Below are 52,929 nucleotides of genomic sequence, written 5' to 3' on the forward strand. Positions count from 1 at the left end.
GGTCGCTGCTGGCAGACAGACCATTAGGATCGGCAAAGGTCGCCACCGCGATCTTGTAGATCGCGATCGTCTTGCCATTGGAATAGGTGGCATCGACAACGCCGTTCTTGCCGATCGCGATGCTCGACAGGGTGCCGTAGGACAGGCCGTCCGAGGTAATGCTGGTGACGTTGACCGACGGCGTGGTTTCGCCTGACGCATATTGCGTCAGGCCGTCGGTCCCGCCTACGGTGCCGAGGTCGAGCGTGATCTTGCTGTCGGCGGCGCCGTCCGACCAGCCGGTCACCGCGACGGTCGCGGGGCTCGGGCTGGTGCTCGCCAGCGAACCGTCGGAGTTGAAAACGATGTCGATCGTGCCGCTCGTGCCGGCCGTCGCGCTGGTCGCAGTCGTAGTCGTGGTGTCGGACGTCGAGGTCGGTTGGGCGACGCTCGCGCTCCAGGTATTGGTCCCGGTCTTGGTCCAGGTGATCTTCATCGAGTTCGCCGCACCGAGCGAATCGTAGACCGTCATCGAGCTGGTGTAGGTATCGCCCGTGGCGGCATCCGAGGGCAGGTTGGCCGCGATCGTCGTCTTGGTGGTCGCGCTGCCGCTGGTCGATGCGACCTGGGTATTGATGGCTTCGAGATTGCTGGCCGATTCGTTTCCCGTAACGTTGCCGTCAGCGTCGGTGCGCCAGCCCTCGAGATAATAGCCGTTGTTCTCGAGATAGCCCGCGTTGTCGATCGTGAAGGCGCCGTTGCGGGTGTAGGAGACGGTGCCGCCGGACGTCGCATTGGTCGCCACGAAGAAGCCCGAGCCCTGGATCGCGACGTCGGTTGCGTTGGACGTCGCAGCCAGCAGGCCCTGCTGGGTGATATTAGCCCGGCCGGAGACCGTGACGCCACCCGAGGCATAAGAGGTGTTGCTCGATGCGGTGACGAGATCATCGAACATCGCGGACGTCGTCTTGTAGCCGGTCGTGTCGGAATTGGCGATGTTGTCGCTGATCATCGACAGGGCCTGGCTCTGCGAGCTGAGCGCAGAGATTGCCGAGGAAAGTGCGCCGCTGAGGCTCATGATCGAACTCCGAAAGAAATCAGGACGTGACGCCGATGATGTTGGCAGCGCTCACCGAGACGCCGTTCACGGTGAGCGATGGCGTCGAGGTCGAGGTGTCGATGCCGGTCACCGTGCCGGTAACGGTCGTGTAGTTGAGAACGGAATTGCCAGCGCTGTCGGTCGCGGTCACCGAGATCGTGTACTGGCCGCCGTCAGTGAGTTGGTTGCCGGACGAGTCCTTGCCGTCCCAGGTGAAGCTATTGGAGCCGGTGGTGCCGGTGGTGGTGGTCGTATAGACCGTGTTGCCGGACGAATCCTTGATCGTGATCGCAACGTCCGAGGACGCCGCCGACAGCGAGTAGCCAAACGTCGCCGAGCCGTTGCTCAGCGTCGCGGTATCGGACTTCGCTTCCACCGTGTGGCCGATGTAGTTGACCGAGTTCAGCGTCACGAGGCTCGAGAACGAGCTCGCGAGCGCGCTGAGATTGGTGTTGATCGACTGCTGCTGGCTGAAATTGGCGTAGGACGTGAGCTGGTTGATGAAGTCCGTCGTCGAGGTCGCGTTCAGCGGATCCTGGTTCTGCAGCTCACTGACAAGCAGGCTCAGGAACTCGTTCGACGTCAGCGATGAAGTCGATGAGGAGCTCGACGACGATGTCGTCGTCGTTGCTGTCGAAGTGGACGTCGTCGCGGCAACGGTCATCAGTATCCTCGGTTCATGTGCAACGCGCGGCTAGCGAACGCGTCGGGTTGCGACTTGAAATCTGTGTGCTGATGAAACGCGCTGGCGCGTGAATTCAGGCGGGGATTCGCGCGCCGCGACGCGCTTTCCGAGGCGGCAAAATCTGCCGTGCAGGCGCGACTTAGAGAAGCGACGAAATTAAGCGGATCTGCCGGCGCGGAACGGGCGAGGTCCTTCGCCACACTTGCGCACGGAGTGATTGCGTATGCGCATCCGCAAGTTCGTCATGCCCGGGCTTGTCCCGGCCATGACGATGTGGAGACAGGGTTGCCCCCAGCGCTCACGTCATCTGTGATGGCTCCGCCGCGGACGGGATGAGGTGACGAAAGGCTTCGCGTCCGCTTCAAAGTCGAAGCTAATGAAGCACCTGAAACGAGAAGCTCAGTTCCCCGCCGTCTCGTCCTGGGCGTGGGGCTTGGCGGGATCGGCCGTGCGTTTGGCGGCGGCGACGATACGATCGGCAAGTCCGGCAGGCGCCCGCACCGGCGGTGCGGCCAGCGCATTGCGGAGCGCGCGTGCCGCTTCGAGCAGCGCGCGCGCATCGGCGGAATGAGCGAGCAGCTCTTCGGCGGGCGAACGACGATCTTCGGGCCAGAGGGACAGGTCCTCGCCCAACCGATCGATCAGATCCTCAAACTCGGTGATGTCCATCGCCCGGGTCCCGCACCCCCGGGCCTGTCATAAAGCATTGCAGAGGCGACGGAAACCGAATTCGCCTGTCGGGACGCGACAGGACCGGCGACGCTCCCGCGGAATTATCGCGGAAACCACCGCCCGAGCGAAGAAATACGGGACGCCGGAATCCCGCGCCGGTCCAAACCGAAGCCGGCGCAAGGGCCTCAGCGCTTCTGCGCCGAACCGACCGGCCCAGCCTTGGCCGTCCGCACGGTCGCATCGACGAATTCCCAAGCCTCGCGCAGCTCGGTCAGGCCGGCGATGATCCGCCCATAGCTCTCGCGGGCATGCGGCCGGCCGTAAGCGCGCAGGCTCGCCAGGATCATTGCATTGTAGGTCTGGTAGAGCCGCTCGGCCACCGCTCCGCCCTTGGTGAAATCGAGATTATGACCGAGCCCGCGCAAAATCGCGGTCGCCTTCATCAGATACTCATGCCCCTCCTCGAAGCGCCGCGCCTCTTGCGAAGCAAGCGCCTTCTGGAGAAACGTGATCGCGCCGCCAAGCAGCATCGACACCGCCTTGAGCGGCGGCACGGTGGTGGCCGCACCCCGATAGGCCTGATTGGCCATGTACGCCATCGGATTATGCATCATTAACTACTCGAGCTGGAGTTGAGCAAAGCCTTGAGATAGGTCAGCGTGTTGTTCGCGCTCTCGATCGCCGCCTGGTACTTCGCATATTGCGCTTCCAACTGCGTCTGATAGGCCGACGCGGCGCTCTGAATGTCGTCGACCTTCTGCTGTAGGTCGTCGTCGCGCGTTTCCAGGTTGGTGATCAGCGTCTGCAGCGACCCGGTGCTCGACGAGGCATTCTTGGCAACCTGATAAAGCTGCGTGGCGATTCCTGACGTCGACGTCACCGTGATCGATTGCGAGGTCGTTCCGGAATAGGTGAAAGCCATGCCGGCATAAGCCGTGCCGGCGTTACCGATGATGGTGGTGCCGCTGACCGTGAATAGCGATGAGTCGCCGCCGACCGAGGCCGAGCTCAGATTGCCGGAGGAATCGACCGTCAGGTCCAGCGTGAAGGATTGCGGCGAAGTTCCGGTATTCACGACGCTGAGCTGGCTCGATGAGGTCGTGGTCTGCGCCGACAAAAGCGTGGTCACGCCGCTCAGATTGGTGCTCAGGATCGAGGAGAGCGTGCTGGTATCGAGCTCCAGCTCGTTCTTGTCATTGAACGACAGGCCGAGGTCGGCCATCGTCAGCCCGCCCACCGTACTGTTGAGCGCGTTCTCGAGCTGGCTCGTGATGTCGCGCATGGTTCCGTCGCCGAACAGCACCGCGCTGGACGACGCCGTACCGTCCGAATTGGTCGCTTGCTGTGCGATGACGGCGTCACGATATGCATTGTAGTTCGTGACGAAGGTGGTAAGCGCCGTCGTGATCTGGCTGGTATCGGTCCCGATGCTGATGTTCAGCGTCGCACCGGTGGTTGTTGCCTGTAGCAGATCGAACGTGACGCCTGTCAGCACGTCCGTTATGTCGTTGGTATCCCGGGTCATCGAGATACCGTCAAGGGTGAACTTCGCTGCCTGGGACGTCTGCAGCACGTCGGAGAATGATCCGGAGCTGTCGGTCACCCCCAACTCGTTGAGGATGTCGTTGCCGGACGTGCTGGAATAGGTGATGTCGGCGGCATCCTCTGTTCCCGAGAGCACCATCTCGTAGGAACCGCTGGAGACCTGCACGATCGACGCCTGGACGTTGGTCGTCGAGGTCTGGGCATTGATGGTGTCGACGATATCCTGGAGCGACATCGTGCTCGTCACGCTGATGCTGGCGGTGCTGCCGCTACCCAGCCCCAGCGAAAACGTCCCGGTATAGCCGAGCGCGGTGGTTTCGCTCGACTGCGAGGTCCCGATCACCTTCTGCGCCGTTGCGATCTGGCTGATCGTCAACGTATGGTCGCCGGTCGCAGCGCCATTGCTGACGCTCATGGACAGCGCGGACGACGCGCTGACGTCGCCGGTCGAGCTGATGGACGCCGAGCGCGTTGCGAACACGTTCGTCGCGAGCGAATTGACGACCGAAGTCGCGAGCGACGAAAGCCCGGAGGACAACGTCGAGAGGTCGGTCTGGAGTGTCTGGTAAGCGGAGACCTTGGCCTCGTTGTTGGTGATGGTGGTCGAGATCGTGGTCGCCGCAGTGAGCTTGGCATTCACAGCCGCCGTGATCAGCGCGCTCCAGTCGACGCTGGTCGACGTGGTCGTGCCGGTCGTTGTCACCGATGAAGCGCTCGACGCCGTCGAACTGGTCGACGTGCTGCTGGTGCTTGAGCTGACACTGGTCACTGATGTGCCCGACCTATCGCAGGAAAAGCCGGGCCGGCCTCATGCCGGCCCGGAAAGACGATTCTTAGCCGAGCAGCTTGAGCAGGTACTGCGGCATCTGGTTCGCGGCGGATTCCGCCGACACCGCGGCCTGAGTCTTCACCTCGGCCGAGGACAGCGTGGCCTGCTCGGCTGCGATATCCACGTCCTTGATCGCCGAGTTGGCGGATTCGAGGTTCTGGGTCTGGGTCGAGATCGAGTCCGAGGAGAAGTTGAAACGCGACTCCTGCGCACCGATCGAGGCGCGGGCGGCCGAGACCGTGTCGATCGCGGTATCCAGTGCGGTCAGCGCCGAGGTCGCGCCCGTCTGGGTGCTGACGTCGAGCGAGGAGACGGCGAGCGAGGACGCCGTCAGATTCGACAGCGTGATGGTGATGGTGTCCGATCCCGACGAGCCGACCAGAACCGAGACGCCCGACGAAAATACGCTGGTGCCGTCGAGCAGGCTCTGGCTGGAGTAGCGCGTGCCGCTCGCGATGGAATCGATTTCGCTCGTGAGCTGCGAGAATTCCGATTGGATGTAGGTGCGGCTGGAGGTGGTGGTGGTGCCCGAGGACGACTCGGAAGCCAGCGACTTCATGCGGGCGAGAATGTCGGAGATGTTCGAGGCGCCGCCGTCGGCCGTCTGGAGGACCGCGGTCGCCTGCGAGGCGTTGGTCGCGGCCTGCTGCAGCGTGGTGACGTCCGAGGAGATGCGGGTGGAGATCGCAAGACCCGCGGCGTCGTCGGAGGCCGAGGTGATGCGCGAGCCGCTCGACAGTTTCGAGAGCGCGCTGCTCTCCTGCGCGGAGTTGATGTTGAGGTAGCGGACTGCGGCATTCGCAGCGGTATTGGTGGAAATCGCGGGCATTGCAGGCTCCTGTGCTGATGGGCATGACGTGCCGCATCGTGATTAAGCGACTGACGACGACGCGGGCGCAGCCCCGTCCGTTCGCTCAAACGGCGGAGCGCAAGGAGATCAGGCGAAAATAATTTCGGATGCGGGATTTTATGGTTAGCAATCTGTAAACGCGGTGCGAATGTCGCGTTCGTGCCGCCGCAGCAGCTGGCGGAGCTGCTGGCGGCCACGCTTGAGAAGCGACTCCACCGCAGCGACCGTGGTGTCCATCACCTGGGCGATCTCGCCGTTGCTCATGTTCTCATGATACGACAGGATCACCGCGACGCGCTGCTGCTCGGGCAGCCGCTGCATTGCGACCTCCAGCATGTCGTTCAGCTCGTTGCGCTCGATGATGTCGGCCGCATCCGGCTGACCATCGGCAACCTCCGGCACCGTGTCGACGTTCTCCGTGCGCGGCTTGCGGCGCAGATCGATGCAGCGGTTGGAGATGACACGGTAGAGCCAGGTGGAGAACTTTGCGCGACCATGCTGCCAGCGTCCGCGATGGCTCCAGATCTTGAGCATGGTGTCCTGCACCACGTCCTCGGCATCCGCGGCGTTGCCGACGATGCGAAGCGCGATTGCATAGGCACGATCGATGTGACGTTCGACCAGCATGCGGAACGCCGCTTCGTCATCGGTCGCAAGGCGATCGAGCAGCTCGCTGTCTTCATCGAGGACGATCTCGGCGGTCGGCATCGCGTCCGGCGCGAGCGGCGCGGACGGCATCACCGGCAACGTCTCGTCGACCGGCACCGTCGTCGTGACTTCGGCCTCGGCGGGCGCCCAGACATCAAGCGCGTAACTCATCCCGCAATCTCCAACCCGCAATGCCGGCGGCGCATATTCCACACGGCTTCCAGGCGTTGAACGCGGGAGCGAACCAATCCAGGCGGAGAATTTTTGTTATTTTTCAAGATGTTATCCGGAATCTTTTGCCGAGTGACCGGCAACAATTGCCGACATTGCGCGAAGCGCGCGCTACCGTCCTGCAATCATCGACATCGTCTCGCGTCATTTGCGGATCATTCATCCCGAATAGATGCAGCTTCGAAAACTCGAGGAGATACACGGCACTAAACCGAACACGCGCTCCGCGCGCGAGGCACGCGGCGATCGATTGTGTCCAAGTGTGAATGAACGCGAGACGATTTTCTCACTCGGCAATTTTTGCCGAATCACCTTTTCGAACCTAGCGGATTTTTTGAATCTGTCAGTCGCGACATGCGCGGTTTTGAATCGCGCGCGAACTTTTTTCGTCACGATCGCGCCTGACTTGCAACACGGCAGCGTTAATCGGTTCGATTGGCGGGGAATTGCAGCATGAAGATCGTGACGGCCGACGCGAAACGTCGGACGAGAATTGTTTCTGCTTGGTCATTCGATGTTTTCGATACATTTCTCGTGCGAGCCTGCACGACGCCAGATGGCGTATTTGAAAGGACTTACGAGCTATCGGGCATTTCAAGAATATGTCCGAACGTTTCTGCCAGTTTCGTTCAACATCGCATACAGGCCGAATCGCGCGCACGCCGAAGCACGAAGGACAAACGCGGTGTGAGCGAAGTGCATATCGCCGAGATCTATTCCTATTTTCCGTTCAAGCTGTTCGGACTCGATCGCCACAATCTCGATGATCTCGTCGAGGCCGAGTTCGCCGCCGAGATCGAGCTTTGCCGCGTCAATCCGGAAATGCTCCAGCAATATCTGGACATGAAGCGCGCCGGTCATCGCACCGGATTCATCTCGGACACCTACTGGGATTCCGCGCAGCTCGCCCGCCTGCTGCGCGCCTGCCGTCCCGGCCTCGACTGGGACTTCCTCTATGCGTCCTGCGATCACGGCAGTAGCAAGAGCGAGTGCTTGTTCGCCAAATACATCTCTGATCAGGGCATCGATCCGGCCGCGTCCTTTCACGTTGGCGACAACGAGAGCGCCGACATCAAGGGCGCGCGGCGCCACGGCATCCGTCCCCGCTACTATGCGCAAGCCTCCGCGCCATTGGCCTCGAAGCTCCAGCGCGAGACCGCGATGTTCGACTTGCTGTGCCAGGGCAAGCCATCGCGGCTCGACCAGGGCGCGCGCACGCTGCGGCGAATGGTGGCGTCGCGGAGCACGGAGAAATCAACGGCGTTCCAGTCGGGCCTGACCGTGCTTGGTCCGGTCATGACGGCGTTCGATGCTTTCGTCGCGTTGCGCTGCGAGGCGCTGGCGCAGCCAGGCCGGCGCGTGACCCTCGGCTTTCTCGGCCGCGATGGATTTTTGTCACACCGGATCTGGCAGGAACGCCGCGGCCCAACGTCGGCCTATGTCGAGATCAATCGCCGCGTCAGCCTGATCGGCTCCGCCGATTCGATGGAGCCGCTCTGCGATCTCCTCGGCAAGGTGCTCAGAATCGATGCGCCGACGCTGCGCGACATGCTCAAGATCCTGCCGCCAAAGGTCGCCGCCTTCTTTGCGAACTATCCCGACGGGATCGCGCCCGGCGACGAGCTTGCCGAAGCGCTGCCGCACCTGATGGACGCAAGCGAGATCACCGAGCTTGCCGCCGGCTTGCGCGCCCGCCTGCTCGCTTATCTCCGCCACACCATCCCGGGGTTTGACGACTGCACGGACCTCGTTCTCGCCGATCTCGGCTATTCCGGCAGCGTACAGAAGGCACTGCGCCGCATCTTCGACCAGGAAGGCATCAAGATCCGCCTGCACGGTGCCTATCTGATCTCGCTCGATGACGCCCTCGACGACATCGCCGAGGGCGATACTGCGGAAGGCTTCGTCTCCGATCTGGTGGTGACGCCACACGTCAAGCGCATGCTGATCCGCAATGTCGCGCTGCTCGAGCAGATCTGCTGCTCTGCCGACGGCTCGGTGCGAGACTATCAGGATGAGACCGTCCTGCGCGAGATCAATCCGCGCCCCGCCGAACAGATCGCGCTGGCCGCCGAGATCCAATCGGGCGCGCTGGCCTTCGCGGCAGCAGCGGACAAGATCGCCTCCGAATACGAGCTGGTGCCTCATGCTGCGCTCGACGTCGCCGCAAGCTGGAGTGCGGCGACGCTGGCGCGCCTGTTGCTGCTGCCGGACGACGACGAGATCGCGCTGCTCGGCGGATTGAAGCACGATGTCAATCTCGGCACCCATGCGCTGGCGCCACTGCTCGACGGCGATTTCGTCCGCAACCAGCTCACGGCTCGCGGCCTTTCCGCCGCCTGCACCTCGGCCGCGCCGCCGATGTGGCTTGCCGGCAGCTTTGCCGGCCTGTCGCCGTCCTATTCCTATCTCTACACGCTGTTCGGCGCGAACCGCCTGCCCCCCGACGTGTTCGAGGAAGCCGCCTGCGGTACGTTACAGATCGGCCTGTTCCGAACCGAGGGCAGCGCCTCGATGGAAACGGTGACCGTTTATCGCACCGGACTTGGCGAGCTGCGCCTGCGCATCCCGTTATCGCGGGCGATGGCCGTCGCGACGATCGCCGTCCCGCTGGCGAAGCTCGCCCGCGAAGGTCTCCTTCACGGCGTGAGCGTCCAGGGCGGCGACAGCGTTCGCGACGCCTCCGAAAGCCAGGACGTGACCGGGATCGCTGCCGACGGCCTGGTCCATGCCGGGCTCCAGCGAAACGGCTCCTATTACTGCGCCGAGAACGACGACGGCTGCCTCCTGATCCCGGTCGCCCCGATGGCGCGGGACGTCGCGGTCTATTCGATCGCGCTCACCTCGCTCAGTCACGCCCGCATCCTTGCCACCCCGCGCGAATAATGCGCCTGATCGCGCCCCCTCGCCCGTTGAAGCCCAAGGGCCGACACGAAACGAGGGGGCACGGAGTTGACGGACGGAACGCAAACAGATCTTGACGGCCTTTTGCATGCGGCCGGCATCCGGCTCGGTGACGCGCAGCGCTATCGCCTCGGCTGGCTGGTTGGCCGCTGCGGCGCCCCGACGGTGCAGCAGGCGCATGAAGGCCGCCGAAGCGGCGGGGTGGTCATCCTGACCGAGCCACCAAGCGGCGCCGCGGCCGAGCTGTTCTACCGCACCCTGACTCCGGGCTGCGCGGTCGTCATCCCGCTCAGCGAAAATCCGGGCTTTGACTTCCTCAAGTCGAAGCTGACCGAGTTCGGCACCGTCGGCCCGAGCGCCGAGGGTCCGCATGAAATGTGGTGGGGCGGAATCGGCTGGTCGAGGTTTCTCGCGGCCGCGGATCAATGCACGGTGCGGCCGCGCGTCATCTCCTACTACCCTTACGGCACCGACCCTTCCGCGATCCGCGCCTTGCAGTGCTCACTCGAGGCCTTTGAGCTCGACAGCCATATCGAGCCGATCGCAGCCGAGCTCGGCGAAGAGTTGCTTTGCTTCGAGAAGGCCGAGTTCATCGCGCGGATGTGGAGCCGCTACAGCGAACCGCTGCTTTTCGTCGAACCAGGCGCGGTACTGCGCGAGGCGCCTCTGCTGCCGTCCGCGCTCGGCTGCGACGTCGCTCTCCACAAGTGGAACCGTTGGGAGATGTCGGCGCGTACGCTCTATCTCGGCCGTACGACCGGCGCGGAGCAATTCCTGCAGGCCTGGCACCACCTTGCCGCCTCCCATCCCACGATCTGGGAAGGCTATCTGCTCGACCAGGCCTGGAGCCACGCCTCCTCGCATGGCCCGCTCGACACGGTTTGGCTCCCCCGCTCCTATCATACGCTGACGGGTGACCTCGCCGCGAGCCGCGCCAGCATTATCCATGCGCAGCCGACGACCACGACCGAGCTCGGACCTGATCCCAGCTTCGCCTCCCTCGTGCGCGCGGCCCGCCGCGCCGGCCGGACCGGCGCGGGTGACGCCTTCATGGTCATGACTTCGAAGGCCACCCCCGACAATGGCGTCGCCGTGATCCTGCGCGACGTCGAGGCCAACGAGGCGCGTGCGGTCGCCGCCACCGTCGAGGCGGTGACCGGCGCCTTTGCCCGCGACTGCGGCGGTTATGGTCGGTTCGAGCTGTCGCTCTGCGGCTGGCAGGACGATGTCAACACCGCACGGGAAGCGGCGCGCCTCGCGCGCTATCGCGTGTTCGAAATCACGCCGGGACAGAAGATCGCCGGTGACTTCTTCGCCAGCGCCGCCGCCGAAGCCACGCGCTGCCATCTCATCCCCTGACGAGAGCAATTCCGATGCTGAAGACCATCATCCTGCTCACACAAACCGGCCAACAGCAGCTACCGCTTGCTGCGCTGCTCCGCGAGCACAATCCAGGCCTGTCCTTCTGCTCGGCGCTGTCGGCCCGCGACCTCCTCGCGATCGCACCTGAAACCTTACGCGATGCGCGGCTGGTGTCCTTTGCCAACGATGTCGCAATCCCCGAGAAATTCCTGCTCCAGCTCGGGTGCGGCGCCTACAAATTCTATGTCGCGCCCGTTCAATATCCCGGTCTGCCGACGGCGCCCGACGACGGCGATGATCCGCGTTGCTTCTCGGCGATCGCGCAATCGATGACGATCTGGCCCGACACCCGCCGCGTGGTCGGACTTGAAACCCTGACCGTTCCGGAAGAGGCGCCGTTGATCGAACGCGAGCGGCAGACTTTCACCCGGCTCGCACACCTGTTCTGGCGGATGGCCGGCATGATCGCGAATGAAGCGACCGAGCTGCCGGGAATCATCGACAGCACAGAGAGCAAGCCGAGCTTTGCGCAGATGAATTGAGGCTATCGCCCTCGCTTCATCAACTCCGCGGACAAGGCATCGCGATGCGCCGGCGCCGCGATCGTGATCAGGCGGCGCGCGCGTTCGGCAAGACTAAGGCCGCGCAGCTCCGCCACGCCCCACTCGGTCACGATGGCATCGACATCGGCGCGCGGCGTCGTCACGGTCTCGACATCGGGCACGATGCGGCTCGTTCCATCCGAGGCAGTTGCGGGTAACGCAATGATGGCTCTGCCGCCCGGCGAGGCGTTGGCACCGCGCACGAAGTCGAGTTGCCCGCCGATCGCGCCGACCGCCACGCCGTTCAAGGTCTCGGAATTGACGGAGCCGTCGAGACCGACCTGAAGCGCGGAATTGATTGCGACCAGCCGGCTGATCTGCGCCAGCACGCCCTGGCTGTGCGTGTAGGACGCGGGGCGCACCGCAATCGCGCTATTCTCATGCACGAAGCGATAGAGCCGCTGCGTGCCGATCACCTGATTGGTGACGGTGATGCCAGCATCCAGCCCCTTGCGCGCGTTGGTGACAGCGCCACGCTCGATCAGGTCGACGACGGCATCGTTGATCAGGCCGGAATGAATGCCGAGATCGCGCGCATGCGAGAGCGAGGACAGGATCGCGTCCGGAATCCTGCCGACCCCGAACTGCAAGGTGCTGCCATCGGCGATCAAGCCTGCCGCATGGGCTGCGATGCGGCGCGATACATCATCAGGCGGCGTTGACGGCAATTCAACAGGCGGGCGGCGTACGGCAACCCGCAGATGGATCGGCACGTCGTCCGGCCATTCCGCACCATAGGTCCAGGGCGCATCTGCATTGACTTCCACAACGACCAGGCGCGCGCGGCGAGCGGCGTCGATCACATAGTCGTTCGAAAGGCTGGCGCTGAGCCTGCCGTCGCTCGCTTGTGCGAGCTGTACGAGCACGACGTCGGACCGGTGCCGACCCGTGGCGAAATCAGCGCAGAAGGCGCTGTAGTTGCTCGGGATCACCGCGAGCCGGCCGACCTTGGCGAGGCGTCGCGCGTTGCCGATCACGCCATAGCTGAGAAACGAAATGTTCGACGCGGATTCGGACGAAAACGTGTCGGAGAAGAGTGGGCCGACCAGCAGACGGAACGACGGAAGACGGTCTGCCTGTGTCACGAGCGCTTCGGTGAGCGTACGCGGCTCGGCCGTCGTCTGGCCGCACACCACGAGATCGCCGTCCCGGATCAGGCCGGTGAAGTCGATCGATGGCGCATCGCAGGACACGGCTCAGTATGACTTGGCGAGGCCGAGCACTTTCTCCGCGATGAAGCTGAGCGCGAGCTGCGGGCTGACCGGCGCGATCCGCGGGATCAATATCTCGCGCAAATAGCGCTCGACATGAAACTCCTTGGCATAACCGAAGCCGCCATGCGTCATCACGGCCTGCTCACATGCCGAAAAGCCGGCCTCGCCCGCGAGATATTTTGCGGCATTGGCGGCGGCGCCGCAGGGCATGCCCTTGTCGTACTGCCAGGCGGCCGACATCACCATCAGCCAGGCCGCCTCGAGCTCGACCCAGTTCACCGCAAGCGGATGCTGGATGCCCTGATTCTTGCCGATGGGGCGATTGAACACGACGCGGGTCTTGGCATATTCGGTCGCGCGCGACAGCGCGAGCTTGCCGAGGCCTACCGCTTCCGCAGCGATGAGAATGCGCTCCGGGTTCATGCCTTCGAGGATGTACTCGAAGCCGCGTCCCTCTTCGCCGATGCGGTCCTCCATGGGGATCTCGAAATCCTCGAAGAACAGCTCGTTGGAATCAACGATCTTGCGGCCCATCTTCTCAATCTCGTGGACCTTGATCTTCTTGCGGTCGAAATCGGCATAGAACAGGCTGAGGCCGTGGGTGGGCGAGCGCACCTCCTCGAGCGGCGTGGTGCGCGCGAGCAGCAGGATCTTGTGCGCGACCTGCGCGGTCGAGATCCACACCTTCTGGCCGTTGACGATGTAGCGGTCGTTCTTGGCTACCGCACGGGTCCGGAGCTGCGTGGTGTTGAGGCCGGTGTTGGGCTCGGTGACGGCAAAGCATGCCTTTTCGCGGCCCTCCACCATCGGCGGCAGCATGCGCATGCGTTGCTCTTCGGTGCCGAACACCACGACCGGGTTGAGGCCGAACACGTTGATATGCACAGCCGAGGCGCCGGACATGCCGGCACCGGATTCCGCGATCGTGCGCATCATGATCGCGGCCTCGGTGATACCGAGACCGGAGCCGCCATAGGCCTCCGGCACGCAGATGCCGAGCCAGCCGGCATCGGCGAGCGCCTTGTGAAAATCGTGCGGGAAGCCGCCTTCGCGGTCCTTGTTCAGCCAGTAGGCGTCGTCAAAGCCCTCGCAGATCTTCGCGATGGCGTCGCGGATGGCTTCCTGCTGATCGGTGAGCGCAAAATCCATGGTTGGTCTCCTTTGCCGGAGGCTCGTAAGTTAGCGCCCCATCTGCGAGGGCAGCCAGAGGATGATACTCGGGAATGCGACCAGGATCGCGATCGCGATCAGGTGCGCGATGAAATGCGGGAAGGTGCCGTGGAAAACTTCCGCCACCGGGCGCTTGGCGTAGCGCGCGACGATGAAGCAATTGAGCCCGACCGGCGGAGTGATCATGCCGACCTCCGCGGTGACGATCTTGATAACGCCGAACCAGATCGGATCGAAGCCGAGCGTCTTGATGAGCGGCAGCACGATCGGCACCGTCAGAACCAAAATCGCGATCTGATCCATGAAGGAGCCGAGCACGATATAGCCGCAGAGGATCAGCGTGATGATCACCCACCGCGAGGTCGGGAGCGAGCCGATCCAGGCGACGAGGTCCTGCGTCACATGCGTCAACGTGAAAAAGTAGCCGAAGATCGAGGCACCCACCAGGATCATGATGATCATGCAGGTGCCGTGACAGGCGCGCAGCAGCGTCTTGTAAAGGGAAGACGGCGTGATCTTGCCCTTGACGATTGCGAGGAGGAAGGCGCCGAATGCGCCGAAGGCGGAGGCTTCCGTCGGCGTCGCGACGCCGAGATAGATCGTGCCTGTCACGATCGAGAACAGCACCACCATCGGCGAGACCTGCCACAGCAGCGCGAACTTGTCGCGCCACGGCACCGATTTTGCGCCCGGCGCACGCGACGGATCCTGCCAGACCAGGAAGTAGATCGTGGCCATGATGGTGATGGTGACGAGGATCGCCGGGATGATGCCGCTGATCAGCAGCTTGCCGATGTTCACTTCGGCAAGCAGGCCGAAGATCACCAGTGCGACGCTGGTCGGCAGCAGCATGGACAACGTGCCGGAGATCGCGACCACGCCGGCCGCCATCTTCGGCTCGTAACCCTGGCGGATCATCGCCGGCAGGCTGGTCGAGGACAGCGTCGCGGCCGAGGCCGTCGAGGTGCCACAGATCGCGCCAAAGCCTGCGCCGGCAAGTGCGGTCGCCATGCCGAGCCCGCCGGGAATGCGGCCGACCCAGGCCGACGCCGTCTTGAACAGATCGTCCGCGACACCCGACAGCAGCACGAGATCGGCCATCAGCAGAAACATCGGGATGGTGATCAGCTCATAGGAGGACACAGTCGAAAGCGGCGCGGTCTGCAAGATGCCCGACAGCGTCGCAAAGCCGCCGACCATCACGAGCCCCACCGAACCGGAAAAGGCCATCGCAAAGCCGACGGGCGTGCCGAGCGCGAGCAGGCAGAACAGAAGGCCGAGAACGATAAGAGGTGTCATCGGCCGTTACTCGAAGGATCTTGCTTCACCGATTCCCGTCACCGGCGGTAAAGGATAGAGGTCGCGCCCGCTGACAAGGCTCAGCGCATTGCCGACGAGTTGAAGGGTCAGCCGCAGCACCAGCACGCCGCAGCCGAACGGCACCAGCGCCGCTGAGATCCAGGTCGGCCAGGGGATCGCGCCAGCCAGCACGTCATGCTGCTCGTAATTTTCCAACGCTCGCTCGAAGCCGACCTTGCAGATCAGGACGAATACGAACAGCCCGGCGAGCGCGGTAATGATCTCCGACAGCCGCCGTCCCGCCGGCGAGAAGCGCGACAACAAAATATCGACGCCGACATGGGCATGCTCGCGCAGGCCGTCCGATAACGTGAGAAAAAACACGCCGGCCAGCAGGTAGAGCCCGATCAGATCATAGGTAAAGGAGAACGGGCGATTCATGACGTAGCGCATGAACACGTCGGCGACCACCAGCATCATGATCACGAACAGAAACACCACCGCGATCACCGTCAGCGCGCGCTCCAGCGTGCCGAGCATATTGCTGAGCTGCTTGATCACCTCGGGCGCCTCCCTTCACTACTTCGCGCCGCCGGCGGCGAGCAGCCCCTCGAACTCCTTCAACGCGGCGGAAGCCTGCTTGCCGCGGCTGTCGAGACCGGCCGCCCATTCCTGGCCGACGCCTTTGAGCTTCTCCTTGATCTCGGCGCGCGTCGCGTCCGGCAGCGGCTCGAAGCTGACACCACTCTCTTGCAAGTGCTGCTTCGTCGCGTCCTGCTCCTTGTCGACGTCAGCGCAGGCCTTCGGCTCGATCGCCTCGGATGCTTCGTCCATCGCCTTCTTGACGTCCTCCGGCAGCTTGTCCCAGACCGACTGGTTGATCGAATAGGCAACGATGAAGCTGCCGAAGCTGACGCCCTCGGTCGCGTGCTTCACGAGCTTGTCGAGACCATAGGCGACGACGCTTTCCATCGGAAACAACAGGCCGTCCATCGTGCCGCGCGATAGCGACTCGTAGGCGTCGGGCGCGGCCATGCGCACCGGCACGGCGCCGAGCGCGCGCAGCGTCAGATCCTGCGCGCCGCCTGTGGTGCGCAGCTTCAGGCCCTGCATGTCCTTCGGCGTTTCGACCTTCGCCTTGGCGGTCCACACCTGATAGGGCGGCAGCACGACCTCGAACAACAGCTTGATCTTGTTGGGTGCGTATTCCTGCTTGGCGAGCAGGCCTTCGCGCGCCGTCTTCCAGTAGGCGAGCGTGCCTTGGCAACTCGTCTGGAACGCGCCCGGCAACTGCGCGACTTCCGACAGCGGCATCTTGTCCGAGACATAGGACGGCCCGATGTAGCCGATGTCGACGACGCCGGATTGCGTCAGGCGCAGCATGTCGGCAGCTTTGCCGATCTGCTGGTTCGGGTAGTAGGTGAAGGTGACGTCGCCGTTGGTTCGCCTGGTGACGTCGTCCATCCACGGCTTCAGCATCAGGCGGACGAGGTAATGGCCGGCGGGAAAGGAGTCGGCGACCTTCAGCTCCAACGCCCGCGCCGGGCTGATCACGGTCGGCAGCGCCAGCGCCGCGAGAGCCCACACCAGCTTCTTGTTCATTCGTTTCTCCCTGACGCGGTGGCAACGCCGGAGCCGCAGCTCAAGCGGCTGGCTCCTCGCACCATTTCTTGCTTGAGCCAAACGTACATATATGTGAATTTATCTGTCAAGGTTATGAACAATGCATGGGCCTATGCGCCGTGGAAGCCGGGAAGGTTTGCTTCGTGAGCCGGAATTCCGCCCCCGGGTTCACGCATCTGAACCATCGGCTTGAAGGGAGAGACAGGATGGCCGGGCTTTACTTCGAGGATTTTTCGGTCGGCCAGGAGTTCAGGCATCCGCTGACCCGGACCGTCACCGAGATGGACAACACGCTGTTCAGCCTGCTGACGCTCAACCCGCAGCCCCTGCACATCGATGCGCACTTTTCCGCGCAGACCGAGTTCGGCCAGCGCATCTTCAACAGCCTCTATACGCTCGGCATCATGATCGGCATGACGGTCTACGACACGACACTCGGCACAACCGTCGCCAATCTCGGCATGACCGACGTGACCTTCCCCAAACCGGTCTTCCATGGCGACACGCTGCGCGCGACGACAAAGGTGCTGTCGGTGCGGGAGTCCAAATCGCGGCCCAAGGCGGGCATCGTCGAGTTCGAGCACCATGCCTACAACCAGAACGACGAGATCGTCGGCAAATGCCGCCGCATGGCGATGATGCACAAGAGGCCGGTCTGATGCGTTCGATGCTGTTCGTGCCGGGCGATTCCCCGCGCAAATTCGCGAAGGCCAGCGAAGGCAAGGCCGACGCCCTGATCATCGACCTCGAGGATTCCGTCGTCACCGAGAAGAAGGACGAGGCGCGCGGGCTGACGCTTGCAATGCTCAAGGGGCGCTGCGGGGCGCACCAGCTCTATGTCCGCGTCAACGCGCTCGACACCGGCATGACGCTCGCCGATCTCGCCGCGGTCATGCCAGGCGCGCCCCACGGCATCGTGCTGCCGAAATCGCGCGGCGGCGACGACGTCCGCCAGGTCGCGCTCTGGCTCGAAGCGTTCGAGGCGGCTGCCGGCACCACGGTGGGCTCGACCCGCATCGTCTGCGTCGCGACCGAAACCGCTGGCTCGATCTTCGGCCTCGGCACTTACAAGGATTGCTCCCCGCGCCTCGCCGGCCTGATGTGGGGCGCCGAAGATCTCTCCGCTTCGCTCGGCGCCACTGAGAAAGCGAGCGGCGGCGTGTTCCACAGCCCCTACCGCCTGGCCCGCGATCTCTGCCTGATGGCGGCGGCCGCAGCGGAGGTAGCGCCGATCGACACCGTCTATATCGACATCGACAACCTCGCGGGTCTCGAGCAGGAGACGCGCGCCGCCCGCCGCGATGGATTTTCCGCAAAGGCGCTGATCCACCCCAAACATGTCGACATCGTCAACGCCGCTTTCGCCCCGACCGACGCCGAGCGTAGCTGGGCGGAGAAGGTGATCGCGGCCTTCGCCGACAATCCCAATTCCGGCACGCTGCGCCTCGACGGCATGATGATCGACAAGCCGCATCTTCGCGCCGCGAAGAAGATCCTTGACCTTTCTTAGGACGTCATCCCCAATGATCGTTCGCCAAGCCGCCAACGTCCTGGAGATCATGGAATTCTTCGCGCAGGCCAGGAAGCCGGCGACGCTCGCGGAGATCGCCGATCATTTCGGCTGGCCCCGCTCGTCGACCTTCAACCTGCTCGCAACACTGTCGGAGAAGGGCTATCTCTACGAGCCGCGGCGCCGCGGCGGCTACTACCCGACGCCGCGCTGGCTGACGCTGGCGCGGATGGTCTCGGAAGTCGAGCCGCTGCCGCCATGGGTGCATGCGCTGATCTCGGAGCTTTCGGCCGAGACCGGTGAGACCGCATCCATCGTTGCGCCGTCAGGCGTCATGGCTGTTTTCATCGACGTCGTGGAATCGCAGGCCCCGATCCGCTACTTCGCCACGATCGGCCATCGCATTCCCATCCACGCCAGCGCCAGCGGCCGCGCGCTGCTGCTGCAATATTCCAAGGAAGAGCGCGATCAGCTCTATCGCAAGATCGAGTTCAGGCAGTATGGCGCGTCGACACCGATCAGCATCGAGGCGGTCGAGGCGGAGCTGCGCAATTCGATTGCCCGCGGCTATTGCCAGAGCTTTGGCGACTTCAGCCGCGACCTCGCGGGCGCCGCGATCCCGCTGCCGATCGGCGATCGGCGCCTGTCCGTTGTCGTCGCCGGACCGGAATTTCGCATCGGCCCCAAGGTGCCCGATGTTGCGGCGCTGATCGCAAGGACGGTCGATCGGCTCCGGCCAAAGACGGCGGCCTGAACTTTACTCGAATGCTTGAACGGGCGGCGCCGAGGTCGGCGCCGGCGCAGCCGGAGCTGCCTGAACCGGCGGACTGTTAGCTGGCCCCATTTGTGCGACACGGCCATTGGCTTCCATCGGCACGCTGCTGGTGGGCCCCGGGGCCGCAGAGTTGGGCGTCGGCGCTACTGGGGCGGACGCTGGAGGCGGGGCCGAACTCGGGACGCGACTAGCTTCTCTGCGTTGCCGCTGCCGGCTCGCCGCCGACCGAGAACCGCGCAGGCCCCATGAGCGCGCGATAGAAGGACCCGCGGCGTAGCCGACGAAGGCTCCCGCCACTGCACCGATTGGCCCCAGCACGACCGCACCGGAAACGGCTCCAAGAGCAGCATCGCCGGCGCGCTCCTGCGCAACGGCACCTGCCGGAACCAACGCCAGCATCACGACTGCGGCCATCAAAAATCTGTTCATCCGAGCGCCTCCCTCAAGGGAAATTCACTCTTACGAAAATATGGCAGCAGGACGTTTGTTTATCGCCCAACACAGGGCAATCGGCCGATGGAACTCGAGATTGTAGCCCGCATGCAGCGTAGCGGAATGCAGGACCAGTGGCCCCGGATTGCTCTGCGCTCCATCCGGGCTACGGCAGTTGCGCATGGAGAAGATTCTAGACGATCTTGATCGACATGTCCGGCAGGCCTTCGAGCTTGCACAGGAGCACGTCACCCTTCACCACCGGGCCGACATTCTCCGGCGTGCCGGAATAGATGATGTCGCCCGCCTTCAGCTCGAAGGCTTCCGAGAGCTTTGCAATCTGCTCGGCGACGCTCCAGATCATCTTCTCGAGATCCGAGTTTTGTCGCACCACGCCATTCACCGCGAGCGAGATCGCGCCCCTGCTGAGATGCCCGACCTTCGACGCGGGATGGATCGGGCCGATCACCGCGGCATGGTCAAAGCTCTTGCCGATCTCCCACGGCTTCTTCTCCGCAGCCATGCCGTTCTGAAGATCCCGCCGGGTCATGTCGAGGCCGAGCGCATAGCCATAGACGTGGTCGAGCGCCTTCTCCGGTAGGATGTTGCTGCCACCGGATTTCAACGCGGCGACCAGTTCGACCTCGTGATGGTAGTTCTTGGTCAGCGACGGATAGGGATGCTCGGCGACCTCGCCGACCGCGACGTTCTGGATCGCATCGGTCGGCTTCTGGAAGAAGAACGGCGGCTCGCGGTTCGGGTCGGAGCCGCGCTCGATCGCATGCGCGGCATAGTTGCGGCCGATGCAGTAGATGCGGCGGACCTGGAACACATCCGTCTCGCCGATGATCGGGATCGTCGTCATCGGCACCGGGAAAATCGGCTTCGGCCCTGCTTGCGCGGCGGCCGGCGCAGCCTCGGTCATGGTGGCCGCGGTTGCCGCGGCGGCGGCGGTCGCAAGCAGCTCGCGTCGCGAGGGTGAGGAGGTCTTTTTCATGTTTTATGCTCCTGTGGCGCAGTCAATTGGGCCGGACCGATGGAATAGTGGATCAGGCACTTCCTATCAACTGCCCTTGATACGGCCCCGCCCACTGGCAGGCGCAAGGTAGGATCGATCCGGAAAAGACATCAGCGAAGGGTGTCACGACGTGCACGCTACGCCACAGCCCAGCCGGAACGGCGTCATCGCAACGCTATTGTTCGTCATCGCAACATCCCCTGCAGCGGGTGCAAGAGCGCAATCGATCACGCCGGCGCGCATGACGGCGATCGGCACGATCGACACCCGCTTTCAATCCTACAATATCGAGATGGTCGAGGTGACGGGCGGGCGCTTCTGGAAGCCGTACGCCCGAAGCTCCAACGCGCAGATCGCGCGTGACCGCTACAGCTACAGGCCGCCAATCGATCTCGCCAGCACGCGGCTGCGCAAACTCGCCGCTGCTCTGGGCCCAGCCTATATGCGCATCAGCGGCACCTGGGCCAACGCAACGTTCTTCGCCGATACGGACAACGCGCCGGCTGCACCACCTCCCGGTTTCAGCTCCGTGCTGAGCCGCGCGCAATGGCGCGGCGGCGTCGACTTTGCGCGCGCGGTGAATGCGGAGATCCTGACGTCGTTTGCCATCAGTGCAGGCAGCCGCAACGCGGACGGCCGTTGGACGCCGGACCAGGCGCAACAGCTTCTCTCTTTCACCCAGTCGCTCGGCAGCCACATCGCAGCCGCCGAATTCATGAACGAGCCGACGCTCGCGGCAACGAACGGAGCACCGCCAGGCTATGACGCGCAGGCCTATGGCCGCGACTTCGCGATATTCCATTCGTGGATACGCCAGCATGCTCCCGACACGCTGATCGTCGGTCCCGGCTCCGTCGGCGACTCGTCCTCGCCATCAACCGATGGCATCCGGACCCGCGATCTGCTCGCCGCATCCGGCCACGGCCTCGATCGCTTCTCCTATCATCACTACAATACGCTCTCGCCGCGTTGCGGCGTTCGCGATGATCCGGCGCAGGCGCTATCGGCGGATTGGCTCGCGCGCAGCGATCGCACGCTCTCGATCTACCGCGGCTTGCGCGACAAATTCGCACCCGGCACGCCGATCTGGCTGACCGAGACGGCCGATGCCGCCTGCGGCGGCAATCGCTGGGACGCGACTTTCCTCGACACCTTCCGCTATCTCGACCAGCTCGGACGGCTCGCGAAGGCCGGCGTCCAGGTCGTGATGCACAACACGCTGGCCGCGAGCGACTACGGGCTGCTCGACGAGACGAAGCTTCGTCCACGGCCGAACTACTGGGGCGCGCTGCTGTGGCATCGCCTGATGGGAACGACCGTGCTCGACGCCGGAGCTAGCGGCACGCCCGATCTTAACGTCTATGCGCACTGCCATCCCAAGACGAGCGGCGCCGTGTCCATCCTTGCGATCAATACGTCGTTGAGCAAGTCGCGCAGCCTCAAGCTGCCGATCGCATCGGAGCGCTACACGCTGGATGCGAGACAGCTGCAAAGCTCGACAGCACGACTGAACGGAAGGACACTCGAACTCGACGTCAACGACAGGCTTCCGGCACTCGAAGCGCGCACGAGCCCGGTCGGGACGATTGCCCTGGCGCCGAAAACTATCACCTTCCTGGTGATCCCTAACGCTAGCAATCCCGCCTGCCGGTGACACGCTCCGGGATCGGGAACCCATCGGAATCAGATTTCATCATTGACAAACTAGTTTGCTAATATCTAACTTACGTCCTAATGCATAACCCGCTGCGCAAGCGGTATCAGGGAGAGGAACGACAATGAGAGGGCTTTTGGCCTTTGCCATGCTTGCGGCCACGACGACTGCCGCGACCGCGCAGGTGTCCGATGACGTGGTGCGGATTGGGGTGCTGACCGATCTGTCGAGCTGGGGCCGCGACAATAGCGGTCCCGGTTCGGTCGAAGCCGCGAAGATGGCGGTGGAGGAATTCGGCCCGACCGTGCTCGGCAAGCCGATCGAGATCATCAGCGCCGACCACCAGATGAAGACCGACGTCGGCGTGCAGATCGTGCGCGGCTGGTTCGACAATGGCAAGGTCGACGCGGTCGTCGACATCCCCAACTCCGGCATCGCAATAGCCGTCCACAACATGGTGCGCGAGCGCAACAAGATCGCGCTGCTCTCCGGCCCCGGCGCAAGCTCGCTGACGGACGAGCTGTGCAGCCCGAACACCGTGCATTTCACCTACGATACCTATGCGCTGTCGAAGGTCACGGCCTCGGCCGTGATCAAGGAAGGCGGCAAGTCCTGGTACTTCATCACCGCGGACTATGCCTTCGGCCAGCAGCTCGAGAAGGACGCGACGCGTTTCGTCAACGAGATGGGCGGCAAGGTTCTGGGCGGCGTGCGGCATCCGACCAACACCGCGGATTTCTTCTCCTTCGCGCTTCAGGCGCAGAGCTCGAAGGCCGATGTCGTGGCCTTTGCCAATGCCGGCCAGGACACCGACAATGCAATCAAGCAGTCCGGCGAGTTCGGCCTCGTCCAGGGTGGGCAAAAGCTCGTTGGCCTCTTGATGTTCGACACCGACGTGCACGCCATCGGCCTGAAGGCCGCGCAGGGCACCTACATGACCACCGCGTCCTACTGGGCCATGGATGAAGCGACCCGCGCCTGGTCGAAGAAATTCTACGAGCGCACCAAGGTGATGCCGACCATGATTCAGACCGGCGTCTACGGCTCGGTGCTGCACTATCTCAAGGCCATCAAGGCCGCCGGTACGGACGATCCTGCCCAGGTGATGGCCAAGATGCGCGAATTGCCGATCGAGGATACGTTCGTCCATGGCGGCAAGCTGCGCGAGGACGGCCGCGTGATCCGCGACATGTATCTCGCCAAGGTGAAATCGCCCGAGCAGTCCAAGGAGCCTTGGGACTATCTCGAGATCGTCAAGACCGTGAAGGGCGAGGACGCCTTCCGTCCCGTCTCCGAATCCAAGTGCCCGCTCCTGAAGAAATGAGGCCCGGCATGACTGGCGACGCGCGCAACACAGGCGAAACCTACGAGTGCGATGTGCTCGTCGCAGGATCGGGCGCGGCCGGAATGGCGGCCGCGATCACAGCCCGCGCGCGCGGCCTTGATGTGCTGATCGTCGAGAAGGAGCCGCGCTTCGGCGGCACCACCGCGCGCTCCGGCGGCTGGCTCTGGATTCCCGGCACCTCGCTCGCCCGCGCCTATGGCATCGAGGAGAGCCCGGACCAGGCACGCACATATCTGCGGCACGAGGCCGGCAACAATTACGACGGCGCGCGCGTCGATGCCTTTCTCAGCGCTGGTCCCGAGGCGGTCGACTTCTTCACGACGAAGACCGCGCTGCGTTTCGACATGCCGCTGGTATTTCCGGACTACCACGCCGAAGCACCGGGTGGCGCGCAGGGCGGCCGCTCAATGGTGACGCGCCCGTTCGACGGCCGCGAGCTCGGCGACCACATCAAGACGCTGGGTCAGCCGCTGCCCGAGCTCACCGTGTTCGGCATGATGCTCGGATCGGGCAAGGAGATCATCCATTTCATGCGCGCGACGAAGTCGCTGACGTCGGCTGTGTATGTTGCAAAGCGCTTGTCCCGTCACTTGATGGACGTTCTGCGCTACGGCCGCGGCATGACACTGACCAACGGCAATGCGCTGGCAGGACGGCTCGCGAAATCCGCACTCGATCTCGACATTCCGATGTGGCTGTCCGCGCCGTTGCGCGAGCTCACGCTCGAAAACGGCGCCGTCACCGGCGCCATCGTCACGCGCGAAGGACGCGATGTGCGGATACGCTCACGCCGCGGCGTCGTGCTCGCCTGTGGCGGCTTCCCGCACGACGCTGCGCGGCGCAAGAAAATGTTTCCGCACGCGCCGACGGGCAACGAACATTACTCGCCGGGGCCGACCGGCAATACTGGCGACGGTCTGCGCCTTGCGGAAGCCGCGGGCGGGCGGATCGAGGATCGCCTGCCGAACGCGGCGGCCTGGGTGCCCGTCTCGGTGACGACGCGCAAGGACGGCTCAAAAGGCGTGATGCCGCATTTCATCGACCGCGCAAAGCCCGGCGTCATCGCCGTGATGCGCGACGGCAGGCGATTTGCCAACGAGGGCAATTCCTATCACGACTTCGTTCAGGCCATGGTGAAGGCGGCGAAGCCTGGCGAGGAGATCGCCGCGTTCCTCGTCTGCGATCACAGGACCTTGCGCAAATACGGCCTCGGCTGCGTTCCGCCCTTCCCGATGCCGCTCGGCCATCATTTGCGCACCGGCTATCTCATGTGCGGCGAGACGCTCGAAGCCCTTGCGGCCAAAGCCGGCATTGACACGAAAGCTTTCACCGAGACCGTCGCGAAGTTCAACGCCACGGCGGGGCAAGGCTACGACGCCGCCTTCGGCAAGGGGTCGAAGGCCTATAACCGCTACCAGGGCGACGCGCTACACGGCCCGAATCCTTGCGTCGCGCCGCTCGAGCGCGGCCCGTTCTACGCCATCAAGATGGTGATCGGCGATCTCGGCACCTATGCCGGCATCGTCACCGACGCCGACGCACGTGCGCTCGATGCCGAAGGCCGGATCATTCCCGGGCTGTATGCCGCGGGCAATGACATGGCGAGTGTCATGGGCGGCAATTATCCCGGCGCCGGCATCACGCTTGGGCCGGCGCTGACCTTCGGCTACATTGCCGGCCGACATCTCGCGAGGAGTGCTGCGGAGCGCAGCGCGGCGTGAACGGGAGCCCGGGAAAGCTAGATGAAGAAGGAAAGCCGCGGCATCCAGTCGGTCGAGGTCGGTGGCGAGTTGCTCCGCGCGCTCGCGAAGAGCGGCGAGCCGATGATGCTGCGCGATCTTGCGCGCGAGGCCAGCATGGCGCCGGCGAAGGCGCATCCCTATCTCGTGAGCTTTGTGCGGATCGGGCTCATTGAGCAGGATGAAACGACCGGACGCTACGAGATCGGTGCACTGGCACTCGAGCTCGGCCTGATCAGCCTGCGGCGCCTGTCGGCGGTTCGCATCGCGACGCCGAAGATCAAGGCGCTCGCCGATAGCATCGATCACGCGGTGTCGCTCGCCGTCTGGGGCAGCCATGGTCCAACCGTTGTCCAGATCGAGGAGCCCAGCCATCCCGTGCACATCGCGATGCGCGTCGGCTCGGTGATGGCGCTCCTGGAGACCGCGACCGGTCGCGCCTTTGCTGCGTTCCTACCCTCGAAGACGGTCAATGCAGCTCTTGATAGCGGCCTCGATCGCTTCGGCGTCGGCTACAATCCCAAGCGCGCGACGAAGGGCGCGAAGGTCGCCGAAATGCTCACCGAGGTACGCAACCATGGCCTCGCCCGCGCCCTCGGCGATCCCCTCCCCGGCGTCAATGCGTTCGCAGCGCCCGTGTTCGACCACGCCGGCCACGTCGCGCTGGTGATCACCGCGATGGGACCGGAGGCAACGTTCGACGCCGGCTGGGATAGCAGACTCGCGAATGCGCTGCGCGATTGTGCGGGTGGCATCTCGAAGCGGCTGGGATACGGGACCGTGAAAGCGGCGGAGTAATGTTGGGCATGCCTACAAACACCGCCGTCATGCCCCGCGAAGGCGGGGCACGCCGCGGCTTCTCCGTATTCCATTGTCGTCTCTGGAATACTGGATCGCCCGCCCCAGTGCGCAATTGCGCACAAGGCGGGCGATGACCCGAGAGTGCGGGACGCGCGTGCCTAAATCTCCTCAATTCGTCGCCTGCCTTGCCGCCGGCATGTAGATCTGCGCGTAGCCTTCCTTGATCGCCGAGGTGATGCGATCGAGCCGCCGGTCGATATGTTTTTCGAGCACGGAGACGCATGTCGCCTCGTCGCGCGCCTTGAGGCCTTCGACGACGGCACGGTGCTCGGCCTGTGTGTTGGAGCGGTTGACGCGGTCCATGTCGATCCAGCGCACGAAACGGATCCGGGCGTTAACGTTGCGCAGTACGCGCAGCATCTCGGCATTGTCAGACATCGCCATCAGTCGCTCGTGAAAGGTCTCATCCAGCTCGACCAGTTCGACCGACGAACGCTCGCCGGGATCGGGGCCGGTGGCTTCGAGGAATTTGAGTAGCGCGTCGATGTCCTCATCCTTGGCGCGCTTGATGGCGAGGCGGACCGAGGCGACCTCGATCGACTTGCGCAGCTCGTAGAGATCGAAGATCTCGTGCGCATCGAGTTCGCGGCAGAAGAAACCCTTGCCCGGCGTGAAGCGCAGGAAGCCTTCAGTATTCAGGCGATTGAGCGCTTCACGCAGCGGCGTGCGGCTCACGCCGAGGCGCTTTGCCAGCTCACCCTCGTTGAGCCGCTCGCCCGGCTTGAACTCGTAGCTCACCGCCATCGCCTTGAGCTGCTCATAGACGCGATCGACGATGCTGTCCGAAGCGAGTTGCAGGTCCTTGTTCTCCAGGTCCTTGTTCATGGGCTTGTTCATGGCCAGCTTCTCGAGCTCTAGCCAAACCGGCGCGGCCGCAGTCCGGCATGAAACCACGTGATCATGGAATAAATATCATAGACAGGCAGGCCCACCTCCGCCTGCAATGCAGCAGCGTAAGGCGGCATATTGGTGCATTCAAGCACGATGGCGCCGACATCGGGGTGCTGCGCGACGAGCGCCTTACCGGCATCGACCACATCGCGCTCGGCCTGCGCGATATCCATGTCGTCCTTCTCGGCCTTGATCAGGACGCGGAAGAACTCCTTGCCGTTCTCGGTGCCGACCAGCGGCGTGTCGAGCGGCACGCCGGCACCTTCCAGATGGGCCGGCGACAGGGTCGAGCCCGACACCGTGACGAGGCCGACGCGCTTGCCGGGCGGCAGGGTCGCCTGCACCCACGGCACCTGCATCAACGATGACGTCGCCACCGGTACGCCGACGGCGGCGGCAAGCTCTTTCTGAAACAGCGCGAGGAAGCCGCAATTGGTGGTGATGGCTTCGGCGCCAAGCCGCACCAGTTCCTTCGCCGCGTCGACGAAATCCGGCAGCAGCCCGGCCGCGCCCTTCAGCACGACCTTCTCCGGGCTCGCTCCGCTTACCACGCGATAGAGCACCGGGAACGGCCAGGTCGTGCCGTTACCCATGTCGCCGGGGATGCGGGGAAAGCGCGCTTCCAGCATCAGGATGCCGAGCGGCGCGCCATAGAGCGCCTTGCCACCACGGGCGATGCGGGGTGAGGAATTTTGCGGATAGGTCATGATGCGATCTCAGAGGAAGCGGGCGGGAGCGAACGGTTCGAGCGGAATCTCCGGCGTCTTGCCGCTGACGAGCTGCGCGACGAGGCGGCCGGTGCGGGCCGAGCCGACGAGGCCGATATGGCCATGGCCGAACGCATAGACGATATCGCGCGAGGCGCGGGCATAGCCGATGCAGGGACGGCCATCCGGCATGCTCGGGCGGTGGCCGAACCACATCTTGATGCGTGAGGCCGGAATGTTTTTCGGCAGCTTCGGAAACATGCTCAAGAGATTGTCGCGCAGGATCTCTGCGCGCTTCCAGTTCGGCTCCGCGTCAAGCCCGGCGATCTCGACCGTGCCAGCGGCGCGCAGACCCTTGTTGGTCCAGTTCACGACCATCTTGGCGTCGGAGGCCATCATCGAAGAGCGCGGTCCCGTCTCAGGATGCTCGATCATGACGTGATAGCCGCGCTCGGTCTCGAGCGGCAGCGGATCGCCAACGGACGCGGTGAGCAGTTTTGAGCGTGCGCCCGCTGCGACCACGGCGGCATCGCAGGCGATCTCGCCGGTCTCGGTGAGGACGGCAACGAGCTTGCTGCCGTCGAGCTTGAGACCGGTCGCCTTGGCGCGCACCAGCTTCGCCCCACGAGCGAGCGCATGATTGGCGAGCGCCGCGACGTAAGCGCCGGGATCGCGACAGCGCCCAGCCTCCTCCACCACCACACCGAACGTGTAGCGCGGATCAAGCTCAGGCTCGCGCTGGCGCATCTCGTCCGAAGAAAGCTCCAGCCATTCGACACCGACGCGCTTGCGGATGCCCCAGCCCAGATCGCCGTCGAAATTCCCGCGCGACGTGAAGACGTGCATCACGCCGTTGCGTTCGATCAGCTCGGAAACACCGGCCTCGTCCGCGAGCTTCTTGTGCAGCAGCGGCGCATCCTTCAGGAGCGCGCGCAGCGCGACTGCCGTCTTCTCAACGCGCGCCTCGGTCCAGCCGGAGAGCAGGTACTTGATCAGCCATGGCAAGGCCTTCGGCAAGTAAGACCAGCGGATCGCGAGCGGACCGAGCGGATCCATCAGATAGCCAGGCACCTTCCTCCAAATGCTGGGCTCGGCCGGCGGGATCACCGAATGCGACGACAACCAGCCGGCATTGCCATAGCTCGCTGCCTGCTCGCCACCGGGCTCACCGGGATCGATCAGCGTGACACGATGGCCCTCGCGCAGCGCCTCTATGGCGCTGATCACGCCGACCGCGCCGGCGCCGATGATGGCAACGTGGCGGCTGGTTGACATCAGAGCGTTTTCTCCTGCGGCACAAAATCCTTGCCGACAGACAGCGCACGCTGATCGAAGATGCAGTGCAGGATCGACGGCTTGCCCGAGGCGAGTGCGCGCTCGAAGGCCGGCGCGAACTCTTCCGTGCGCTCGACGCGCTCGCCATGGCCGCCGAACGCTTTTGCGTACATCGCAAAGTCAGGATTCTTGAGCTGCGTGCCGACCACGCGGCCGGGATAGTCGCGCTCCTGGTGCATGCGGATGGTGCCGTATTGCGCGTTGTCGATCACGACGACGATCAGGGCAGCATCATACTGCACGGCGGTCGCAAACTCCTGGCCGTTCATCAGGAAGCATCCGTCCCCGGCAAACGCCACGACGACACGATCCGGAAATTGCCGCTTGGCAAGCACGCCGGCCGGCACGCCATAGCCCATCGAGCCCGAGGTCGGCGCGAGCTGCGCGGCGAAGGCGTGGAAGCGGTGATGGCGATGCAGCCAGCCGGCGTAGTTGCCGGCGCCGTTGCAGACAATCGCATCCTTCGGCAGGCGGTCGCGCAGCCAAGTCATGACCTGGCCAAACTGGAACGAACCCGGCAGTTCGCGCGCGGTCTCGGTCCAGGCAAGATAATCCGCATGCGCCTTGGCCGCCTCGCCCTTCCAGGCCGACGTCGCAGCAGGCTTCAGCGTCTCGACGGCCGCGGCAAAGGCTGAGGGAGTCGCCTGGATCGCGAGCGTGGGCTGATAGACGCGGCCGAGCTCTTCCGAGCCTGGATGAACATGGATCAACTTTTGACTCGGCACGGGAATGTCGAACAGCGAGTAGGACGAAGACGGCATCTCCGACATGCGGCCGCCGATCAGCAGGATGACATCCGCGCTGGTGATGCGCGCCTTCAGGCTCGGGCTCGGCCCGATGCCGAGATCGCCGGCATAGTGGGAATGATCGGCGTCGATGAGCGACGCCCGGCGGAACGAGGTCGCGACCGGCAGATCGAACCGCTCGGCGAAGCGCGCGACGCCCTTGGCCGCTTCCGCGGTCCAGCCGGAGCCACCGAGAACGACGAGCGGCGCCTTTGCGCCGGCAAGCATCGCCGTCAGACGTTCGAGATCGGCCGGCGCCGGCCAGCTCACGGCGGGTTCGACGCGCGGCGCATCGGCGACCGTCGCCGTCTCGGTCAGCATGTTCTCCGGCAGCGCGATCACGACGGGACCGGGTCGGCCCTGCATCGCGACGCGGAACGCGCGTGCGACGAGCTCGGGAATGCGATCGGGACGATCGATCTCGACCGCCCACTTCGCCATCGTGCCGAACACCGCCTTGTAGTCGAGCTCCTGGAACGCCTCGCGCTCGCGCATGCCGGTATCGACCTGACCGACGAACAGGATCATCGGCGTCGAATCCTGCATTGCGATGTGGACGCCGTGGCTGGCATTGGTCGCGCCCGGACCGCGGGTGACGAAGCAGATGCCGGGACGACCGGTCAGCTTGCCATAGGCTTCCGCCATCATCGCGGCGCCGCCTTCGGCGCGGCAGATCATCACGTCGATGGAGCTGTCATGCAGTGCATCCAGCGCGGCGAGATAGCTCTCGCCCGGCACGCAGGTGACGCGCTCGACGCCCTGCGCGACCAGCTGGTCGATCAGGATCTGGCCCCCGGTGCGGGCGTTACGAATGCTCATGACGACTCCCTGAAAGGCTTTGGCGTTGCGATCGAGCGCGCGCCAGTTTGTTCTGAGGTGGCGTAGGACAGGCGGACGGAGCACGCAAGATCGAAAGGCTTCTCGTATCCTGCGCCGACATCATGCCTGTCCCCGATGTTTGCAACTACCGGCCAGTCGCGATGATGCGGCGGCAATGATCCAGCGCCGCACCGATGAGATTGTCGCTCGCCTCCGGCGTACGGAACGCCGAATGTGCCGACAGCGTCACGTTCGCAAGCTTGGTCAGCGGATGGCCTGCGGGTAGCGGCTCGACGGTGAAGACGTCGAGGCCGGCATGCCCGATATGGCCTGCGCGCAGCGCCTCGATCATGGCGTCTTCATCGACCACCGCGCCACGCGCCGTGTTGATCAGGATGCTGCCTGGACGCATCATCGCGATGCGCTCGCGGGAGAGGAATCCTTTGGTCTCATCATTGAGCAAAAGATGCAGCGAGACGACGTGGCTCTCCGTCAGCAGCTTCTCCAGCGTGACGAAGTCGACGCCCGGATGCGCCTTCGGCGTCCGGTTCCAGGCGATTACCTTCATGCCGCTGCCGAGCGCCATGCGTGCGGCTTCAGCGGCGATGCCGCCAAAGCCGATCAGGCCGAGCGTCTTGCCGGTGAGCTGGACGGCGTCGCGGCGCAGCCAGTTGCCCTCGCGCATGCCGCGATCCATCTCGCCAAACCCTTTTGCGGAGGCCCACATCAGCGCGATCGCGCATTCGGCGACCGCGGTGTCGCCATAGCCCTTGATGGTGTGGACAGCGATGCCGTGCTGGCCAAGCTCGTCCGGATTCATGTAGCTGCGCGCGCCGGTGCCGAGGAAGACGATATGCTTCAGAGCCGCACACTTCGCGGCAACCGCCATCGGCACCGCGGTGTGATCGACGATCATGATCTCCACGCCGTCCAGGAGGCGCGGCAGGTCGTCGGGCGAAATCGCGGGGTCGCGGTTGATGCCGACCGGGAGGCTGTCCGCACGCAGCAGCTTTTCGGTGACGGCGGCAAGCGTGTCGTTGGCATCGACGAACAGGGCACGCATCGGCTGATCTTTCTATTTCCAGGTCAAAAATACCGTATTGCATTTTAAGCTGAATACAGAAATAGTCCAGAAGCCGGGGTTGGATGTCAGGGGTAACTGCCCAGGAGAACTGCCATGAATCGCAGGGACGCACTCACCACCGTCGCCCTCGCCGGCGCTGCGATGGCCGCAGCCACCTCGGCCAGGGCTGACACCGCACCAAGCTCCACCCTCGACCGGATCAAGAAGAACGGCGTGCTGCGCATCGCGGTCATCGCCGGCCAGGATCCCTATTTCCACAAGGACCTCGCCACTAATCAATGGTCGGGCGCCTGCATCGACATGGCGAACGACATTGCCGGCAAGCTCGGCGCCAAGGTCGAGACCCTGGAATCGACCTGGGGCAACCAGATCCTCGATCTCCAGGCCGAGAAGATCGACCTTGCCTTTGCCGTGAACCCGACGCCCGAGCGCGCGCTGGTCATCGACTTCTCCTCGCCCATCCTGGTGCACTCCTTCACCGTCATCACCAAGAAAGGTTTTGCCAAGCCGCAGACCTGGGCCGAGATCAACAAGCCCGAGGTCAAGATCGCCGTCGACATCGGCTCCACGCACGAGACGATCGCACGGCGCTATTGCCCGAAGGCGACGATCCTCGGCTTCAAGGAGCGCAACGAGGCAATCCTTGCCGTCTCCACCGGACGGGCGGACTGCAACATATCGCTCGCCGTGCTATCGGTCGCGACGTTGAAGAAGAACCCGACGCTCGGCGAGCTTGCGGTACCAAAACCGCTGCTCACGCTGCCGACCAATCTCGGCATCCGCACTGAGGCCGATCGGCGCTACAAGGATTTCCTCAGCGCCTGGGCCGATTACAACCGCGCGCTGGGCCAGACCCGCGAATGGCTGCTCAAGGCCTTTGAAACCGTCGGCCTGACTGCCGAAGACATTCCCGGCGAAATTCAGTTCTGATCGCCACCGATACGTGTCCGGAACTACGCGGCGCTCAAGCCGCTGGTGGCTCCACGCCGGCTCGATCTCTCGTCATGAGGTCCGGTTTCTCGAAGGAGAAGAACCATGAAGCTGCGTGGCGGCTACACGAACTACGGTGAGACCATCGGCATTCTGATGCTCGACACCCGTTTCCCGCGTCCGCGCGGCGACATCGGCAACGCGCTCTCCTATGATTTTCCGGTGCGCTACAAGATCGTGCGCGGCGCCCATGCCACCAGGATCATGGGCGACCATCCCGACCCGGCGCTGATCGAGCCGTTCATCGCAGCCGCCCGCGAACTGGAGGCAGAAGGCGTGAAGGCGATCACGACGAGCTGCGGTTTTCTTGCGCCGTTCCAGAGACAGATCGCCGCCGCGGTGAACATTCCGGTCTTCACGTCGAGCCTGATCCAGGCGCCTCTGATTCACGCCATGCTGCCGCCGGGCAAGGTCATCGGCCTCTTCACCGAGCGCGGTCATCACATGAATGAGGGGCATTTCCGCGGCGTTGGCTGGTCGCAGGACGAGATTCCCGTTCAGGTCCAGGGCATGAAGCCCGACGCGCAATTCCCCGCGACCTACATTATGGGCCGGGAGGAATTGGACACCGACGTGCTGCGCGCCGAGATGATCGAGATGACGGAAGCCTTCATGGCGTCCTGCAAGAATCCCGGCGCCATTCTGTTCGAATGCACCAACATGTGTCCGTTCTCGAGGGACGTCGCCGAAGTGTCGGGCCTTCCGGTGTTCGACATCAACACGCTGATCCATTTCTTCTACCGTGCCGCCAATCCGGTCGCCTTCCTGCGCTAGGCTCGGACCGCTCGCAAATGCGTGAGACGCCGGAGCGCTGAACATCATGTTCAGCCTGCCGCATCTCTTGGTCATTGACAGCAAAAGCCGGCATCGCCGACCTTCGCTGCACAATAATCAGGGGAGGATTTCATGATCACGCGGCATCCGCGCCTCGTCGCCAGCGCAGCCGTAGCGGCAGCGCTCGCGCATTTCGCTTTCGTCAGCCCGGCCGGCGCCGAGGAGAAGACGATCAAGGGCGGCGTGCCGGTTAATCTGGCGACATTGCAGCCCGGCGTCACCTACACCGACATCCCGAACGGCTTTGCGCGACCGCATCTGATGATGGACATCATCAAGCCGGTCAGCGACAAGCCGGTGCCAGCGATCGTCTTCGTCTCCGGCAATGGCTGGCGCAGCATCGACCGCGCGGCGCTGATCCCGCAGCTCTCACCGATCGCCAAGGCCGGCTACCTCGTCGCCGCGATCGACTACCGCATCATCGGCGAAGCCAACTTCCCGAAGCCGCTCGAGGACGTGAAGACCGCGATCCGCTTCCTTCGCGCCAATGCCAAGACCTACAACGTCGACCCCGACCACATCGCCGTCTGGGGCAATTCCGCCGGCGGCCATCTCTCGGCGATGGCGGCGACCACCGGTGAGATGAAGGAGTATGACAGCGACCGCTGGCCCGGCCAGTCCAGCGCCGTGCAGGCGGCGGTGATCTTCTACGGCCCGATGGACCTCTCCCATCGCATGGATGCCAGTGCCGTCAACGGCAGCCCGGGCATGTCGGTGGAGAGCGCCTTCCTCGGCTTCGATGCCAAGGATCCGGCCAATGCCGAGAAGGTGAAGAAGGCCAATCCGATCGCGCAAATCTCTGACAAGACGCCGCCGATGCTGATCGTGCACGGCACCAAGGACATCGTCGTTCCCATCAGCGAAAGCGAGGACCTCTATGCGGCACTCACCGCGGCCAAGCGTCCCGCCACCTTCATCCGGGTCGAAGGCTCCGGCCACAGCTTTGGCCAGGTCAGCAGCAACCCCGAGGTGATGGCGGAGGTGCTCGCTTTCTTCGATCGCACGCTGAAGGGCAAGCCCTGAGCTCGCGCGAGCGGTCTCTCACTGACAAACGAGGACGGGGATTCTCGCCTGCGTCAGCACCTTGTTTGTCACGCTGCCGATGAGAAGCATCGAAAGCCCGCTGCGCCCATGCGATGACATCACGATGAGATCGCAGCCTTTGTCCTCGGCTGCCGCGATGATGGCTTGATGGGGGTGCCCGCTCTCCGTTTGAATCGTCTCGCAGGAAACACCGGCGGCCTTGGCCGCATTTGCCGCGCGATCCAATACGCTCCTGGCTTGTTCCTTGCGCAGCTCGGCATATGTTGCGACGGCTTCGAGGAACCGTCCCGTCAACTCTGAAAACGGTTCCACGACGAAGATCACGGATACTTTCGCTCCAAGGGATTTCGCCAACGCCAGTCCATGCGCCACCCCATGCTCTGCCAGCTCCGACCCATCTGTCGGAATGAGAATATGCCGGTACATGCATCACCTCCCGATTGTCCGGACGTATCCCTGCCCGCCGAAGGTTGAGCCCGCGATCCCGATACCCGTCTTGAGCTAAATCAATCTTTTGCGCGCCGCTGACGCCCGAACAATTGGCCAGTTTTTCCACGTCGAAGGCTACGGGCCTCAGCCTTGGCCGGAAAAGAGCCGTGCAACGAATTGCAGTCAGCCAAGTTGATTGTGCTCGGAAGTTGCGGATTGGAGCAACGTCATGTCTATGTCCAAAGTTCCTGCAGCGCTTCTCGTGATTGGTGCGATATCACTCTGCGCACCTGCAATGGCCGCCCCGATCACTCCTTTATCCACGACTGCCAAGCCGGTGGTACAGGAAAGTGACGCAGTCCAAGTGCGTTGGCACTGGCACTGGGGCCATTGGCACGGCGGAAGCTATCGGTGCGCCCCCTACTGTCGTTGGGGCGGCTAAGGTCCGTAGCCCGCATGAAGCCGGCGCGGAGCGCCGCCCGATGACAGGCTCCGCGGAATGCGGGGCCGCGAGACCCGGATTTCGCTGCGCTCCATCCGGGCTACGGGGTGGGCGTCAACGCACTCGACCTGCCCGCATCATCGTCTTGTCGCCGGCGGCCGGGACGGATCGGCCCTCAAGCTCCGCCCAGAGGCGAAAGCGCTCGCCCACGTTGAGGCGGGCAATATGGAACGGCCGGTCGAAGATGGCGAGAGGTTCCTTGCCGAGCTCGAATCGCGGCCAGGCGTCGGCTGTATCCGGTGCACCAGTCGCGACGAAGCGCAGCATGCTGGCCTGCAGGCGTGTGGCGACTTCGATATCGCCGGGTGTCATCAGGCCGCCCTTGCGCCGAAGGATGGGGCGATCGACGAACTTAGGCAGGTGCGCCCAGACGCAGGCATTGTCCGCGCCGTGCGTCGGCCCCTGTGACAGGAACGGCTCCAGCGCGGGACGATGGTCGAAGCGGTTCAGCCAGACAGCACCGCCGGCCGCACACTGATGGCGCGCAATCGCGGCCAGCGGCCGATGCCAGAATGCATCCGACAGCAACGCCTCGTAAGAATCTTCATCGAGACGGGCCGTCGCGCGATAGCAGCCGAGCAGGCGCTCAAAACCGGCGTCACCGAAGGCCGAACGGATGTGCCGCTCGGTGACGCGGATCATCGCGGCAGGCGGCGAGCTCTTCAGGAACATCACCATCTCGTCGCGGCAGGAGCCGAGCCAAAGCGGGACATTACGTAACGCGCCATCGGCAATGGCGTCGACCGGATCGCGGGGGATCACTGCGCCATCCAGCACCGGGCCGAACACGGTGCCGGCATCCGTCCCGTCCGCCAGCCTGCGACCCACGCTTTCCACCGCCGAGAAGATCTGCGCCAGCGGCACGGCTGCGATGGCGCTCGCATCGTCTTCCAGCCCGAGCTCTGCGATCACGCGGCGGGCCACCTCATCGGCGTGCGCAGGGTTCATGATGCCGCGGCCCGGTGCGCTGAAGGCGATGGCCCGCGCGAACTTGCCCTTTGCTTGCGGCAACGTGGCCAGCGCGATCACAATTGAAGCACCGGCAGACTGGCCGAACAGCGTCAGCGCATCGGGATCACCGCCGAAATTCGCGATGTTGGCGCGCACCCAGTCGAGCGCAGCGAGCGCATCCGACATCGCGAGATTGCTGGCCTCCGCCAATCTACCGCCGAGGCGATGCAGTTGCAGGAAGCCGAGCGGCCCGAGCCGGTAGTTGATGGTGACGACGACGGCCGGCCCCTGCGCGGCGAGGAAGCCGCCGTCATAATCGGCGCCGCCGCCGGTAACGAAAGCGCCGCCGTGGATGAAGAACAGCACCGGCAAGGGCCGATCGGCCGCGGCCGGTGCAAAGATGTTCAGGCTGAGACAGGCCGCTTCATTCGCATGATCGAGATGGCCGGGCTGCGGCGCGTAGGCGCCGTACGCCGTGCAGGCGATCGGCTCCGACCACGCGCGCGGCGGCACCGCTTTCGCGAAGCGTCGCGCGGTCGCATAGGGCACGCCCTTGAAGGCGCGCACGCCCTTCTGCTCAAGGCCGAGGATCGGTCCACTCGTGGTCGAAACTGCCTGCGTCAACATGCGAACGTCGCTCCTTGCTTCAACCGCGCCGTCTGCCGAGATCGGCGATGTCGACCCTGTGCGTCTCCCGCGCCGTTGCGGCAGCCGCAGCCGAGATCACGCAGCAGGCGGCGACGAAGATCGCGACGGGAATCCAGCCCTGCGGCCCCTCGCCGACCAGGCTCGCACTCACCAGCGGCGTGAAGCCGGCGGCGAGGAAGCCGAGCTGGGTGCCGATCGCCGTGCCGGAATAGCGCACGCGCGCTTCGAACATCTCCGCATAGAACGACGGCCAGATCGCGTTTGGCGCGGAATAGACGATGTACATGCCAATCGCGGCGGCGAAGATCGCCGGCGTGCTGCCCGACGTCACCAGCATGAAATAGGGAAACAGCAGCACGGCACAGCCGAGCACGCCACCGATGAACACCGGCTTGCGGCCGATCCTGTCGGCGAGCAACGCCCAGAGCGGCTGCGCAACCAGCGCCACGACATTGCCGAGCACGCCGGCCCACAGCATGGTCGGACGCGCAACGCCGAATTTGCTGGTGGCATAGCCGAGTGCGAACACCGCGGTCAGGGTGCTGACGGTCGCGATCAACGCGCAGACGATCACGCGCAGCACGTCCGGCCAGTAGTCGCGCAAGAGCGCGACGACTGGAAAGCGGGCGACCTGATCCTTGTCCTTGATCTCCGCGAAGACCGGCGTCTCCGGCATGGTCCGCCGCACGAGGTAGGCGACCAGCAGCACCAGCGCGGAGAGCAGGAACGGAATGCGCCAGCCCCAGCTCAGCAATTGATCTTCCGGCATGCTGGCGACGGGAATGAACACCAGCGTCGCCAGGATCGCGCCTGCCTGCGTGCCGCTCAGCGTCCAGCTCGTGAAGAACGCGCGGTTGGAGTTGGCGGAATGCTCGAGCGTCAGCGAGTTCGCGCCGCTCTGCTCGCCGGCCGCCGACAGGCCCTGCAACAGGCGCAGCAGCGTCAGGATGATCGGCGCGGCGTTGCCGATCGTCTTGGCATCCGGCAACAGGCCGATCGCAAGCGTCGAGGCGCCCATCACCACCAGCGTGAACAAGAGCACCGTCTTGCGCCCGATGCGGTCGCCGAAATGGCCGAGGATGACGGCGCCGACGGGACGCGCGATATAGCCGATGCCGAACGAGAGCAGCGCGAGCAGCGTCGCCGTCGAGGGATCGACATTGGCGAAGAACACTTTTGGAAAGATCAGCGCGGCCGCAGTGCCGTAGATGAAGAAGTCGTAGTATTCGAGCATGCTGCCGACGAAGCTGACGAGCGCGGCGCGCTTCGGCAGCTTGTTCTGCGCGGCTTCCGTTGCGACGGGCGCGTGCAGCGATGCAGTTGACGTCAACGTCATGAAATTCCTCCCCGTGTGATGTGCGGCAGATCCCGCGTCTTTGCCGGCGACCATGCTGGGCTGCGCCGGAGCAGCGGTGACTTGCCGTCACTCTGTTTCCGTCATAATGTACGAACTAGTACGTTTACGCAAGGCCACATCGAAGCCGTGCCCGGAGTTGCGAAATTTGCCTTCACCTTCAAGGTGATCCATACAAACTGGCGGGAGAAACCGTGATGCTGAAGCGCATGCCCCCTGCCCACAAGCGCACCAACGACCCCGAGCGCACCAAGCGCGACATCATCGAAGTGGCAACGCAGGAATTCGCCTCCGAGGGCTATTCCGGCGCGCGGGTCGACGCGATTGCTGCACGCACCCGCACCTCCAAGCGGATGATCTATTACTATTTCGGCGGCAAGGAGCAGCTCTATCTCGCGGTGCTGGCGGAGGCCTATCGCAACATCCGTGCGCTGGAGGACCAGCTTGACATCGAGCGCTGCGACGCGCGCGAAGGCTTGCGGCGTCTGATCGAGGCGACCTTCGACCACGATGAGCGCAATCCGAACTTCATCCGCCTCGTCAGCATCGAGAACATTCACCACGGCAAGCATCTGAAGCAAAATCCGCAACTGCGCCAACTCAACGCCAGCGTGATCGCAACGCTCGACGGGATCCTCGCGCGCGGCCGCAAGGAAGGCGCCTTTCGCAGCGACGTCGACGCCGTCGACCTGCATCTTGCCATCAGCTCCTACTGCTTCTTCCGCGTTGCCAACCGCCACACCTTCGGCGCCCTGTTCGATCGCGATCTGAGCGAGCCGAAAATACTGGCGAAGAGCCGGACGCAGATCGTGGAGATGATTTTGGCGTGGCTGGCGAAAGCGAACGGTTAGCAATGCCGCTTGGCGGCCCGTTCGGGCGGCTTGCGTCGGAGCGGAAGAGCTTCTACATCCCAGCCGTCATTCCCCGCGAAAGTGGGAAATCCAGACACGCGGCACCAAAGCCAGCGAAGCTTTTAATTGCGTCAAATGCAGCATTCTGGGCCTTCAGGCTTAGCGGCTGGACAGAAAACTAGCTTGTTGGCAATTGAGTTCGACGGTACCGTGGGCACGGCTTTTCTTAGGAACGTAAATGATTTGCCCGAGGTGCCAGCACCTAAACGGCGCAGCGGCGAAGTTCTGCGAACAATGTGCTTTAGCGCTGACACGCGTTTGCACAAACTGCGGCACTGAGGTTTCACCGACGGCCAAGTTCTGTTCGCATTGCGGTCACTCAACGGGTCAGGGCGTCGCAAACTACCTGTCTGCGCACTCTCGGGCGGTGAGACCTCGGACTGCCCAGCTCATCCCTGACGACACTCTCACCGCCACCGCCGAACCCGCGGGTGAACGAAAGCAGGTGAGCATGCTGTTCGCAGACATCACCGGCTCACTGGCCCTGATATCCGGCCAGGATCCGGAGAGCGCGCAGGCGATCCTCAACCCTGTGCTCGAGCGGATGTGCGAGGCCGTCCACCGTTATGAGGGTACGGTCAACAGGATCCTCGGTGACGGTATCATGGCGATTTTTGGCGCGCCGCTCGCCCATGAGGATCATGCCGTGCGGGCTTGTTACGCCGCGCTGATGATGCAGGACTCCGTGGCCCAATTGGCGGACGATACCGAGCAGTCTGACCATGAGCCCCTCAAGATTCGCGTCGGGCTCAACTCGGGCGAAGTTGTCATCTGCGCAATCAGCAACGAGCTTGACATGGAATACACCATTGTCGGCGAGGCCGTGCACGTGGCTTCCCGCATGGAGCAGATGGCGCAGCCCGGCTCGATCTTGACGACGAGAAAGACCATCCGATTGGCTGAGGGATACGTCATGGCGCGGTCGCTGGGGCCGCTGCCGGTTAAGGGGCTTGCCGAGCCCGAGGAGGTCTATGAGCTCATCGGAGCGGGGCCGGCGCGCACTCGTTTGCAGGCCGCGACGCTTCGGGGCCTGACCCAGTTTATCGGCCGCGAGGCCGAGCTCGATGAGCTGCGTCGCGCACAGCAGCTGGCCGACGCGGGATCGGGTCAATCGGTAGCGATCATTGGTGAGGCGGGCGTGGGCAAGTCACGTCTCGTCTATGAGTTCACCCATGCCAATCGGCTGCTCGGTCTGCTTGGCTGGCTGGTACTCGATAGCACGTCGATCTCGCATGGCAGAGCGACCAGCTACTTGCCGGTCATCGCGCTTCTCAAGAGCTACTTTGGCATCCAGGACCGGGATGAGCTTCATGAGATGCGCCGAAAGGTGGTCGACAGGATCTTCGCCCTCGACGAAAAGCTGGAACCGACGCTTTCCGCGCTGTTGGCGCTGCTCGATATCCCGGTCGATGACCAAAGCTGGCATGCGCTCGATCCAATTCAGCGCAGACGTCGCAATATCGAGGCCGTGAAGAGTTTATTGCTGCGGGAGGCTTGCAAGCAACCGGTCCTCTTGATCTTCGAGGACCTCCACTGGGTGGATAACGAAACGCAGGAATTGCTCGATGCCTTGGTCGCTGCCCTGGGATCGGCTCGCCTCATGCTGCTTGTCAGTTATCGCCCCGACTACCAGCACAACTGGGGAAGCAAGGAAAACTACCACCAGATCCGGCTGAGCGCGTTGCCGACCCGCGACACGCGCTATCTGCTGGAGGCACTCCTCGGTGAAGATCCTGAGCTCGCGTCACTCAAGCAGCTTCTGATCGCGCGTGGCGGCAATCCCTTCTTCATCGAGGAAACAGTCCGCTCCCTGGTGGAGACCCAATACCTCGCCGGAGAACGCGGTCACTATCGGTTGTTGCGTCCGACTGGAAATGTTCAGGCTCCCCCTACCGTCCAGGCCATTTTGGCGGCGCGCATAGATCGGCTGCTTCCTGGTGACAAGAATCTGTTACAAATTGCTTCAGTTGCAGGCCGAGAAACTCCGTTGGCGGTCCTTCGCCCGATGGCCGACCTGACGGAAGGCGCACTGGACGATGCGCTGGATCGGCTGCTGGCGGCCGGCTTTCTCTACGAGTCCGGATTCTTTCCGGACGTGGAGTACTCGTTTGTGCACGCACTCACCCATGAGGTAACATATGACGGCTTGCTGCGGGCGCGACGGCGCGCGCTGCACGCGCGACTAGTCGGCACAATTGAGAATCTGTATCGGGACCGCATCGGCGAGCACATTGAGCGCCTTGCGCAACATGCGGTTCGTGGAGAGTTGCCGGACAAGGCTGTTCGATACCTGCGGCAGGCCGGACTGAAGGCGCTCTCGCGGTCGGCGCTCGAGAACGGGCGAGTCTGGTTCGAACAGGCGCTCGCGATCATCGAGAAGCTACCCGAAACCAAAGACAATATCGAACTTGCCATCGATATTCGCTTTGACCTCAGAAACGCACTTCATCCCTTGGGCCACCTTGAGAAATGCCTGGGCCAGCTTCAGAGAGTGGAGGCACAGGCGATACAACTCGAGGACAAGCGAAGGCTTGGTCAGGCATCATCGTTCATCTGCCAATACTACCGCTTGCTGGGCGAGTTGGGCCCGGCGATCGAGGCCGGCGAACGCGCGATGGCCATAGCGGACGAATTGGACGACCTGTCGCTTCGGACGATAGTCAGCGGGCATTTAGGGGCAGCTCTGACGGCACGGGGAGATCATCATCGTGCGGTACAAATATTGTCTGAGGCTGTTGGGCGCCTTCGAGGTGATCTCGCCTCCGACACGATGGGCACGACCGGGGTTCAAGCCGTTTTCAGGCGGGTCTATCTGGTGTGTTCGCTTGCCGAGCTCGGCGAGTTCGACCATGCCTTGCGCCTTGCGGAAGAGGCCATGGAAATTGCCAAAGTTGCCAACCACGTCTACAGCGTTGGGTTCTCCCTTTACGGAGCTGGCACCGTTCTGGCCCTTCGGGGCGAGGCGCCGCGAGGCATTAGCGTCCTTGAGCAGGGCCTCGAGCTCTGCCGCTCATGGATTCTGCCGCTGATGATACCGCTCATCGGCACGTCCCTTGGATATGCCTATTGCCTCTCCAATCGCCTCGACGAGGCCATCGTATTGTTGGAGGAAACCGAACGAGAATCGACCGCAATGCACCGCCTGGGCGGGCTCGCCATGACCCTGGTCCGGCTAGGCGAGGCTTACCTGCGAAAGCTTCGGACGGTCGAGGCTGAGCGGTGCGGTCAACGGGCACTGATGCTCTCACGCAAACATGGCGAGCGCGGCCACGAAGCTTATGCACTGCGATTGCTCGCTGAGCTTGGCGCGACAGACGCTGCTCACCTTGATGAATGCCAGACAAATTTTCTCGAGGCGCTGCGCAGGGCCGAGGAGCTCGGTCTGCGACCTCTTGCGGCTCAATGTCACCTCGGGCTCGGAAAACGCTACCGGTGGATCGGCCAGCAGACGACCGCCGAACAGCACCTCAACATCGCCGCAGCCCTGTTCTCGGAACTCGGGATGCAATTCTCGCAGGAGGAGCATGCCGCGTGTGGCAGCTAGCTCAATCTTCCCGCGACTAAAGCGCGATGAGATTAGGATGAATCGTCATCGCGCTTTAGGTTGCTGTTTTTGAGCATGATCTCCGGGCAAACGCGGCCCTTCGGGTCCGGATCATCCCTTAGCGGCGGGCGGCGGTTTCGACCTCGATGCTGCTGATCTCCAGCCCACAGGATCGCGCGAGAGCTCGCAGCTCGAGCTGGATCGTCTCCAGCTGATGGCTATCGAGGTCTCGATCGATCGTGACCGTCGCGACGACCTGTTTCTCCGTTTCGCTACTTTGCAGCTTTCTTCTTTTTCTTTTTCTTGGCCTTTTGCGCGTCGTGATAGGCTTTGGTCGACTTCCAATCTTTCTCAAATTCCCTGACTCCGGCCTGGAATTGACGAAGCAGTTTACGCGTCTCTGTGCTTTTGGGTGTGACTGCCACCCGGATAAACGTGCGACCCTTGTTAACTCGTTTGTAGACCTTGATATCCGCCATACTATTTGCCCCTTGCCTGCAAGCGGCCCCGACGGGGGCCTGCCCCTTGCCAAGGTTTCTTGATGTTATCTGAGAATTCGGAAGCATGGAAGATGCAGGGAGCGCCATCGATGCCTCTCAGCATGTACCAATCCGGAGCGGCGTCGTAACTGCTCTCAATATCGACCCGCACACCTTGCGCCAGCCGGACAAAGCTCGTGGCCATGTTGTGCTTTCCAACCAGGTCGAAGATGTTGGTTGCGGACGAAAACCGGCCTGCGTTGATTTCCGTGATGCAAGGAACGCCGTGTGCATTCTCTTTGAGATCGACGCTGAAAACGCCGGACACTTTTGCATCAAGCAATCGGATCGCCCGTGTACAGGTGTCGACGATCTTCGGTTCGAATACGGTCTTTGCGAGCGCTGCTACGGAAGACACCTCCGCTGGTTGGCTGCCCGTCCCGAGATAGGAAAGCCGTTCATACGTCTTGATCAGCACCAGTTCGCCATCCTTCCAAAGGCTTTGACAGCCGAAATCGCGGCCTGGCAGGTACTCTGAAAGCATAAACGAGGAGACAGGCACGCCGCGCATCTCCTTCCAGTACCGGATCCAGCTGCGCGCCTGCTCCGGCGTCCGGACCGGCAGCGCACCAAGCGCGCCGGCCCCGTCCCGAACACGGCACCATAGTGGCCTGCTGCCCCTCAATTCCTGAAAGATCCTGGTGATGTGCCTCAGATCCTTGACCTGATAGCTCGCGGGGGCGTCGACGCCGTTGTCGCGCAAGAGCGCAATGAGACGATTTTTGTCCCGGCAGATTTCGAGCACCGATGCGCGTGGCAGGAACAGGTATTCACTCAGGTGCTTACGCACGCGTGACAAGCTATCCGGGTCAGAATCAACCGTAGGAACAATTAGATCCAGGCCTTCTGTTTCGACGATCCATCGCAATGCCTTGGGCCATTCCGGATGGTCCACCGGCGGAACGAGATAGTGTCTGTCCGCGTCGGATTTCTTCAGAGTGAACTGGTCGTCATTACAACCGACTATGAAGACAGGCTCGGCCCCCCTTCGCAAGCTGCGGGCCAGATTGTTGCTCGGAGCGTGACCAGCATTCGTAAAGAGCAATCGCGCAGCCAACTAACTTCTCCTGTCTCTCACAGCGAAATGTCGTCCCCAGAAGACACTATGGATCATAAGGCATGAAATAGACATTTAATTTCCGCTGAGCCGTCGCCTCACCGGAGCGGTGTCTTCCGAGCGATCCGCACAGCCACTCCTGTCATGCGGTGCGCTGAGGTTCGCGCGCCTGAACGGCTGCGATCGCCCGACGCTCCCTGATGGCGCCACCCCATCAGGCTTATCGCATTGCCCACGGCCAGATGCGTCTTTCGCGCTGTTCTGCCAGATGCGTCAATACCTTACGCCGCGCGAGGCACCCCCGCCGGCGAATCGCTGTTCTACTTTGCATGGGGTTGTTTTCGAGACTTTGGCTGCAAGCGCCCCGATGGGCCACCTCACCCGCTCTTCCGCTGCCGGGCGCTCGCCAGCAGGACCAGCATGAAGGACGCCGCCGTCATCAGCGTCGAGATCGCGGCAATGGTCGGATCGATCTCGTCGCGAAGTGCGGTGAACATGCGCTTGGTCAGCGGCTGGTACTGACCACCCGAGATGAACAGCGCGATGATGGTCTCGTCCATCGCCGAGATGAAGGCGAAGATCGCGCCCGCCACCACGCTCGACTTGATCTGTGGCAGCGTCACCGCGAAGAAGCTGCGCAGGCGATTCATGCCGAGGCTGCGCGCGACCATCTCCTGCGCGGGATCGAAGCTTTGCAGGCCCGCGAGCACGGAGATGACGACGTAAGGCAGACCCAGCATCACGTTGGCGAGCACGAGGCCCGGCAGCGTCGCGACCAGCCCGACCCTTGCATAGATGAAGAAGATGCCGACCGCTGTAATGATGATCGGGACCACCAGCGGCAGGAGCAGCGCCATGTGGATCATGCGCATGACGCGCAGTTTCGACTGGCTGATCGCGTAGGCCGCGGCGACGCCGAGCGGCGTTGCGATCACGACCGTGAAAGCCGCAACGATCAGGGTTACCTGCGTTGCCTGCATCCAGGCAGGATTCGAAAAATATTGCTGGTACCAACGCAGCGACAGCGAAGGTGGCGGGAAGGTCAGGAAGCGCGCGCTGGAGAACGAGATCGGCACGATGATCAGCACTGGCAGGATCAGATAGATCAGTACCAGCGCGCAAGCCGCGATCAAGGCGATCCGGGTTGGCGAGATTGTTCTCATTTCTGCCCCAACACGCGATCGAGCGAGATGAAGCGGCTGACGACGAAAAAGATGAGGAGGACGCTGAGCAGAAGGACCACGGCGACCGCGCTCGCCGCACCGAACTGGTTGTAGAGCTCGACATTCCGGCTCACCAGCATCGACACCATCACCGTGCGTCCGCCGCCGAGCAGCTCCGGCGTGATGTAGAAGCCGAGGCACAGCACGAATACCATGGTCGAGCCGGCGAGCACGCCCGGCAGCGATAGCGGCAGGAAGACGCGGAAGAAGGTGAACGCCGGACTCCCACCCAGGCTCGCACCGGCCTGCATCAAATCGTTCGGAATCTTCTGCATCGTGGCGTAGAGCGGCAGCACCATGAAGGGCAAGAGGATGTGCACGGTCGCGACCACCGTTCCGAAAGTATTGTGAACCAGCGCCAAGGGCTCACCGATCACGTCGAGGTAGCGCAGGAACTGATTGATCACACCGGTGCGCTGAAGTAGCGCGAGCCAGGCATAGGCGCGCACCAGTACGCTGGTCCAGAACGGCAGCACGACCAGCGCCAGGATGACGACGCTCCACGCCCTCGGCACCGCGTTCGCGGCATAGGCCACCGGATAGCCGAGCACGAGCGCAAGCACCGTCACCAGAAGGCTGATCTCGAAGGTCAGCGCGAAGCTGCGCCAGTAGATGTCCTCGGTGAAGACGCGGCGATAGTGCTCGAGCGTGAAACCGTCGTGATAGATCGACTGCCAGGCGAGCCAGCCGACCGGCAGCACGATCAGCAGGAGGATGACGAGCAGCGCCGGCGACACCAATGCCAGCATCAGGCCGTCCTCACGGCGCTGATGCCTTTGCGATGGATCTGGCACGGATGTCGTCAACGCTGCCTCTCTGGTAGATCGCTCCGGTTCGGCGGCCGCCGAACCGGCTGGCTCACTTCTGCATGAACGCCGCCCAGCGCTTCTCGGCCGCCTCGCCTGCCGGCGAGGACCACCAGGCGTAGGACATCAGCGCCTGCTTCGCGGCGTTCGCGGGCTCGCTCGGCAATTGCGCGGCGCGCTCCGGCTTGATCACGCCGGTGTCGAACGCCTTCGGATTGCCCGGGCCGTAGTCGATGTTCAGCGGCAAATTGGCCTGATGCACGGGATCGACGGCCTCGTTGAGGAACTTCACCGCCGTTTCGAGATTCGGCGCACCCTTGAGTATGCAGAGCGAGGTGCTCTGCAAAATGCCCTGGTTGTAGGTGAAGGTGACCTTGGCCCCCTCCTTCGCCACCGCGCTGACGCGGCCATTCCACGCCATCTCCATGTCGACCTCGCCGTCGTTGAGGAGTTGCGCGGACTGCGCGCCCGATGTCCACCACACCGTGATGTACGGCTTGATCTCCTCTAGCTTCTTGAAGGCGCGGTCGACATCGAGCGGATAGAGCTTGTCGGGCGCGACGCCGTCGGCCATCAGCGCCGCCTCGAGCGTTGCAATGGGGTGATTGCGCAGCGCGCGGCGGCCCGGGAATTTCTTGACGTCCCAGAAATCGGCCCAGCTATTGGGCGCATCCTTCGGGAAGGTCTTCTGGCTGAAGGCGAGCACGCTGGAATAGAACTCGTAGGACACCGAATAAGGACTGCGATACGCCTCAGGCATCGCCGCGGCATTCGGGATCTTGGAGAAATCGAGCTTCTCGATCAGCCCCTGCTCGCCACCGCGCAGGCAATAGCCGGTCGGCGTGTCCACCACGTCCCAGATTGGCTTGCCGCTGCCGACCTGCGTCTTGATCGCTGGCCAGGCGTCGGGAATCGAGTCCTGGTTGATGGTGATGCCGAGCTTCTTGGCGGAGGGATCGAGAATCGCCACCGTCTGCGCCTGCTGATAGGCACCACCTTGCGAGACGAAGGTGATCTGCTCGGCGGCATCGGCCGTCGTACCAGCTAGTCCAAACGCGCCGAGCGATGCGCCCAGGAGCGCGTGTCCAAACCTGAAGCCCAGTTTCGTCATCATCCTCGCCTCCTCTGTCGCCAAAAAGAAACTCACTGCCCGATCGCGTCCAGAAACTGGTACCAGCCGGCGACCATGCGCACGGCGGGCTCGCGCAACGGATAGAACGGAATGACCTTGAGGCGGCTCGCATCGAGCAGCCCGACATCAGGCTTTTCGCCACGGACGAAGGCCGCCAGATAGCGGCCCATCAGGCTCGACATCGCAACGCCCGCGCCGTTATAGCCCATGGCGAACAGCGTGTGCTCGTCGAGCCGGCCGATATGCGGCACCGAGTCCAGCGTCATTCCGACGAGGCCCGACCATTTGAACGCGAGCGGCACATCCGCGAGATCAGGGAAGATGCCGACCATCGCCTTGCGCAGCGCGTCGAAGGCGGATTCCGAATCCTGCCTGCCGAAGGCGCCGCGGCCGCCGAAGATCACGCGGTTGTCGACCATGCGGAACCAGCGCATCATGCGCTTGGTCTCGGTGTAGGTGCGGCCCGTCGGCATCAGGCGTCCTGCGAGATTGCGCGGCAACCGATCGGTCGCGATGATCGCGCTGCGGAACGGGATCAGCGTGTGCTGCATGTGCCGCGTCGCGTCGGTCAGGTCGGAATAGCTGTTGGTGGCGATGATCGCCTGTTTTGCGCGCACCGCGCCTTGCGGGGTCTCAGCGACGATGCCGCCTTGCGCACGTCGCAGCTTGAGAACCGGCGTGTCCTGGAAGACGGCGACGCCGCGGCGCGCCACGCCGTCGGCGAGGCCGCGCACATAGTTGAGCGGATGGATGCCGCCCGACCCGGGATTGAGCACGCCGCCGACGAAGGTGTCCGAGCCGGTTTCGTCACGCACCTCGCGCTTATCGAGGATGCGGACCTCCGCATCGCCCATCTCGCGCTTCATCCAGTCGGCCTCGTCGATCGCGGCTCGGAGTGTCGTCTCATTGTGCGCGGCCTTGACCTGTCCGGTCCGCGTCAACGTCGCGCTGGTGATGCCGAACTCCGAGACCAGTTCCTCGACCATATCGGTGGATTCATGCGCGATCTCGTACATGCGCCGCGCCATCGCGCGGCCATGCGCGGCGTCGATCTCGCGGAAGGACAGGCGGAACTTTGCGGTGATCACGCCGCCATTGCGCCCGCTCGCGCCCCAGCCGGGGCGGTTTGCTTCCAGCACGATCGGCGACAAGCCGCTCTTGGCGATGTGGTGCGCTGCGGAGAGGCCCGTGTAGCCCGCCCCGATGATCACCACATCGGCGTGATGCTCGCCCGACAGGACCGGAAATTCGCGAGCAGGCTCCGCCGTGCTCGCCCATAGCGAATTGGCGGATGGCTGCGCGGTCCAATTTCCTGTCATACGTCCGCTCACGCTCACACCGCTCCGACGGCGGCATCCGCGAAGGCCTTCATGGTGGGAAAATGGAAGTCGGGCTTGGTCAGCGTCGGCACCTCCGGCGTTCCGCCGAAACCGGCGAGCCCCTGGCGCCGCTCGATCCAGCACACCTTGTAACCGAGCTTCCGCGCGATCCCGATATCGTGATACTGGCTCTGCGCAACGTGCAGGATGTCCGACTGCTTGTAGCCGAACACCGACTGCCGCCCCTTGTTGTAGGCGAAGAATTCCGGATTGGGTTTTGCAACGCCAGTATCGTCGGCGCAGACAGTGTCATCGAAGGGATTGCCGAGTGCATGCGCGTAGCAGGATAGCGCGACGCGATCGGCGTTGGTCATCGCGACCAGGCGGAATTTTGTACGCAAGCGCTTCAACGCGTCGACCGAATCCGCGAACGGCGACCAACGCAGCACCGCGAGCTGGAACACGTCGCAGGATGCGTCGTCGGCCGGCAGACCCAGCTCCTTGGCGAGATAGCGATAGACGTGAAACATCACCTCGCTGGAGCGTTCGGGATGCGCATCGCGGCCGCGCTTGTACGAAGCGAAGATCTTGTCGTCGCTGAGCTCGGCCGGCGTCTTGCCCGAGATCCTGCGCACCGCTGAGAGCACGCCGGACTCGAAATCGATCAAGGTGCCGACGACGTCGAAGGTGAGGACCTTGAAATTGCTGAACGGGGCTTGGGACGACATTGGGCTTCTTCTCTTTGGTTGGAACAAGGGGGTGCTAGTCCACCCTCGGCACGACGATGGTGTCCTCGGGGTGAAGGGTGACGGTGAGGTTGCCGCCGACTGGAGGAATGCGGCGATAGGCCTCGTGATAGGTCGGCTGGCGCAGGCTGAGCGCTGAACCGTCGGCGAGGTTGAGGAAAATGCGCAGGCTCTCACCCTGGTAGACGATATCAGTGACGGTACCGGTCAGCCGGTTACTGGCCCCATCGCCAGCGCCGTCGTCGATCAACAGCTTTTCGCTGTGCACCGCGAGCATCACCGCGTCGCCCGGTGGGATAGCTCGGGCGCTACGCAGCACGGAATTGCCGAGCGCGACGCTGCAAGCGTCGACACGGCGGACGGGCAAGAGCGTGGCTTCGCCGATAAAGCTCGCGACGAAGGAATCCGCGGGGTGATCGTGCAGGCGCGCGGGCTCGTCGATCTGGATCAGCTTGCCATCCTTCATCACGGCGACGCGATCGCTCATGGTGAGCGCCTCGCGCTGGTCATGGGTGACGTAAATGATGGTGGCGCCGATTCGCTTGTGCAGCGTGCGCAGTTCGATCTGCATGGACTCGCGGAGCTGCTTGTCGAGCGCGGAGAGCGGCTCGTCCATCAGGATCAGGCTCGGCTCGAAGATCATGGCGCGCGCCAGCGCCACGCGCTGGCGCTGGCCGCCGGAGAGCTGCGCAATGCCGCGATGCTCATAGCCGGTGAGGCCCACCATGGCGAGCGCGGCACGCACCCTGTCGGGCCAGGTCGATTTCGGCAGGCGCCTGGCGCGCAAGGGAAAGGCGACGTTCTCGCCGACGCTCATATGCGGAAACAGCGCGTAGTTCTGGAAGACCACGCCGATGTCGCGCTTGTGTGGCGGCATGTAGGTGACGTCGCGGCCACCGAAATGGATCGAGCCGGAGGAAGGCAGGATGAAGCCGCCGAGGATTCCGAGCAGCGTGGTCTTGCCGGAGCCGGACGGGCCGAGCAACGACACGAACTCGCCGGCACCGACATTGAGCGACACGTCATCGAGGGCGCGAACCGCACCGTAAGCCTTGCTTGCGGACCTTATCTCGACGCTTTCCGCTCGTTTGTCCAACGATCGACCCTCGTCACACCCCTAGGTGGCGCGCCTCACTGCACGCCATAAGTTTGCTTTATACACTGACTGCAGATCAGCTTGCGATTGCAGCTTCAAGTGCACGCAATCTTCTCTCCCAAGCCTTGTCTTTAGCCTGTCATGCCAATGACACCAGAGTTGGCAAAACTCGGCAATTGCCAAATTGTTACTGGCCGCATAACATCAAGTTATGCCTGAGCTCCGCCGGATGCTGCCCTCCTCCAACGCCCTGTTCGTCTTCGACGCAGCAGCGCGCAACGGCAGCTTCACGGCGGCGGCGGCCGAATTGAACGTCACGCAGCCCGCGGTGAGCCGGATGCTCGGCCAGTTCGAGGATCATCTCGGCGTGCGCCTGTTCGACCGCAAAGCGGGGCGCGCGGTGCTCACCGAGGACGGCGAACTGCTGTATCGCCGCGTGCTCGAGGGCTTTCGCAGCATCGAGACCGGGTTGATCGAGATCGAGCGACGGCGCAAGGGCACCGAGACCGTGACGCTCTCCGTCTCTTCCGCCTTCACCACGCATTGGCTGATGCCTCGCATCGACAAGCTGCAGCGACACTTTCCGCAAGTCGACCTTCGCTTCCAGCTCATCTCCGGCGCGCTGCGCGGGCCGGTCGAGAACGTCGATCTCGGCATGCGCTTTCGCGACCGCGAGGAGCCTTACTCCGGCGGCACGCTGGTCATGAAAGAAGTCATGCTGCCGGTGTGCAGTCCCGGCTACATGAGCGAGGCAGAGCCCGCGGAGCGCAACACCGTCATCCGGCTCGCTGAGACACCGGGCGACTGGGCAGCGGATTATCCAAAGTTTCTTACCAGGCGCCGCGGCCCGGCCAAGGCGTTGAGCTTCACCGACTATGCCGTCGTGGTACAGGCCGCCCTGCTCGGCCAGGGCATCGCGCTCGGTTGGCTGACCGTCGCCTCGCATTGGCTATTGACCGGCGCGCTGGTGCCGGCGTCCGACGCCCTCACGACCACGCGTCGCATCTGCGAATTCTTGCCGCCGCGCAACCGGCCGATGCGGCCCCTTGCTGCGGAGATCCGCGACTGGATCATCGCGCAGATGCGCAGCGAGATCGCGGCAATCGACCAGCTGTATCCCAAACTCGACCTGATGGCCGCCTGCTATTGATGCGTGATCGCGCGGATTGCACCGCGCAGCTCTGCGAGGCCGCGCAGGCGGCCGATCGCGGTGTAGCCGGGATTGGTGCGCTTCGTCGCGGCGAGATCGTCGAGCATGCGATGGCCGTGGTCGGGGCGGAAGACGATCTGCTTGTCCGGCGCGCGCTGTGCGTTCTCCTTCAGGAGTGCCTTCAGCACGGCGACCATGTCGACGTCCCCATCGAGATGATCGGACTCGTAGAAGGACAGGCCGTCGGCCTCGCGCTTGGTCGCTCGCAAATGCGCGAATGCGATGCGCGCGCCGAAGCGTTCGGCCATCGCCGGCAGATTGTTGTCGGCGCGCACGCCGAGCGAGCCCGTGCACAGGCAGATGCCGTTGGCCTTTGAGGGCACGGCATCAAACAGCGCCTGATAATCGTCGGCCGTCGAGGCGACGCGGGGCAGGCCAAACAGCGGGCGCGGCGGATCGTCGGGGTGCAGCGTCAGCGACACGCCGAGTTGCTCCGCCACCGGCGCGACGCGCGCGAGGAATTCGGCGAGATGCTGGCGCAATATCTTTGGCGTGATGTCGCGGTACTGCTCGAGCCGGTCGCGGAATTGCGGGATGGTCATCGGCTCGGTGGTCGAACCGGGCAACGCGCTGGCGATGGCCATGATGAGGTAATCGATGTCGGCCTGGCCCATTTTTTCGAAGAGCTTTTTCGCACGCGCTTGCGCTTCGGGCGAATATTCCTGAGGTGCAGCTGGCCGCTCCAGGATGTGCAACTCGAATGCGGCAAAGCGATCCCCGTCGAAGCGCATGGCGCGGGCGCCGTTGGGCAGCTCCCATTCCAGATCGGTGCGGCACCAGTCGACGACGGGCATGAAATTGTAGCAGATGACCTTGATGCCGGCGGCAGCGACCGCCTCCAGGCTCGCAATCCACGCCTCGATCGAGCGTGTTGCCTTAGCCCCGAGCCGCTTCACGTCATCGGGGATCGGGATCGACTCCACCACC

The 52,929-nt window shown here is 63.6% G+C and carries 47 protein-coding genes; 16 read left to right on the forward strand and 31 right to left on the reverse strand.

Annotated features, from left to right (window positions below; all coding sequences use genetic code 11):
• The 7 genes from flgE to Q3C01_RS35145 form a co-directional block, all read right to left on the reverse strand.
• A partial coding sequence (gene flgE, locus Q3C01_RS35115; RefSeq protein ID WP_458149847.1) for a flagellar hook protein FlgE occupies window positions 1-1,057 on the reverse strand: 1,057 nt, incomplete at its 3' end.
• A gap of 19 nt (window positions 1,058-1,076) precedes the next feature.
• Entirely contained in the window at window positions 1,077-1,742 is a 666-nt protein-coding gene (locus Q3C01_RS35120; protein ID WP_458149848.1) for a flagellar hook assembly protein FlgD, read from the reverse strand.
• Between the two features lie 420 nt (window positions 1,743-2,162).
• Window positions 2,163-2,432: a hypothetical protein gene (locus tag Q3C01_RS35125; RefSeq protein WP_458149849.1), complete on the reverse strand. Its 270-nt coding sequence runs from the start codon at window positions 2,430-2,432 to the stop codon at window positions 2,163-2,165.
• Window positions 2,433-2,620: 188 nt separating this feature from the next.
• Complete coding sequence (locus Q3C01_RS35130) at window positions 2,621-3,049, reverse strand: flagellar export chaperone FliS (protein ID WP_458149850.1); 429 nt, start codon at window positions 3,047-3,049, stop codon at window positions 2,621-2,623.
• Window positions 3,049-4,749, reverse strand: a complete 1,701-nt coding sequence (gene fliD, locus Q3C01_RS35135; protein WP_458149851.1) for a flagellar filament capping protein FliD — start codon at window positions 4,747-4,749, stop codon at window positions 3,049-3,051. The genes Q3C01_RS35130 and fliD overlap by 1 nt, the downstream gene beginning before the upstream one ends.
• A gap of 64 nt (window positions 4,750-4,813) precedes the next feature.
• Window positions 4,814-5,638: a flagellin gene (locus Q3C01_RS35140; protein WP_458149852.1), complete on the reverse strand. Its 825-nt coding sequence runs from the start codon at window positions 5,636-5,638 to the stop codon at window positions 4,814-4,816.
• 144 nt (window positions 5,639-5,782) lie between these two features.
• A complete protein-coding gene (locus Q3C01_RS35145; protein ID WP_458149853.1) occupies window positions 5,783-6,478 on the reverse strand; it encodes an RNA polymerase sigma factor in 696 nt (231 codons plus the stop codon).
• Between the two features lie 747 nt (window positions 6,479-7,225).
• Here Q3C01_RS35145 and Q3C01_RS35150 point away from each other — a divergent pair.
• The 3 genes from Q3C01_RS35150 (at window position 7,226) to Q3C01_RS35160 (ending at window position 11,346) form a co-directional block, all read left to right on the forward strand.
• Window positions 7,226-9,424 (forward strand): hypothetical protein, encoded by a 2,199-nt coding sequence (locus tag Q3C01_RS35150; RefSeq protein WP_458149854.1) that lies wholly within the window; start codon window positions 7,226-7,228, stop codon window positions 9,422-9,424.
• A 66-nt stretch (window positions 9,425-9,490) separates the two neighbouring features.
• A complete protein-coding gene (locus Q3C01_RS35155) occupies window positions 9,491-10,801 on the forward strand; it encodes a hypothetical protein (protein ID WP_458149855.1) in 1,311 nt (436 codons plus the stop codon).
• Between the two features lie 14 nt (window positions 10,802-10,815).
• Entirely contained in the window at window positions 10,816-11,346 is a 531-nt protein-coding gene (locus tag Q3C01_RS35160) for a hypothetical protein (RefSeq protein WP_458149856.1), read from the forward strand.
• 2 nt (window positions 11,347-11,348) lie between these two features.
• Here the strand turns inward: Q3C01_RS35160 and Q3C01_RS35165 are convergent, their stop codons facing one another.
• From Q3C01_RS35165 to Q3C01_RS35185, 5 genes are read right to left on the reverse strand one after another with little or no spacing between them, the layout of a single operon-like run.
• On the reverse strand, window positions 11,349-12,599 hold the full coding sequence (locus Q3C01_RS35165; RefSeq protein ID WP_458149858.1) for an acetyl-CoA hydrolase/transferase family protein: 1,251 nt from the start codon (window positions 12,597-12,599) through the stop codon (window positions 11,349-11,351).
• A 3-nt stretch (window positions 12,600-12,602) separates the two neighbouring features.
• The gene (locus Q3C01_RS35170; protein ID WP_458149859.1) at window positions 12,603-13,769 is read right to left on the reverse strand and encodes an acyl-CoA dehydrogenase family protein; all 1,167 of its coding nucleotides are present in this window, start codon (window positions 13,767-13,769) and stop codon (window positions 12,603-12,605) included.
• Window positions 13,770-13,799: 30 nt separating this feature from the next.
• Entirely contained in the window at window positions 13,800-15,089 is a 1,290-nt protein-coding gene (locus Q3C01_RS35175) for a TRAP transporter large permease (protein WP_458149860.1), read from the reverse strand.
• A 6-nt stretch (window positions 15,090-15,095) separates the two neighbouring features.
• A complete protein-coding gene (locus Q3C01_RS35180) occupies window positions 15,096-15,629 on the reverse strand; it encodes a TRAP transporter small permease (protein WP_458149896.1) in 534 nt (177 codons plus the stop codon).
• A 39-nt stretch (window positions 15,630-15,668) separates the two neighbouring features.
• Window positions 15,669-16,691 (reverse strand): TRAP transporter substrate-binding protein, encoded by a 1,023-nt coding sequence (locus tag Q3C01_RS35185; protein ID WP_458149861.1) that lies wholly within the window; start codon window positions 16,689-16,691, stop codon window positions 15,669-15,671.
• Between the two features lie 125 nt (window positions 16,692-16,816).
• On the opposite strand from Q3C01_RS35185, the gene Q3C01_RS35190 reads away from it, so the two are divergent.
• Genes Q3C01_RS35190 through Q3C01_RS35200 form a run of 3 tightly spaced genes read left to right on the forward strand, consistent with a single transcriptional unit; the run spans window position 16,817 to window position 18,976 of the window.
• Complete coding sequence (locus Q3C01_RS35190) at window positions 16,817-17,371, forward strand: MaoC family dehydratase (protein ID WP_458149862.1); 555 nt, start codon at window positions 16,817-16,819, stop codon at window positions 17,369-17,371.
• Window positions 17,371-18,222, forward strand: coding sequence for an HpcH/HpaI aldolase/citrate lyase family protein (locus Q3C01_RS35195; protein WP_458149864.1), 852 nt, complete (start codon window positions 17,371-17,373; stop codon window positions 18,220-18,222). Before Q3C01_RS35190 ends, Q3C01_RS35195 begins: the two co-directional genes overlap by 1 nt.
• A gap of 13 nt (window positions 18,223-18,235) precedes the next feature.
• Window positions 18,236-18,976 carry an IclR family transcriptional regulator gene (locus Q3C01_RS35200; protein ID WP_458149865.1) on the forward strand — a complete coding sequence of 247 codons (741 nt, stop codon included), beginning with the start codon at window positions 18,236-18,238 and terminating at the stop codon, window positions 18,974-18,976.
• 3 nt (window positions 18,977-18,979) lie between these two features.
• On the opposite strand, the gene Q3C01_RS35205 is transcribed toward Q3C01_RS35200, so the two are convergent.
• The gene (locus tag Q3C01_RS35205) at window positions 18,980-19,426 is read right to left on the reverse strand and encodes a hypothetical protein (RefSeq protein ID WP_458149866.1); all 447 of its coding nucleotides are present in this window, start codon (window positions 19,424-19,426) and stop codon (window positions 18,980-18,982) included.
• Between the two features lie 196 nt (window positions 19,427-19,622).
• The gene (locus Q3C01_RS35210; protein WP_458149867.1) at window positions 19,623-20,426 is read right to left on the reverse strand and encodes a fumarylacetoacetate hydrolase family protein; all 804 of its coding nucleotides are present in this window, start codon (window positions 20,424-20,426) and stop codon (window positions 19,623-19,625) included.
• Between the two features lie 151 nt (window positions 20,427-20,577).
• Between Q3C01_RS35210 and Q3C01_RS35215 the strand changes: the two genes are divergently transcribed.
• From Q3C01_RS35215 to Q3C01_RS35230, 4 genes are all read left to right on the forward strand, one after another.
• On the forward strand, window positions 20,578-22,101 hold the full coding sequence (locus Q3C01_RS35215; RefSeq protein ID WP_458149868.1) for a glycosyl hydrolase family 79 N-terminal domain-containing protein: 1,524 nt from the start codon (window positions 20,578-20,580) through the stop codon (window positions 22,099-22,101).
• 124 nt (window positions 22,102-22,225) lie between these two features.
• On the forward strand, window positions 22,226-23,425 hold the full coding sequence (locus Q3C01_RS35220; protein ID WP_458149869.1) for an ABC transporter substrate-binding protein: 1,200 nt from the start codon (window positions 22,226-22,228) through the stop codon (window positions 23,423-23,425).
• An 8-nt stretch (window positions 23,426-23,433) separates the two neighbouring features.
• Window positions 23,434-25,167, forward strand: coding sequence for an FAD-dependent oxidoreductase (locus Q3C01_RS35225; RefSeq protein ID WP_458149870.1), 1,734 nt, complete (start codon window positions 23,434-23,436; stop codon window positions 25,165-25,167).
• Between the two features lie 21 nt (window positions 25,168-25,188).
• Window positions 25,189-25,983, forward strand: coding sequence for an IclR family transcriptional regulator (locus tag Q3C01_RS35230; protein WP_458149871.1), 795 nt, complete (start codon window positions 25,189-25,191; stop codon window positions 25,981-25,983).
• Window positions 25,984-26,154: 171 nt separating this feature from the next.
• Here the strand turns inward: Q3C01_RS35230 and Q3C01_RS35235 are convergent, their stop codons facing one another.
• From Q3C01_RS35235 to Q3C01_RS35255, 5 genes are all read right to left on the reverse strand, one after another.
• A complete protein-coding gene (locus tag Q3C01_RS35235; protein WP_458149872.1) occupies window positions 26,155-26,883 on the reverse strand; it encodes a GntR family transcriptional regulator in 729 nt (242 codons plus the stop codon).
• A 17-nt stretch (window positions 26,884-26,900) separates the two neighbouring features.
• Window positions 26,901-27,644, reverse strand: a complete 744-nt coding sequence (locus tag Q3C01_RS35240; RefSeq protein ID WP_458149873.1) for an aspartate/glutamate racemase family protein — start codon at window positions 27,642-27,644, stop codon at window positions 26,901-26,903.
• 9 nt (window positions 27,645-27,653) lie between these two features.
• Window positions 27,654-28,919: an NAD(P)/FAD-dependent oxidoreductase gene (locus Q3C01_RS35245; RefSeq protein WP_458149874.1), complete on the reverse strand. Its 1,266-nt coding sequence runs from the start codon at window positions 28,917-28,919 to the stop codon at window positions 27,654-27,656.
• Entirely contained in the window at window positions 28,919-30,583 is a 1,665-nt protein-coding gene (locus Q3C01_RS35250) for a thiamine pyrophosphate-binding protein (RefSeq protein ID WP_458149875.1), read from the reverse strand. The genes Q3C01_RS35245 and Q3C01_RS35250 overlap by 1 nt, the downstream gene beginning before the upstream one ends.
• 145 nt (window positions 30,584-30,728) lie before the next feature.
• Window positions 30,729-31,646, reverse strand: a complete 918-nt coding sequence (locus Q3C01_RS35255) for an NAD(P)-dependent oxidoreductase (RefSeq protein WP_458149876.1) — start codon at window positions 31,644-31,646, stop codon at window positions 30,729-30,731.
• A gap of 114 nt (window positions 31,647-31,760) precedes the next feature.
• Between Q3C01_RS35255 and Q3C01_RS35260 the strand changes: the two genes are divergently transcribed.
• The 3 genes from Q3C01_RS35260 to Q3C01_RS35270 all read left to right on the forward strand — a co-directional run bounded on the left by Q3C01_RS35260 (window position 31,761) and on the right by Q3C01_RS35270 (window position 34,514).
• A complete protein-coding gene (locus Q3C01_RS35260) occupies window positions 31,761-32,597 on the forward strand; it encodes a transporter substrate-binding domain-containing protein (protein ID WP_458149877.1) in 837 nt (278 codons plus the stop codon).
• 105 nt (window positions 32,598-32,702) lie between these two features.
• A complete protein-coding gene (locus tag Q3C01_RS35265) occupies window positions 32,703-33,431 on the forward strand; it encodes an aspartate/glutamate racemase family protein (protein WP_458149878.1) in 729 nt (242 codons plus the stop codon).
• 132 nt (window positions 33,432-33,563) lie between these two features.
• Window positions 33,564-34,514: an alpha/beta fold hydrolase gene (locus tag Q3C01_RS35270; RefSeq protein ID WP_458149879.1), complete on the forward strand. Its 951-nt coding sequence runs from the start codon at window positions 33,564-33,566 to the stop codon at window positions 34,512-34,514.
• Between the two features lie 18 nt (window positions 34,515-34,532).
• Here Q3C01_RS35270 and Q3C01_RS35275 read toward each other — a convergent pair whose 3' ends face one another.
• The 3 genes from Q3C01_RS35275 to Q3C01_RS35285 all read right to left on the reverse strand — a co-directional run bounded on the left by Q3C01_RS35275 (window position 34,533) and on the right by Q3C01_RS35285 (window position 38,401).
• Window positions 34,533-34,961 (reverse strand): universal stress protein, encoded by a 429-nt coding sequence (locus Q3C01_RS35275; protein ID WP_458149880.1) that lies wholly within the window; start codon window positions 34,959-34,961, stop codon window positions 34,533-34,535.
• Between the two features lie 559 nt (window positions 34,962-35,520).
• Complete coding sequence (locus Q3C01_RS35280) at window positions 35,521-37,044, reverse strand: carboxylesterase/lipase family protein (protein WP_458149881.1); 1,524 nt, start codon at window positions 37,042-37,044, stop codon at window positions 35,521-35,523.
• A 19-nt stretch (window positions 37,045-37,063) separates the two neighbouring features.
• Window positions 37,064-38,401, reverse strand: coding sequence for an MFS transporter (locus Q3C01_RS35285; protein ID WP_458149882.1), 1,338 nt, complete (start codon window positions 38,399-38,401; stop codon window positions 37,064-37,066).
• A 215-nt stretch (window positions 38,402-38,616) separates the two neighbouring features.
• Between Q3C01_RS35285 and Q3C01_RS35290 the strand changes: the two genes are divergently transcribed.
• The gene (locus tag Q3C01_RS35290; protein WP_458149883.1) at window positions 38,617-39,270 is read left to right on the forward strand and encodes a TetR/AcrR family transcriptional regulator; all 654 of its coding nucleotides are present in this window, start codon (window positions 38,617-38,619) and stop codon (window positions 39,268-39,270) included.
• Window positions 39,271-39,508: 238 nt separating this feature from the next.
• Window positions 39,509-42,874: an adenylate/guanylate cyclase domain-containing protein gene (locus Q3C01_RS35295; RefSeq protein WP_458149884.1), complete on the forward strand. Its 3,366-nt coding sequence runs from the start codon at window positions 39,509-39,511 to the stop codon at window positions 42,872-42,874.
• A gap of 272 nt (window positions 42,875-43,146) precedes the next feature.
• Here Q3C01_RS35295 and Q3C01_RS35300 read toward each other — a convergent pair whose 3' ends face one another.
• From Q3C01_RS35300 to Q3C01_RS35335, 8 genes are all read right to left on the reverse strand, one after another.
• Window positions 43,147-43,353: a hypothetical protein gene (locus Q3C01_RS35300; RefSeq protein ID WP_458149885.1), complete on the reverse strand. Its 207-nt coding sequence runs from the start codon at window positions 43,351-43,353 to the stop codon at window positions 43,147-43,149.
• Between the two features lies 1 nt (window position 43,354).
• Window positions 43,355-44,470 carry an ATP-grasp domain-containing protein gene (locus tag Q3C01_RS35305; protein ID WP_458149886.1) on the reverse strand — a complete coding sequence of 372 codons (1,116 nt, stop codon included), beginning with the start codon at window positions 44,468-44,470 and terminating at the stop codon, window positions 43,355-43,357.
• Between the two features lie 377 nt (window positions 44,471-44,847).
• Complete coding sequence (locus Q3C01_RS35310; RefSeq protein WP_458149887.1) at window positions 44,848-45,633, reverse strand: ABC transporter permease; 786 nt, start codon at window positions 45,631-45,633, stop codon at window positions 44,848-44,850.
• The gene (locus tag Q3C01_RS35315) at window positions 45,630-46,442 is read right to left on the reverse strand and encodes an ABC transporter permease (protein WP_458149888.1); all 813 of its coding nucleotides are present in this window, start codon (window positions 46,440-46,442) and stop codon (window positions 45,630-45,632) included. Before Q3C01_RS35315 ends, Q3C01_RS35310 begins: the two co-directional genes overlap by 4 nt.
• 109 nt (window positions 46,443-46,551) lie before the next feature.
• On the reverse strand, window positions 46,552-47,613 hold the full coding sequence (locus tag Q3C01_RS35320) for an ABC transporter substrate-binding protein (protein ID WP_458149889.1): 1,062 nt from the start codon (window positions 47,611-47,613) through the stop codon (window positions 46,552-46,554).
• 29 nt (window positions 47,614-47,642) lie between these two features.
• Window positions 47,643-48,950, reverse strand: a complete 1,308-nt coding sequence (locus Q3C01_RS35325) for an NAD(P)/FAD-dependent oxidoreductase (protein WP_458149890.1) — start codon at window positions 48,948-48,950, stop codon at window positions 47,643-47,645.
• A gap of 14 nt (window positions 48,951-48,964) precedes the next feature.
• Window positions 48,965-49,678: an HAD family hydrolase gene (locus Q3C01_RS35330; protein ID WP_458149892.1), complete on the reverse strand. Its 714-nt coding sequence runs from the start codon at window positions 49,676-49,678 to the stop codon at window positions 48,965-48,967.
• Window positions 49,679-49,712: 34 nt separating this feature from the next.
• Window positions 49,713-50,792, reverse strand: a complete 1,080-nt coding sequence (locus tag Q3C01_RS35335; protein WP_458149893.1) for an ABC transporter ATP-binding protein — start codon at window positions 50,790-50,792, stop codon at window positions 49,713-49,715.
• 211 nt (window positions 50,793-51,003) lie between these two features.
• Here Q3C01_RS35335 and Q3C01_RS35340 point away from each other — a divergent pair, with 211 nt between their 5' ends.
• Window positions 51,004-51,942: a LysR family transcriptional regulator gene (locus tag Q3C01_RS35340; protein WP_458149894.1), complete on the forward strand. Its 939-nt coding sequence runs from the start codon at window positions 51,004-51,006 to the stop codon at window positions 51,940-51,942.
• Here the strand turns inward: Q3C01_RS35340 and uxuA are convergent.
• On the reverse strand, window positions 51,936-52,929 hold a 994-nt coding region (gene uxuA / locus Q3C01_RS35345; protein WP_458149895.1), incomplete at its 5' end, for a mannonate dehydratase. The two genes, Q3C01_RS35340 and uxuA, sit on opposite strands and share 7 nt — an antisense overlap.

Source organism: Bradyrhizobium sp. UFLA05-109 (assembly GCF_054185165.1).

What these genes read in the sequence shown, in the direction of transcription:
- Q3C01_RS35160 (WP_458149856.1), top strand. Translation starts at nt 10,816, where the DNA reads ATGCTGAAGACCATCATCCTGCTCACACAAACCGGCCAACAGCAGCTA.
- Q3C01_RS35250 (WP_458149875.1), bottom strand. Translation starts at nt 30,583, where the DNA reads ATGAGCATTCGTAACGCCCGCACCGGGGGCCAGATCCTGATCGACCAG.
- Q3C01_RS35205 (WP_458149866.1), bottom strand. Translation starts at nt 19,426, where the DNA reads ATGAACAGATTTTTGATGGCCGCAGTCGTGATGCTGGCGTTGGTTCCG.
- Q3C01_RS35255 (WP_458149876.1), bottom strand. Translation starts at nt 31,646, where the DNA reads ATGCGTGCCCTGTTCGTCGATGCCAACGACACGCTTGCCGCCGTCACC.
- Q3C01_RS35200 (WP_458149865.1), top strand. Translation starts at nt 18,236, where the DNA reads ATGATCGTTCGCCAAGCCGCCAACGTCCTGGAGATCATGGAATTCTTC.
- Q3C01_RS35300 (WP_458149885.1), bottom strand. Translation starts at nt 43,353, where the DNA reads ATGGCGGATATCAAGGTCTACAAACGAGTTAACAAGGGTCGCACGTTT.
- Q3C01_RS35190 (WP_458149862.1), top strand. Translation starts at nt 16,817, where the DNA reads ATGGGCCTATGCGCCGTGGAAGCCGGGAAGGTTTGCTTCGTGAGCCGG.
- Q3C01_RS35240 (WP_458149873.1), bottom strand. Translation starts at nt 27,644, where the DNA reads ATGACCTATCCGCAAAATTCCTCACCCCGCATCGCCCGTGGTGGCAAG.
- Q3C01_RS35185 (WP_458149861.1), bottom strand. Translation starts at nt 16,691, where the DNA reads ATGAACAAGAAGCTGGTGTGGGCTCTCGCGGCGCTGGCGCTGCCGACC.
- Q3C01_RS35195 (WP_458149864.1), top strand. Translation starts at nt 17,371, where the DNA reads ATGCGTTCGATGCTGTTCGTGCCGGGCGATTCCCCGCGCAAATTCGCG.
- Q3C01_RS35270 (WP_458149879.1), top strand. Translation starts at nt 33,564, where the DNA reads ATGATCACGCGGCATCCGCGCCTCGTCGCCAGCGCAGCCGTAGCGGCA.
- Q3C01_RS35130 (WP_458149850.1), bottom strand. Translation starts at nt 3,049, where the DNA reads ATGATGCATAATCCGATGGCGTACATGGCCAATCAGGCCTATCGGGGT.
- Q3C01_RS35285 (WP_458149882.1), bottom strand. Translation starts at nt 38,401, where the DNA reads ATGACGTTGACGTCAACTGCATCGCTGCACGCGCCCGTCGCAACGGAA.
- Q3C01_RS35315 (WP_458149888.1), bottom strand. Translation starts at nt 46,442, where the DNA reads ATGCTGGCATTGGTGTCGCCGGCGCTGCTCGTCATCCTCCTGCTGATC.
- Q3C01_RS35280 (WP_458149881.1), bottom strand. Translation starts at nt 37,044, where the DNA reads ATGTTGACGCAGGCAGTTTCGACCACGAGTGGACCGATCCTCGGCCTT.
- Q3C01_RS35175 (WP_458149860.1), bottom strand. Translation starts at nt 15,089, where the DNA reads ATGACACCTCTTATCGTTCTCGGCCTTCTGTTCTGCCTGCTCGCGCTC.
- Q3C01_RS35310 (WP_458149887.1), bottom strand. Translation starts at nt 45,633, where the DNA reads ATGAGAACAATCTCGCCAACCCGGATCGCCTTGATCGCGGCTTGCGCG.
- Q3C01_RS35170 (WP_458149859.1), bottom strand. Translation starts at nt 13,769, where the DNA reads ATGGATTTTGCGCTCACCGATCAGCAGGAAGCCATCCGCGACGCCATC.
- Q3C01_RS35260 (WP_458149877.1), top strand. Translation starts at nt 31,761, where the DNA reads ATGAATCGCAGGGACGCACTCACCACCGTCGCCCTCGCCGGCGCTGCG.
- Q3C01_RS35120 (WP_458149848.1), bottom strand. Translation starts at nt 1,742, where the DNA reads ATGACCGTTGCCGCGACGACGTCCACTTCGACAGCAACGACGACGACA.
- Q3C01_RS35225 (WP_458149870.1), top strand. Translation starts at nt 23,434, where the DNA reads ATGACTGGCGACGCGCGCAACACAGGCGAAACCTACGAGTGCGATGTG.
- Q3C01_RS35340 (WP_458149894.1), top strand. Translation starts at nt 51,004, where the DNA reads ATGCCTGAGCTCCGCCGGATGCTGCCCTCCTCCAACGCCCTGTTCGTC.
- Q3C01_RS35235 (WP_458149872.1), bottom strand. Translation starts at nt 26,883, where the DNA reads ATGAACAAGCCCATGAACAAGGACCTGGAGAACAAGGACCTGCAACTC.
- Q3C01_RS35325 (WP_458149890.1), bottom strand. Translation starts at nt 48,950, where the DNA reads ATGACAGGAAATTGGACCGCGCAGCCATCCGCCAATTCGCTATGGGCG.
- Q3C01_RS35125 (WP_458149849.1), bottom strand. Translation starts at nt 2,432, where the DNA reads ATGGACATCACCGAGTTTGAGGATCTGATCGATCGGTTGGGCGAGGAC.
- Q3C01_RS35145 (WP_458149853.1), bottom strand. Translation starts at nt 6,478, where the DNA reads ATGAGTTACGCGCTTGATGTCTGGGCGCCCGCCGAGGCCGAAGTCACG.
- Q3C01_RS35140 (WP_458149852.1), bottom strand. Translation starts at nt 5,638, where the DNA reads ATGCCCGCGATTTCCACCAATACCGCTGCGAATGCCGCAGTCCGCTAC.
- Q3C01_RS35320 (WP_458149889.1), bottom strand. Translation starts at nt 47,613, where the DNA reads ATGATGACGAAACTGGGCTTCAGGTTTGGACACGCGCTCCTGGGCGCA.
- Q3C01_RS35230 (WP_458149871.1), top strand. Translation starts at nt 25,189, where the DNA reads ATGAAGAAGGAAAGCCGCGGCATCCAGTCGGTCGAGGTCGGTGGCGAG.
- Q3C01_RS35245 (WP_458149874.1), bottom strand. Translation starts at nt 28,919, where the DNA reads ATGTCAACCAGCCGCCACGTTGCCATCATCGGCGCCGGCGCGGTCGGC.
- Q3C01_RS35265 (WP_458149878.1), top strand. Translation starts at nt 32,703, where the DNA reads ATGAAGCTGCGTGGCGGCTACACGAACTACGGTGAGACCATCGGCATT.
- Q3C01_RS35180 (WP_458149896.1), bottom strand. Translation starts at nt 15,629, where the DNA reads ATGCTCGGCACGCTGGAGCGCGCGCTGACGGTGATCGCGGTGGTGTTT.
- Q3C01_RS35290 (WP_458149883.1), top strand. Translation starts at nt 38,617, where the DNA reads ATGCTGAAGCGCATGCCCCCTGCCCACAAGCGCACCAACGACCCCGAG.
- Q3C01_RS35210 (WP_458149867.1), bottom strand. Translation starts at nt 20,426, where the DNA reads ATGAAAAAGACCTCCTCACCCTCGCGACGCGAGCTGCTTGCGACCGCC.
- Q3C01_RS35275 (WP_458149880.1), bottom strand. Translation starts at nt 34,961, where the DNA reads ATGTACCGGCATATTCTCATTCCGACAGATGGGTCGGAGCTGGCAGAG.
- Q3C01_RS35295 (WP_458149884.1), top strand. Translation starts at nt 39,509, where the DNA reads ATGATTTGCCCGAGGTGCCAGCACCTAAACGGCGCAGCGGCGAAGTTC.
- Q3C01_RS35220 (WP_458149869.1), top strand. Translation starts at nt 22,226, where the DNA reads ATGAGAGGGCTTTTGGCCTTTGCCATGCTTGCGGCCACGACGACTGCC.
- Q3C01_RS35330 (WP_458149892.1), bottom strand. Translation starts at nt 49,678, where the DNA reads ATGTCGTCCCAAGCCCCGTTCAGCAATTTCAAGGTCCTCACCTTCGAC.